Below are 57,671 nucleotides of genomic sequence, written 5' to 3' on the forward strand. Positions count from 1 at the left end.
TTAAAGAAGAGAAAGAGCCATTTTATAAAAAACACAGCACATTACTATACGCTTCTTTATTAATCGTTTTTGGTTATATCTCTCAGTTTGTTAATGGGGAAGAAAATATTATTACCTCCCTATTGTTTGCAGCAGCCATCGTTATTGGGGGATATTCACTCTTTAAAGTCGGGTTTCAAAACTTACTACATTTTGAATTTGACATGAAAACTCTTATGACAGTGGCTATTATTGGAGCAGCTATTATTGGAGAATGGGCAGAAGGTGCAATTGTTGTTATTCTCTTTGCAATTAGTGAAGCTTTAGAACGTTTCTCTATGGACCGAGCAAGACAATCAATTCGATCTTTAATGGATATTGCTCCGAAAGAGGCGCTTGTTAGAAGAAATGGGCAAGAAATGATGATTCATGTTGATGATATTGCTGTTGGCGATATTATGATTGTGAAACCCGGTCAAAAGCTTGCTATGGATGGTGTAGTAGTACATGGTTACTCGGCTGTTAATCAAGCAACTATTACAGGCGAGTCAGTCCCAGTTGAGAAAACAGTGGATGATGAAGTTTTTGCAGGTACATTAAACGAAGAGGGAATACTTGAAGTTAAAGTAACAAAGCTTGTTGAAGATACAACAATTTCCAAAATCATTCACCTTGTTGAAGAAGCTCAAGGGGAACGCGCGCCTTCTCAAGCGTTTGTAGATAAATTTGCAAAATATTATACGCCTATTATTATGATTATCGCAGGGCTGGTAGCTGTAGTACCACCATTATTATTTGGTGGCAGCTGGGGAACTTGGGTTTATCAAGGGCTAGCAGTATTGGTCGTTGGTTGTCCCTGTGCATTAGTTATTTCAACTCCTATTTCTATTGTTTCAGCAATTGGAAATGCAGCTAAAAAAGGTGTGCTTATCAAAGGCGGAATTTATCTAGAAGAAATGGGTGCTTTAAAAGCAATAGCTTTTGATAAAACGGGTACACTTACAAAAGGAGTTCCAGTTGTAACAGATTTTAAAATGTTGAACAATCAGGTAAATGCAGAAGATATGTTGTCTATCATTACTGCATTAGAATATCGTTCCGGGCATCCTCTAGCTTCAGCTATTATGAAAAAAGCAGATGAGGAGAACATTTCCTACACTCATGTAATCGTGGATGATTTCTCTTCTATCACAGGAAAAGGAATTAAGGGGACTATCAACGGTACGACTTACTACATTGGAAATCCGAAATTATTTGAGAATCTGTCAGTTGACTTTAATAATAAACAAGAGCAAATTGTTAAGAACCTACAAAATCAAGGTAAAACCGCAATGATGGTTGGAACTGAAAAAGAAATACTTGCTGTCATTGCAGTAGCCGATGAAGTACGTGAATCCAGCAAGGAAATCATTCAAAAGTTACATCAACTTGGAATCAAAAAAACCATCATGCTTACAGGTGACAACAAAGGTACAGCCAATGCAATTGGAGGTCATGTTGGGGTAACGGATATTCAAGCAGAACTATTGCCTCAAGATAAATTAGAATTTATTAAACAATTGAGATCTAAATATGGCAACGTAGCGATGGTTGGGGATGGTGTCAATGATGCCCCTGCGTTAGCTGCCTCTACAGTTGGAATTGCAATGGGTGGAGCAGGGACAGATACTGCCCTTGAAACAGCAGATGTAGCTTTAATGGGAGATGATTTAAGAAAACTTCCATTTTCTGTGAAACTAAGCCGAAAAGCACTTACTATAATTAAGCAAAACATCACCTTCGCATTAGCAATTAAATTCATTGCCTTATTATTGGTTATCCCCGGTTGGCTAACACTTTGGATTGCCATCCTTTCAGATATGGGAGCAACTCTTTTAGTAGCATTGAATGGTTTAAGACTAATGCGAGTGGAAGAAGATAAATATTAACTAAATTTGCAATCTCAGGGCTTTTCTTCTTATTGAAAAGCCCAATCCTGAAATATTGGAGATGAAAAAAATGATTACAACGGCACTTACTGCGGCTGCAGTTTATGTAGCAACAGGGATTGATTATCTTATTATTTTAATCCTTTTGTTTTCACAAATAAAAAAAGGACAAGCGAAACATATATGGATTGGACAATACATAGGTACGGCAATTATTATAGCTGCCAGTCTTTTAGTAGCTCTAGGTATTACATGGTTAATCCCTCAGCAATGGGTTTTAGGTCTTCTAGGGCTTATTCCACTTTATCTGGGGATTAAGATTTGGATCAAGGGAGAGGAGGATGAAGATGAAAGCAATATATTATCTTTATTTTCCTCAAATCGGTTTAATAAATTGTATATAACAGTCATATTTATTGTGCTGTCTTCCAGTGCAGATGACTTTTCTATTTATATACCTTATTTCACGGCATTAAACACGGTTGAAATACTTATTGCTAGTATTGTCTTCTTCATTATGGTTGGGGTTCTATGTTATGTCAGCTATCGCTTAGCTTCTTTGGATTTTGTATCAGAAAAAATTGAGAAATATGAACGTTGGATTGTCCCTATTGTATTTATAGGGCTAGGGATTTATATCATGTTTGAGAATGGTACATTCAACGCTTTATTTTCATTCCTAATTTAACAAATGGGGCAAATTTTAATCCTAGAAATCAAACATCTTAAAAATACCGAGAATGCTGCTGGCATTTTTAGTTAGCATGATAATGTTGTTCTGAATGAATTATTTCTGGATAAACAAAAATGTATTTACTTTGCATAGCGAACCGTCACCCTTATTTTGATTTAGCAGATCAAAGGGTGGCGGCTTCTTTATTATTATCTAAATGGTCAATTAGTTGTCGTCCAACTAAGGGGACATTTACCACTTAAAAGGGATTGTAAGTTACTATTAATTTTTATGATTATTTTTCAATGCTAATTTGGTGGCATAATATACAACGATACCGATAGCTAGAAGGTTAAGGATCCATCCTAGTAAACCGTAACCCATCATGCTCATCATCCCCATCATATGGGATCACCTCTCTAAACTAGATATTATTCATCATATCACGGAATCCGGTATTGTTTTGCATCATACCATTTTCACCGTGACAGTTGTTAAACATTTCTTCTTGCTGTTCTGGTGATAAATTAGGATGCATTTCTTCAATATAAGGTTTCATTTCTTCAAAGTTGAAAAATCCATTACCATTTGATTCAGCTGCAACAAAAGTTGCACTTCCTAATAGAACGGCTCCAGTTAATATACCTATTACTAATTTTTTCATTTATAACATCTCCTTTTCTTAACTAAATCATACCTCTTATAAATGTAGAATTTGTGGTGAACTTATGTGGAAGTTGTGAAGATTATCATTTTCATTTTAATTGATGATACTATATGAAAGAGGTGGTTTAACATGACTAAAATTCTTATTGTTGACGATGAAGATATGATTCTTGAAGTGTTAGAAGCATACTTTGAAAAAGAGGGATGGGAAACCATTCCTGCCTCTAATGGAATAGAAGCATTAAAAAAAATAAAAGAAAATAATCCAGATATTATTATTTTAGATCTTATGTTGCCAGATATTTCAGGTGAAGAGGTATGTAGATTAACGAGAAAAGAAAGTGATGTTCCTATCATTATGTTAACAGCAAAATCGACAGAAGACGATTTAATTAATGGAATCGTTATTGGGGCAGATGACTATGTTACAAAACCTTTTAGTCCAAGAGAAGTCGTAATAAGGGCAAAGGCTATTTTACGTAGGTTAAGAAGAGTAAATAGTGGAAACCATTTATCGTTCAATGAAGGAAAGCTAACAGTAGATCTTTTAAAAAAGGAGATGACATTGAATAACCAAATCATACCACTAACTCCTATCGAATATAAGCTATTAATAGCTATGGCAAGCTACCCCGGACGAGTTTACAGTCGTTTGGATTTACTGGAAAAAATTCAGGATGATGGATCTTATTTTGAAGGATATGAACGAAGTGTTGATACACATATAAAAAACCTTCGGAAAAAGATTGAAACAGATTCTCGCCACCCAGAATTTATTTTAACTGTTTTTGGGATGGGATATAAGTTTGGAGGAGCGTCTGATGCGTCGATTGACACTTCGTTCTAAAATCCTTTTTTACCTATTAGTTGTGTCACTTTTTGGTATTTTTCTTACTAGTTTCTCTATACTATGGGGATTTGAAGATCAATTTAACGAATATTTACAAATTAATAGAGAGGAAAGAAGTAAGCTTATAGAAGATGAAGCAATTAATTCTTATAAAGAAACAGGGAAACTTATTGATAACCAATTAATAAATTTAATGCATCAACAAGCTATGACAGACAATTTATTTTATAGAATTACTGATGAAGAAGGACAGGTAATAGCAGATACAACGATGATGCTCGGAATGATGAATAGGATGGGAATGCATTCTGATTCGGACATCGATATGAAAACGGAATACCGAAAAAATACTTATGATTTAACATTTGATGAAAGATATGTAGGCAATATGGAAGTTTATTATCCAGAGGAAATGATAGGGGAAGACATTGCTTTTTTAAATACAATTAAATCGAATATTTATCTTGCTATTATTGTTACAGTTGTTTTAGCGTTCGTGTTTAGCCTATTGTTTTCTAAACGCCTAACAACTGGGTATCGAAAGTTATCAAAAGCTATTCAAGAATTACAAGACCATAAATGGCGAACGCGTGTACCAGTTAAGGAATTGTCAGATGAAATGAAGCCACTTGGTGAATCGTTTAATCGACTTGCTGAATCGTTATCAAAGGAAGAGATACTTCGTAAACAGTTTACTGCTGATTTTGCTCATGAAATACGAACCCCACTTGCGACATTAAGAAGTCAAATGGAAGCTTTTCAAGATGGGATATTTGAACCAACGCCAAAAAGGTTGCAGCAAAGTCATGATGAATTGATGCGTTTAGTACGTCTAGTGGGCGAACTGGAAGAGTTACTTGCCGCTGAAAATCCACAAATAAAACTAAACAAAAGCAATATAGATGTAGGATATTTATTACGTTTATTAGATGGGCAATTTACCCCAGCCTTTCAGGAAAAAGGCGTTTCATTAAATATTCAAAAGCCAACTAAAGAATATTGGTTACATGCGGATCAGGATCGTGTTTTACAAGTGTTAACGAATATAATTAATAATGCCCTTCAGTATACCCCTGAAGGGAATAGCGTATATGTTAAGATAGTGGATTCTAATGGTTATGTTGGATTTTGTGTTCAAGATGAAGGGATTGGGATTAAAGAGGATGATCTACCCTATCTATTTGAACGATTTTACCGAGGGGACAAATCAAGAGACAGAAAAACAGGTGGAATAGGTATTGGATTGTCTATTGTCAAGGCATTAATGGATGCACACCGTGGAAAAATTCAAATCGGCAGTAAATGGAAGGAAGGAACGGAAATTACAGTTTTCTTCCCAAAGCATGAAACTTTATGAATAGATAAGAATCTGAATGGCTGGGTAACATCTTCACTCACGAGGAGGAAAAAGTATGAAGAAATATTTAGGTATTAGTTTGGCTGGATTAGTAATTATTTTCGGAGGGTATTACCTCTTTTTTATACAAGGTTCGGGTGTATCGGGATTTCCAATACATCCAATTAATGAATCAGATAATGGGTATTCCTTTAATAAAACGGATATAGCTGGAAATTCATCTCTACCCATCCCACCATTGTTAGAGGATAAAAATCCAGATCCAGATAAAGCTGAATTCCATATAACTGCCCAAAATGCAACAAAGGAATTTATTTCAGGAGTGGAAACAGAAACGATGGGGTATAATGGAAATTATTTAGGCCCTGTCATTAGAGTTCGAAATGGGGAAGACGTGTCCGTACAGGTAGAAAATAATTTAGAAGATGAAATTACGACAATTCATTGGCACGGCCTAGAAGTGGATGGAGACGCAGATGGAGGCCCACATTCAGGAATTCAACCGGGAGAGTCTTGGACACCGGAATTTACGATAGATCAGCCTGCAGCTACGCTGTGGTATCACCCTCACCCAGAAAAAAATACCGGGAGGCAAGTATATAAGGGATTAGCGGGATTATTTTTCATTGAAGATGAAGTTTCTGACTCTCTGGATATTCCAAAAGAATATGGGGTGAATGATGTTCCACTTATCATTCAGGACAAACAATTTAATGAAAATGGAAGTTTTCAATATGAACTAGGAATGCATGATGTGATGAACGGATTACAAGGAGGCACAATGCTAGTCAACGGGGCTGTAGATCCGTATTTGGAAGTTCCAAAAGGCATGATGAGGCTACGGTTATTAAATGGATCGAATGCAAGTGTGTATGAACTCCATTATAGTAATAACCAAACCTTTTATCAAATTGCAAGTGATGGTGGTTTTCTTGAAAATCCAATAGAAATGGACGAGCTTATTCTGGGTCCAGCCGAGAGGGCAGAAATCCTAGTTGATTTTTCAAATTTTAAGGATGGAGATACAATTCAATTATCGAATAAAGGGTCAGAGTTTATGAAGTTTGTTGTAAACGGTGAAAGTGAATCCAACTATACCATTCCAGAACAATTAACTACCATTGAAAAGATTGATCCTTATGAAGCAGTAAGAACTAGAGAATTTGTTTTTCAAGGAATGGGGCCTATGGTCAACATTAATGGAAAACAAATGGATATGAATCGAATCGACGAATTTGTGGATATACATGAAACAGAAATATGGGAAGTTTCCAATGAGAGTGGAATGGGAATGATGGGAGGGACTGTTCATCCCTTCCATGCGCATGGTGTCCAATTTCAAATAATTGATCGTGATGGAAATCCACCGCCACTTAATGAAACTGGATGGAAGGATACGTTTATTGTGTATCCGGGAGAAAAAGTTAGGGCTATTGCTACATTTAATCATTCTGGTGTATTTATGTATCATTGTCATATACTTGAACATGAAGATGCAGGAATGATGGGACAATTTAAAGTGGAATAAAAAGTGGAAGCTTAAATATTATATAAATAATCTATATGAGCATTTCGGAAATATACTCATTATAATCAAAAAATACGGTGACATAATTCACCGTATTTTTTGGTTAAGCGGAAATTCAAATAGATAATAGCTTAGATGAAGGAACGGAGGTTTCGATTATTTTTACGATAACTCTCTTGTACTGTTATCAGTAAATATAAAAATAAACCCTATATGGGTATATCATAATGCGGGTTAACAGTGAATACAATAAAAGTGGACAAACTAAGATTGGGGTTGAAATAATGTCAATTTCATTATTTTTTATACTTTTGTTGTGTGCCACCCAAGTTATAACAACCATTATCTATGTAGTGCATTACCGAAATTGGGTAACAAAAATGAATGGAATGATGATATCCATGTCATTAGGGATGTCGGCAGGAATTCTAATGGGAACTATTTTAGGGGTCATCTTTCATGGTGATTTATTTAAATCAACCATTTACGCTATAATAATTGGATTGGTTGTTGGTTTTTTAGCAGGATTACCTATAGGTCTTCCTGCTGTCATTGATGGCATACTCTCCGGACTAATGGGGGGGATGATGGGAGCCATGCTAGGAGATATGGTAGCAATGACTAGGCCGAATGCGATCATTAATATTATAGCTGTGTTGATAACAATGGTTTTGTTACTTGTTTTATATGCAGCTGAAGAATCAATTCGTAAACAAGCCAACCAACAAATTCTTTCCTTTTTTAAATATCCATTCTTAATGATTTTTACCATTGTAATATTATTTTTGGTATTGAATTACATTGATCCACTTGATTTTCACTTTCTAGATAAGAGTGGGCATTAATAACAGATTTTCATTAAACAGCATATATTAAAGGGAATTTATTTAATGAAAGGTGAGTTATATGTCAACTTTACCATCTGTAGACCTTGGCTTAATGGCCGAACATTTGTCTACACACGAAGGAATGATAAATAAGTTAAAAGTCTATCATATTAATACTACAAATCCAGATTTGAAAAGTATTATTGCCCTCCAGATAAATGTAATGATGTCGCATGTTAGGGTAATGTTATCTTTAATTAATCCTGATAATAATGAGTATGTTGAAGTTCCGGATTTAAATATGTATGATGTAAGCAATCAAAGAGCAGATGGTACGGGAGTTAATAAATACAACGATAAATGGATTGCATTAGAAGCACATGCTGGTGCCAAATTGATGTCAAATGAAAATTATACTTCTGCTTTATTAATGAAAGATAGAAATGTTAGAAATGCGCATGTGGAAATGGCTTTGCAACAGTTAGAAATTCAAAAAAGATATTCTGATTTTATCAATCGTATGGGTTGGTCATTTGTTCCCCATGCAGATGCTCAGGAACAGGTAAAAACCTATCAACATTTTCAACACTTGTTAAATAATTAAATTTAGAAAAAGGCATGATCATAACTTTAAACTAAACGGTGACTTTTACCGATTTTTCTATTAATTGTTTTCTGAGCATTTTATAAATATGGTATGATATAAGTAGAGTTTGTAAATATATTACTTACTTAAACGGGCAGAATACTTGAAGAAGAGAAACCTAATATTATACTTGACCGTGTACTAAGGTACACGGTTTATTATATTTATAGAGGTGAATAATTTGAGTTACCAAATTAGTGTATTTGCAGAGAAATGTGGTGTAAATAAAGAAACAATAAGATATTACGAAAAAAAATCATTACTAAGAGAACCTTCCCGAACCAATGCAGGTTATAGGATCTATTCGGATGATGATATTAAGCGGGTAAAATTTATCAAAAGACTGCAAGACTTGGGATTTTCATTGAGTGAAATTTATAAATTACTTGGTGTTGTCGATAATGATGAAATTCGTTGCAAAAATATATTTGAATTTGTATCAAAAAAGGAAATAGAAATTCAAGAACAAATTGCAGACTTAAAGCGTATTGGGTCAATGTTAAAGGACTTAAAGAGTCGATGTCCAGATCAAAAAGCATTATATCAATGTCCTATTATTGAATCATTAATTTTTGATTGAAAATACTGTTGAATCTAAAGATGGTAGTGGAGGGATAAATAATGAAAAAATATCAGGTTAAAATCAATGGAATGACTTGTACAGGATGTGAACAACAAATTGATACTGCATTAAATGGAATAGGTGCTAAAAATATCGAAACCATTTTTCAGCGTGGCGAATCGGTTTTTGAATTACCAGATGATATTAATGCTGAAAGTGTAAGACAGGCAATTAAGCAAGCTAATTATCAACCAGAAGAAATAGAAGAAATTTCATTGCTGGACTTGAAAAGCTTTGAGTTACACAACAAAGATGATTATGATTTACTAATTATCGGTTCAGGTGGGGCTGCCTTTTCTGCCGCCATTAAATCAATAGAATATGGTGCAAAAGTGGGAATAATTGAACGCGAAATAGTTGGAGGAACTTGTGTAAATATTGGCTGCGTTCCATCAAAAACACTTCTAAGAGCAGGGGAAATCAATCATTTCGCAAAAGAAAATCCGTTCACAGGTTTACAAACATCTGCAGGGGAAGTCGATTTATCCTCTTTGGTGAACCAAAAGGATGAATTAGTTAGCAAACTTCGTAATCAAAAATATATAGATTTAATTGATGAATATGGCATTAATTTAATAAAAGGTGAAGCTAAGTTTTTTGATGAAAATACAGTTGAGGTAAATGGGAGGAAACTTTCTGCAAAACGATTTTTAATTGCAACAGGTGCTTCGCCATCTATACCAACGATTTCAGGACTTGAAGAAGTGAATTATCTAACAAGTACAACACTACTCGAATTAAAAAAGATGCCTAAACGATTAACGGTTATTGGTTCAGGCTATATCGGATTGGAACTTGGGCAACTGTTTCATAATTTAGGTTCAGAAGTAACGCTTATACAGAGAAGTGAGCGTCTTTTAAAAGAATATGATCCAGAGATTTCAGAAGCCGTAGAAAAAGTATTGACAGAACAAGGTATAAACCTTGTAACAGGAGCAACTTATGAACGTATAGAACAAGTTGGTGAGGTGAAAAAGGTTTATGTAACGGTGAATGGCAAAGATAATGTCGTAGAATCCGATCAATTACTTATTGCAACTGGAAGAAAACCAAATACGGACACTTTAAATCTAAGTGCAGCAGGGGTTAAAGTCGGAAAAAGAAACGAAATCCTGATAAATGATTATGCTAGAACTAGTAACGAAAAGATTTATGCAGCAGGAGATGTAACATTAGGGCCGCAATTTGTGTATGTAGCAGCCTATGAAGGTGGAGTTGTTGCTGATAATGCGATTGGTGGGTTAAATAAAAGATTAGATTTATCAGTTGTTCCTACTGTCACGTTTATAAAACCTTCCATTGCAACAGTTGGTTTAACAGAAGAACAAGCAAAAGAACAGGGCTATGATGTAAAAACATCTCTATTATCTTTAGATGCCGTTCCAAGAGCATTAGTAAACCATGAAACGACAGGTGTATTTAAGATTGTTGCTGATGCTAAAACATTAAAAGTTCTCGGAGTTCATATTGTATCTGAAAATGCAGGTGATGTGATTTATGCAGCTTCTCTAGTAGTTAAGTTTGGTTTAACTGTGGAGGATTTAAAAGATAGTCTTGCACCATATTTAACAATGGCAGAAGGATTAAGACTAACTGCTCTTACATTTGATAAAGATGTGGCGAAATTATCTTGTTGTGCAGGATAAATGCGATAAATATACTTAAACTATGGTGCTTTAGTTGAAGAAGACAATTGAAAACGGAAGTTAAAATACGGAAGGGTGATTAATCTATTTAGTAGAATAATCGTCCTTTTCTTGTACGAAAACAGCATGTTATTAGCAAGTAAAATAACAAAGGATGTAGCGTGAATTTGATTATTAGACGGTTGCTAATTTACATACCAATTTCGATGTTAAATTCGTATTGATAACCTCCCTATCCTTGTTATAACAATAGAGAAGCCAAATAATTGCTATTAGCTTCTCTATTTTTATTTTTCTTTTCCTAAACTGACCTTGCTAGACCTAATTTTGCCGTTTTTATTTTTAAGATGCCATTGTTCGGCAAATCTCTGCACATTTAAAACAAGATTCCGCACATTCCTTGCAATGATTAGCATGGTTATGTTGTTCACACATTTTTCCACATGCTTCGCAAATGTCAGCACAAAGCTTACAAATCTGCTTAGCAAAAGGGCTATCCGATTGCATTGCTTTTGCTGCTAATGCGCAAATGTCAGCACATTCCCTATTATAGCGGATGCAATCCGCCATCATTTTTACATTCTCTTCTTTTAAACAAGCATCATAACACCCATTACAAGCTTCCATACATTCTAAACAAGCTTTAATACATTCTTCATAAGACACGGCCATCTGAAAATCCTCCTTTGATTCAAGATTAAGTACAAATTTTACTATCCCCCTTGATATAATTTTTTATCCAACAAGGGTGCTTCAATCATAGTGTGAATTTTATTTTCTGTATTATTTGATTATCAGGTATTAATCTATAACTTAGTTCGTTTACAGTCAGTAGTAATAAGGATAAAAGGGAGCCAAAGAAAGAATCCTAAATAGTAAAATTTAGCAAAAAAGAATCGAGTGCTTTATCTAAAAACACTCAATTCTAATGAAAATATTATAAAACCATATAATTTTTCCAAATAATCTTTATTCTATTTTTTAAATAGTATCACGAGGTAATAATACTAGATTAATTGCATTGTTGTTATACAAGTATTGTCACCTTCAAAAGTGGAAATCTCAGATTCAGCTGTTTTTCCATCATATTGAATCTTCACGTTATATGTTTTGTCACGTGGCAACCAAAAGTCAATGAATCCATTTTCGAATGATGTCATAGTTTCATCAACAACCACATTACCATCTTCATCTTGAATATAAACATCAAATTCTTTTTCCACTAATTCTCCTTGGCAACCTGTTAAGCTGTGATTAGTACAAGGGTGTGTTGTCTCAACAAATGGTGCGATGGAAACAAAAAATTCATCTTCGGGAAGATCGTAGGTAGTCTCTTTACCATCACTATCAGTTACAATCAGCTCTTCTGAAGTAATAGAAGCAGACACATCACCAGAATCCCCGACACTGTATTCTTGGACCATTTTCTTGATATCTTGTGGTTCTTTTTCATTTGATGCACTTTCGCTTTCACTACAAGCAGCAACTATTAAAATAAGTAATAATCCAATTACTGCCAATAATCCTTTTTTCATATATTGTTCGACTCCTCTTTCATCTAATTTGTTAAATCTTAATATATACTACCATGTAAAACAAACGATATTCTACATTGTAACAAAATCTACAAGACAAATTATAATGTTCAAATATGCATTATTCGTGCAGATGTAATAGATAAATTATGGAAAATATATTTTAAAATCCATAAAAACCAAACCATCCAGCTAAGAAGGAAGTTAATTTCGTCAACCAATCAAAGAATAGTGCTACTCCCATGAAAATCATAATGTATCCACCAATTTTAATTAATTTTAGGCTATGTTTTTTAATCCATTTAATTTTACCAATAAACAATGCTAATAATAGAAATGGGATCGAAAAACCTAAAACATAACTAATCATCATAATCATACCAACATCAGGATTTGTTGCAGCTAATGATAACACAATAGCTAGTATTGGACCGGTACAAGGAGTCCATCCCAAAGAGAATGCCATTCCTATGATGAAAGAACCAACATAACCGCCGGGACGATTTTTGAATGTGATTTTTTTATTCTTCATTAGAAATTTAAAATTAAAAATTCCAACAATCACTAGTCCAAAGAAAATAATTAAAATAGCACCAATTTGTCTAATGGCATCTTGGTAGGTTAATAGGAATTCCGATATATAAGAGGTGGTAAAACCAATCATAATAAAAATGCTTGAGAACCCTAGTAAAAATAGAACGGTATGTAAAAGAGCTTTTTTATTCATTTTTTTATTTTCTTCATTTATCTCACTTACGCTCATTCCGGTAATATAAGATAAAAATGCCGGATATAGTGGTAATACACACGGTGAAATAAAAGAAAGGAAACCAGCACCAAAAGCTAGAAATATATTTATTTCATTCAAAAATTTTATCCCCCTTTATTAGAAAATTGCGGTCTATTGTTTTGGTAATATTTCTTTAAAGTAACTCTCCAAACTTTCTAATGATAAGGCCCCATTTACAATCCTTTGAATTTCCCCATCCGGATTAATGAATATGGAACTTGGAATTGGTCCTATTTTGTATAAATCCCTGACTTCTCCTGTTTTATCATGGGGAATTGGAAAGGTTAGATCATATTTATCAATAAATCGATCTACAACCAATTCTGTATTATCCAAACTAACTGCAATGATTTCAATTCCTTTTTCTTTATATACGGGATAAAGCTCTTGCATGTAAGGCATTTCTTCTTCACACGGTTTACACCAAGTACCCCAAAAGTTCAGCATAATACCTTGCCCTTTAAAATCACTTAGTCGTATAGTTTCTAATTCATTATTTTTATTAATTTGCTTTAATTCAAAGTCAGGTGCTTCATCTCCGACTTGATAAATGGTTTTATCCGCTTGTATATTAGACACTAATGCAAATATAATAGCTCCAACCATTACAATTAATATAGAAGTTCTAAAAATTAATCTGTTTTTCCTTTTATTTTTCTTCTTCTTTTTCGTTTCCTCCAAACTCATAAGTATGTATCACTCCTTATAGGAAATATAGTATAACGGTGGTATTATCTAAAGACACTCTCTGTTAGATTACGTTACAAGTTTGCAGAAATTAAGCAGATTCTTTGTACTATTTATGAACAGAATTTACCTACAGAAAAATAAAAGGCTAAGCAATACCATACATGCTTAGCCAAACATAAACTATTTGTTTCTATTAATCGATTTTTAATAATTGAGCGTTTATTGCACAAATAATAGTACTGAGTGACATAACTGCGGCTCCGACGGCAGGGGTTATGACAAACCCAACATTGTACAATACACCTGCAGCTAAAGGAATAGCAACAATGTTATACCCAGCAGCCCATCCTAAATTTTGAACCATTTTCCTGCGACTTGCCTTAGACAATTTAATGATATTTAAAATGTCTACTGGATTACTGTTAACTAGTATGACATCAGCTGTTTCAATCGCAACGTCTGTACCTGCACCAATAGCAATTCCCAAATCAGCTTCCGCTAAGGCGGGGGCATCATTAATTCCATCTCCAATCATCGCCACTTTTTTTCCATTTTGTTTTAAATACTTCACATTATTTGATTTCTCATGGGGAAGTACTTCAGCGATGACTTTGGAAATACCTAATTTTTCTCCTACATAATTTGCTACACGTGTGTTGTCACCAGTCATCATAACCGTCTCTATGCCACGGTCATTTAATTCTTTAATAACTTTATAAGAAGATTCACGGATGATATCAGCTAGGGCTATCATTCCTTGTAAGACATTATCTTTAAGAACAAATACGACTGTTTTCCCTTGTAAAGCCAGTTGGTCATAAATTTTTTCATCAAAAGAAATTTTATTTGCTTTCATAGCACCGGGACTAATAACAGCAATTTCTGCATCACCGATTTTAGCTACTAACCCTTTCCCAGTTAAATTCTGATAATCCTTAACATCAAGGGGGGTTAAATTACGATCATTTCCTTCTTTCACAATTCCTTTAGCAATTGGATGGTCTGATTGTGTTTCAACAGAATAGGCTAATTTCAATAATTCTTCTTCACTAATTCCCTCACTTGGATGGATATCTGTAACACCAAAATTACCTTCCGTAAGTGTTCCTGTTTTGTCAAACACCACGCGGTCCAATTTAAATGCACTTTCAAATGCTACTCTATTTCGAATTAACAAGCCGTTTTTAGCTGCAATGGAAGTAGATCTAGTTGTTACTAGTGGTGTTGCCAAACCAAGTGCATGTGGACAAGCAATAATTAAAACGGTAACCATTCGTTCCAAAGCAAAATCTAAATCCCCGTTAGTCCACCAAACTGCAAAGGTTATAATCCCTACTACAAGAGCAACATAGAATAACCATTTAGCAGCAATATCCGCAAAGCCTTGGGCCTTTGATTTTGATTTTTCTGCATCGCTTACCAATTTAATAACTTGGGATAGGTAGGTGTCATTTCCTGTTTTACTTACCTTAACTTTTAATACACCATCACCATTGACGGAACCACCTATCGCTTCCATTCCGGGTCCTTTTTCAACAGGGACAGATTCTCCTGTAAGCATAGACTCATCGACGGTAGATTCTCCTTCGTAAATTTCACCATCAATTGGAATCTTTTCACCCGATTTAACTAAAATCAGGTCACCCGGTTGTAAATCTTCGACTGTTACCTCAACAATATTTCCGGATTTGTCCAGTTTATGGGCTTCTTTTGGCATTAACTTGATTAGCTCTTCCAGTGCCTTTGAAGCACCCATCAGGGATTTCATTTCTATCCAATGTCCTAACAACATAATTACAATAAGAGTAGCTAATTCAAAGAAGAAGTCGCTGCCTTCGATAAAGAATGCTGTCAGTGTGCTATATACATAAGCGGCGATGATAGCTAAAGAAATTAACATCATCATTGCAGGCGATTTCTCTTTTAACTCATCCCATGCACCAAGTAAAAATGGTTTTCCACCATAGAAAAAGACAATCGTGGAAAGCAAGAAAAGTAAAAGGGTATCACCTGTGAAATTTACTTCATATCCAATCAGCATTTGAATCATTGGAGACAAGTATAAAATAGGAATTGATAAAACTAGGGATATCCAAAAACGTTTCTTAAAATCTTCTACCATATGTTCGTGATGTCCGCCGTGTCCACCATGTCCACCATGATGCCCACTATGTCCATGACTGTGGTCGTGATTTTTGTGTTCTTCATGTCCATGTTTGTGATGACCATGCATATCTTCATGTTCATGATTGTGATGTTGATGACTGCGATGTTCTTGTTTCTCATGTTGTTTGTGATTATGATGGTCATGTTCTCTATGCCTATTGTGGTTGTGTTGATTCTCTTCATTTCCATTGTTATTCATTATTACTCCTCCTTTGGTATGGATATTTAGATGAATTTCCTATTATTTTCTGTATTATTCATCCTTCTATCCATACTATATCATACTATACCCCTGTACAGTATTGAATAAGGCTATGATTTTATGTAAAAGATTTGTGTCAAAACAAAAGGTCTTCTTTTATAATTGTATTAAAGACCTTTTTATTCCTATAATGAAGGCTTGTTTACCCATTTATATCCAACACCCCAAACAGTTTTTAAATAATCATCGATTGGAAATCCAGATTGACGAATTTTATCTCGCATGTTCCGTACGTGGGAATCAACCGTTCTTCCTTCTGTGTGTGAATCGTATCCCCAAATTAATTCAATTAATTGTTCCCTAGTAAACACTTGGTTTGGTTTTCTCATAAAATAACCTAGCATGGTAAATTCCTTTGGTGTTAACTTTATTGTATTAGTTTTATATGACAACTCAAACTCATCTTCATTCCATAAAAGATCATTTACTTCAATCTTCCTCGCAGGTTTCATTCTACGTAATACAGCTTCTATTCTTGCTAATAACTCAGCCCCGTCAAACGGTTTTGTTACATAATCATCTGCACCCAATTTTAAGCCTTTAATAATATCCTCTTTCTGTTCACGAGCGGTTACCATGATAATGGGGATATCCGAATCTTTTCTTATCTCTTGACATAATTCCCAACCATTCATCTCAGGCATCATAATATCGATAAGTACAATGTCAAAAGTCTCTTCTTTTAAAAACGATAATGCCTCTTTTGCACTAATAGCTTTTTTACATATGTAATTATATGGTCTCAAATATAATGCTAATAAATCTAGCATTCGTTTTTCATCATCTACTAACAGAGCTTTAACCATTTTATTCACCTCTTGCTAATTGAATAATAACCCTTGTACCTTTCCCAAGTTCACTTTCAATTTCAATCGTCCCTCCGTGGGATTCTATAATTTCCTTTGCAATAGCTAATCCTAATCCCGTTCCGCCACTTTCTCTGGAACGCGATTTTTCTACACGGTATAACCGTTCAAATAGATAAGGTAATTCCTCTTTTGGAATTCCTTCTCCTTCATCTAAAATAGTTATAGTAATTTCTCTTTCATTCTGGGTTACTTCTAATGATATAGACTTTCCTTCGGGTGTATGTTTTCTGGCATTATCCAGTATATTCAATAATACCTGTTGGATCCTATCGGGATCAATATTACCTATGATATTTACTGGGCATGAAGAAGAAAGTGTAATATTTTTTTCTTCTAATACTGGAGCAATTCGTTCTTCAATCGTTTGAATTAGTTGTCTAAAGATAATATTTTTTCGGTTAATTACAAATTTATTTTCATCCATTCTAGCTAGGTCAAATAAATTTTTAACCAAGACTGTTAAATGCTCTGTTTCTTCACGTATAATATCCAGATATTCCTTTCTTTCTTCGTCTGTTATGTCTTGCTTACTTATGATATCTGCATACCCTTTTATATAGGTTAATGGCGTTCTAAGTTCGTGAGAGATACTTGCCAAAAATTCATTTCTGTCACTTTTTAATCGTTCAAGATCACTTGATAACCTCATGATAGAACCAGCTAATTCTCCTAGTTCATCTTTTCGTTCCTTATGTAATTCCACTTGAGTTTTCCCCTTGCTTAGTTGTTCCGTTGCTTCTTTCATTTTCATTAATGGTAACGTAATAAAACGAGAAAGAATAAAAACGGTAAAGATTGTTAAAACAATGGTGATTAGTCCAACTATGACAAATTGATCACTCAAATGATTAACCATATTTTTTACAATATTGGTATTAGCAAACATAAAGACATGCCCTTGATGTTCTTCATCAATCGTAATGGGACTATCAACTGCTATATATTGTCTTTCCGACCAACGTTGTTCTACTACCTTTCCTAAATTGGGTATATCCTTATAATCCGTATGATCAATTACTTCAAACATTTCTTTTTCGACAGGATCGGAATTAATGATGATGTTACCATTGGCATCGGTAATAATAACAGCAAATTCCGATTCTGACTCCATGATAGCAACATGCTCCAACGTGGATGAATTAAAGTTATTTTCCAAGACAGCACTATGTGTATTGGCACGAGCTAATAAACTATTCATTACTTCATCAATACGTTCATTTGCTATATTTGTATATAGAATAAAATAAACAAAAACCTCGATAATTAACATGAATACAAAGAATAATAGTCCAATTTTTAAGGATAATTTATTAAACATAACCCGCCCTCTTTTACCAGTAAGTTAAAGTATCCAGAATACCAATAACAAGAATAATAACCCCTGCAAGTTTCTGAACGAGTGAACCTATTTTTCTGCTTTTCTTTAATATAATCCCACTTGCCCCAAAATACCAAATAAGAAAAATAATTAATAAAAGTGGGAGAGAGGTTCCAATTCCAAATACAGAAGGTAATACAAATCCATATGATGTTTCTAATACAACTGGCATTAAGGTTAGTATAAATAATACAAACATAGTAGGGCAAAATGCTAACGTAAAACTTGCACCCATTAAAAAGCTTCCTAGATAGCTGTCTCTAAGCCTAGTAGGGATTTTAAACATTTTCCCGGTTTTCCTCCAACTAAATAATCCGAGCATAAATATACCAACTAGTATAAGTAATGGTCCTATTAATTTCCTTAGAATCGGGAACATTTGTGTAAGAGTACTGTGTACTTCCTTTCCGAGTAACCAAATCACTAAACCAATAATTGAAAAAACGAATATTTTACCTAAAACAAATAGAAATACGTGTAACCAAGGGACTTTTTCGATTAATGATTTATTCCCATAAATAGTCATTGCACTAATATTACCTGTAAGTTGACAGGGAGCAACTGCGCCAATTAACCCAAGAAAAAATGCAAATAGTAGCGGTATGTGTTCATATCCATATGCAATTTGCTGAAGTGGTCCATTTAGCATGATGGCTATTTCATTAAAAAGATCGAACATATTTATTCACTCACTTTGCCCTTAATAGTTTTATCCATTAAATAACATATAAAAAATATGTCCATTTTTTGTGCAGATTTCAGCAAATATTAATCAAAGGTAATAATGAAGAAAGAGAATCTCAAAATATTAATAGAAAGTGCGTTTTAATGTGATTGTTAAATAATAGGGGAAATATAACAAAATATAAAGTTTATCCATTGACAATAATACTATACGGGGGTATCGTAAATATATAAAGATAAGGAAGTGATTCATTTGGAGGAAAAATTCTTACATGATCATCCGAGTAAACCAAGAACAAAAGATGAAATGCAAAAAATAATTAATCGTTTAAAACGAATTGAGGGTCAAGTTCGTGGAATACAGAAAATGGTGGAAGATGATCGTTATTGTGTAGATATTTTAGTACAAATAAGTGCCATTCAATCGGCATTAAAAAATGTAGGATTTTCTATCACGGAACGACATATTAAACATTGTGTTAGTGATGCTATCAAACAAGGTGAAGGTAAGGAAACCATTGAAGAATTATTGAATGTCATGAAGCAGTTTTCTAAGTAAGGAGGGAATTGTTATGAGTGAAACAAATCATACTACACTTGGTGTAACAGGGATGACCTGTGCAGCTTGTTCTAATCGTGTTGAAAAGGTTTTGAATAAAATGGATGGGGTCAAGGCCCAAGTTAATTTAACAACAGAAAAGGCAACGATAGATTATGATCCAGAAAAAACCTCTATTGAGGATATATCGGAAAAAATAGAGAATGTTGGTTACGGTGTTCTAACGGAGAAAACAGAACTAGATGTCTTTCGGATGACTTGTGCAGCTTGCTCTAACCGTATTGAAAAGGTATTAAATAAACAAGAAGGAGTGAAACTTGCAACTGTAAACTTAACGACAGAAAGTGCGGCTATTGAATATAATCCCGGAATCGTTGATGTAAAAGACCTAATTGATAAAATTAAAAATATTGGTTATGATGCAAAACCAAAGGCAAAAGCCGAAGACAAACAAACATATAAAGAAAAAGAATTAAAAAATATGAAGAAGAAATTAATTATTTCTGCTGTCCTATCTGCACCATTATTATTAACGATGCTTGTTCATTTATTAGGAATGAGTATACCAGATATATTCATGAATCCTTGGTTCCAATTTGCTTTAGCAACACCCGTTCAATTTATCATCGGATGGCAATTTTATGAAGGAGCATATAAGAACCTACGTAATGGTGGAGCAAACATGGATGTACTTGTTGCATTAGGTACAAGTGCGGCTTATTTCTTTAGCTTATACGAAGCATTCAAGACTATTGGCAATCCAGAATATATGCCACATCTATACTTTGAAACGAGTGCCGTTTTGATTACGTTAATTTTGTTTGGTAAATATTTAGAAACGAGAGCCAAAAGTCAAACAACAAATGCTTTATCAAAATTGCTTAATTTACAAGCAAAAGAAGCTCGTGTAATTAGAGATGGTAAAGAATTAATGATTCCTGTAGAAGAAGTTGTCGTTGGGGATCACTTAATTGTCAAGCCGGGAGAAAAGATACCTGTTGATGGTATGGTTGTAAAAGGAAGAACATCGGTTGATGAATCCATGCTTACAGGAGAATCAATTCCAATTGAAAAGGATTCAGGAGCAAAATTAATTGGATCTACTATTAATAAAAATGGCTCCATTGAAATGGAAGCAACAAAAGTAGGCAAAGATACGGCCCTTGCATCTATTGTCAAGGTCGTGGAGGAAGCCCAAGGTTCAAAGGCTCCAATTCAACGATTAGCAGATGTTATTTCAGGTTATTTCGTTCCGATAGTGGTCGGTATTGCTATCCTTACTTTTATTATATGGATTACTTTAGTACAACCGGGTCATTTAGAACCTGCTTTGGTTGCAGCAATTGCTGTACTTGTTATTGCCTGTCCATGTGCTTTAGGACTTGCAACACCAACATCAATTATGGTTGGAACAGGAAAAGCAGCAGAAAGTGGAATTTTATTTAAAGGTGGAGAACATCTGGAAGGGACACATAAATTAGAAGCAATTGTGCTTGATAAGACTGGTACAATCACAAAAGGAAAGCCGGAAGTAACAGATTTTTCAGGTGACGAAGAAACATTACAATTATTGGCTAGTGCAGAAAAAGGATCCGAACATCCACTTGCAGAAGCTATTGTGGCATACGCTACAGAGAATAGCATCGACTTCTTGGATGTAGATCATTTCTCAGCGATACCCGGTCATGGTATTGAAGCAACAATTTCTGGAAAAAACATTCTTGTTGGTAATAGAAAGTTAATGAATGATCATCAAATTGATACAACAGGTTATGAAGAAAAATTAATAAATTATGAAACAGATGGTAAGACAGCGATGTTGATTGCTATTGATGGTGAGTACCGGGGAACAGTTGCTGTTGCAGATACTATAAAAGAATCGGCTCCAGAGGCTATTAAGCAATTGAAAGATTTAGGAATAGAAGTGTTTATGTTAACAGGTGATAATGAAAGAACAGCTAAAGCAATAGCAAAACAAGTTGGAATTGATCAGGTAATCGCTGAAGTATTACCTGAAGAAAAAGCAGCTAAAGTAAAAGCAATCCAAGAACAAGGTAAGAAAGTTGCAATGGTTGGAGATGGTGTTAATGATGCACCTGCACTTGTTACAGCGGATATTGGAATTGCCATTGGAACTGGTACAGAAGTAGCTATTGAAGCTGCTGACGTTACGATTCTTGGTGGTGAGCTATTGCTTATACCGAAGGCAATTAAAATCAGTCATGCAACGATTCGAAATATCCGACAAAACCTTTTCTGGGCATTCGGATATAATACAGCTGGAATACCAGTTGCAGCAATTGGATTACTTGCACCGTGGATTGCTGGTGCAGCAATGGCATTAAGTTCTGTAAGTGTAGTTACTAACTCACTCCGTCTAAAACGAGTGAAGTTATAAAAACATCCTTTAAAGGAGGTGAAAACAGTATGGAAAATAAATCAATAGATGTACAAGGTATGACTTGTGGTCATTGCAAAATGTCAGTTGAAGGTGCATTGAAAAAATTAGATGGTGTATCCTCTGCTGAAGTTAATTTAGAAGCTGGCAAAGTAGATGTTACTTTTGATGAATCGAAAGTAAATGTTGATGCCATGAAAGAAGCTATTGAAGAACAAGGCTACGATGTGGGAGCTTAATAAAATATTGTAAAAAGCTGATTTTCAATTTGGAAAATCAGCTTTTTTCATGCAACATGAATAAAATGGTCTAGTACTTAACACACGATAATTGCCTATTAGGTTAAAGCTACTTGAATAACTAAATTTTCAAAGTGTAGGTTGTGTTCTAAATGAAAATATCGATATTCAGGTAAAATATAGCATATAAAGAGCATTTTGATAATGTTTGTTATCAAAATTAGGATAAATTGTGAATGGTTTATCTTAGAATCAAAATGATTCATAGTATCTAAAAATCTGCATATAATCTGCAAGTTTGATGGTTAGAATATACGCAAGCGCAATTCAATTAGGAGGGAATGTTTGAATGAAAAGTAGAAAATTTTTAATAGGGATATTAACTATATTCACAGTGCTTTTCTTATCTGCATGTACAGGTGCAAATGAAGAAGAAAATACAGAAACCGAATCAGGTACTGAAGAAAATATGGACATGAAATCCAATAATAATGAAATGGATATGGAAGAATCTGATACCAACGAAGATATGGAAGGCATGGATCATTCTGGTATGAACCATTCTAGCACTGGCGAAGTCCCAGAAGGCTTACAAAAATCGGATAACCCAACTTATGAGGTTGGCAGCCAAGCTATAATTGAATCTGATCATATGCCGGGAATGAAAGGTGCAGAGGCAACAATCGTTGGAGCATATGATACCACGGTATATACTGTTTCCTACACGCCTACAACCAGTGGGGAACCGGTAGAAAATCACAAATGGGTCATCCACGAGGAGATTGAAGGAGCCGGGGAAGAACCATTTGAACCGGGTACTGAGGTGACCTTAAATACGGATCATATGGAAGGAATGAACGGGGCTGATGCAGTTATTGATTCTGCCGAAGAAACAACGGTATATATGGTTGATTTTGTAACAACTGATACAGGAGATGAAGTAAAAAACCACAAGTGGGTAACGGAAAGTGAATTGTCATCAGTAGAATAATTATTAAATTAGGGACTTATCCAAATCGGGTAGGTTCTTTTTTAGTAGTTGAATTGGGAGAGGTACTTGCTATTATTTACATATATATAGGTAAGTTGTATAACTCTATCTGACACAATAAACATTCGTTGCTACTACTATGGAATAATCACCAAGATTAATGCACTTCTGAAATTTTAATGAAAAGGGAAGGAGAACTACAAAGTTGACCTAGAAGGAGAGAGTAGAGAATAAAAGAAAGAATACAAAAAGAATTTAAGTAACAGAGCTAGTTAGAAATACAACAAACTCCAAAATTATTCACCTTGTAGAAGAAACACAAGATGAACGCACACCATCTCAAGCGTTTGTAGATAAATTTGCAAAATATTATACACCTATTATTATTTGGTGGGAGCTGGGGAACTTGGGCTTATCAAGGGCAAGCTGTTCTTGTCGTTGGTTGTCCTTGTGCATTAGTTATTTCAATTGTTTCAGCAATTGGAAATGCAGCTAAAAAAGGTGTGCTTATCAAAGGCGGAATTTATCTAGGAGAAATGGGTGCCTTAAAAGCGATTGCTTTTGACAAAACTGGTGCATTAACAAAAGGGATTCCTGTTGTAACAGATTTTAATGTGTTGAACAGTTAATGGTACATTCAACGACTTATTTTCACTTCTTTAAAATATATCCGATAATTAAAGGGAGAATCTTTAAAGAAGATGTAAACCAATTTATTTAATATGGAGACACAGGATAGAATAGAAAGAACGCATCATAAGCTAAAATTTGATGTGTTCTTTTTTTCTCTTATGTGGTCTTACCTTTAGAGATAAACAATAAAATCTGAGTGATAATAGCAAGTATAGGTAATTCCAATAATGGACCTATAACTAATGTTAAAGCAATTAAAGGTTGATCCGGAAATGCTGTCATAGCAATTGCTAAAGCTATAGGTGAATTTCTAGCTAAAGTGGTCATATTCAAACTGACTTTATCAGATTGCGAGAATTTCAGAAGCTGCCCAATTTTCCGGCCAACGATAAAGTTTATTACAAAATATAGAAGAATAGGGATTGTTAACTTCCACAATAAATTTAGGTTATCAAGTAGTAATTGTCCTTGAGAAGCAAACATTGCAACGATTGCAAGGCTTAGAGAAATAATTGGTAGCGCACTTAATTTCGATAATAGATTTTTAGCGAACTGTTGTTTACTTTTCAATAATGCTTTTGTTAAGACTGATAAAGCTAATGGGATGAATAATACAATCAGTATACTTTCAACCAAAAAGGAAAGTTCAATAAATCCTGTAGTTCCACCGAAAATTAGAAGATAAACGGGTAGTAAGAAAACCTGTAATAGTAAATTTAAAGGCAAAATAGCAGTTGATAAAGCAACATTTCCCTTTGCTAAACCTGTAAAGATTATGTACCAATCAGTACAAGGAGTAACCATTAACATGATAAAACCAATATATAATGCAGGGTTATCACCTAAAAATAGTAAAGCTAATAGCCACGCTAAAAGAGGTGTCCAAAGAAAATTCATGATGACTGTAGTAGATGTGAACTTTAAGTTTTTAAAAGACTTTCTTATTTCTTCAAAAGGAATTTGTAAGAAGGTAATATAAAGCATTGATATTAATAACGGTACAATAAAACTCTCTGCACTCGTTCTTATTGGTTCTAATTGTCCTAGACTTATGCCTATGATTACTGCTAAGAAAATAATAAATGTATACATCTTTTCGAATAAACCCATTTCATAATCACCCCAACGACAAGATAACTGTTATTCACGCCATTTTACCACAGAGTAACGACTTTAAGTTTTTTAGTAACTGAGAAATATTATTGGTTTGTAACTTTAATACATAAAGTAAAATAGACATCAATAATTATACATGCATTATTGCTAAACGTGCTTTATGTATTATTGATACAGGTTGTTGAATAAAACATCATTTTAAATGTCACATTTTAATGAAATATTTTATTGTATATATAAGCAAATAGTTATATGCTAATGTTGTAATGAAATTATAAGGAGGAGATGATGTGCTGCAAACAACCATTGAAATGGAAAAGGCTGCAGTTATTTTAAAATTATTGGGTGATAAAACAAGATTAACGATTATGAAATTAATTGATAATCAAGCTTGTTGTGTCTGTGAATTTGTTGAAATATTTCAAGTCAGTCAGCCATCGATTAGTCAGCATTTACGTAAGTTGAAAGACTTAGGATTGGTTAAGGAAGAAAGAAAAGGGCAATGGATATTTTACTCCGTAGATAAGGAAAATGAATATTATTCATTTATTAAACCTATTCTTGATCAATTACCTAATCAAGATTACAAATTAAAAGAACTTGAAGAAAATGGTACACGAATTTCTTGTTGTTAAATTGGAGGTATTATTTTGTCTACAACGCTTATACTCGCAATATTAATTTTTATTGCAACCCTAGTACTAGTAATATGGCAGCCAAAGGGCTTAAACATTGGCTGGTCCGCAATGGGTGGAGCTGTAATTGCCTTATTAGTAGGGGTAGTAGGATTCAGTGATGTTCTTGAAGTAATTGACATCACATGGAATGCAACGCTATCCTTTGTCGCAATTATCCTTATTTCTTTAATACTAGATGAGATTGGATTATTCGAATGGGCAGCACTGCACATGGCACGGGTAGCAAAAGGTCATGGAATAAAAATGTTTGTTTACATTAGTATTTTAGGTGCAGTTGTTGCAGCATTATTTGCGAATGACGGAGCGGCACTTATCCTAACACCGATTGTTCTTGCAATGGTGCGAAATTTGAATTTTAAAGAAAAAATGATATTCCCTTTCATTATGGCAAGTGGATTTATTGCGGATACAACTTCATTACCATTTATTGTAAGTAACTTAGTAAATATCGTTTCTGCAGACTTCTTTGGCATTGGATTTGTTGAATATGCTTCGCGGATGATTATTCCGAACTTATTTTCACTAATTGCAACCATTTCGGTATTACTAATCTACTTTAGAAAAAGTATCCCTAAGAATTATGATTTATCGAAACTTAGGGAACCGAAAGAAGCAATAAACGATATAAAGATGTTTCGCCTTTCTTGGTATGTTCTCGGATTATTAGTAATTGGCTATTTTAGTAGCGAATTCATAAATTTACCAGTATCTATTATTGCTGGGGCCATAGCTATATTCTTTATCATAATGGCCAGACGTAGTGCCGCTGTTAATACGAAAAAAGTTATTAAAGGCGCTCCGTGGAATATCGTTATTTTTTCAATTGGAATGTATGTCGTCGTATATGGATTGGGAAATGCCGGGCTGACCTCTGCGCTCGCAAGTGTTCTTCAAACTGTGGCTGAACAAGGATTATTCGTTGCTACAGTTGGAATGGGTTTTATAGCTGCTTTCCTGTCATCGATTATGAATAATATGCCAACCGTAATGATTGATGCATTAGCCATTGCTGAAACGAATACTTCTGGTGTATTAAGAGAAGCGCTTGTTTATGCTAACGTAGTTGGTTCGGATTTAGGACCAAAAATTACGCCAATTGGTTCACTAGCAACCTTAGTGTGGCTCCATGTACTTTCCCAAAAAGGAATTAAAATTTCATGGGGAACCTATTTTAAAACCGGGATTGTTTTAACTATCCCAATCCTATTTATAACATTAGTAGGTCTTTATCTAACACTTCTACTATTTTAAAAAGGAGAATGAATTATGTCTAAAAAAACAATTTATTTCTTATGTACGGGAAACTCTTGCAGAAGTCAAATGGCGGAAGGTTGGGCAAAAAATTATCTTGGTGATGAGTGGGAAGTAAGAAGTGCAGGTATTGAAGCACACGGACTAAACCCAAATGCTGTTAAAGCAATGAAGGAAGCTGGAATTGATATTTCTGTTCAAAAATCGGAAACCATTGATCAAGAATTTTTAAATAACGCAACATTGGCGGTAACATTATGTGGAGATGCCAAAGACCGCTGTCCAGTGACACCACCTCACGTAAAACGTGAACATTGGGGCTTTGACGATCCAGCCAAAGCAGAAGGTACGGAAGAAGAAGTTTGGAAAGTGTTTCAGCGCGTTCGGGATGAAATAGGAGAACGGATTAAGCGATTTGCTGAAACAGGTGAATAATAGGGAATGATGAGGCATGTTGATACGCAAGCCTTATCTTTTCGGTTTCTATATAAGTATATAACTATACATCAATAAAGAAGTTGTTCATGATGAAAAAGGTAGAAATGTTTGACCCAGCAAAATGTTGTTCTACAGGTGTTTGTGGACCGAGTGTCGATCCAGATTTAACTAGAGTTGCATCAGCTGTTTATTCCCTTGAACAAAAGGGTGTTACTGGTAATGCGGCTCAGAATGTATTAATTAATATGAGTTTTAAAGAGGTATTTAACCTGTCTGGTGGGAATAAGAATTATCAGAGTTTTAAAAAGGGAAAACAATAATCATAAAACGACTGATAAGTGAAATAAAAGGTAGGGAGAACTTCCAACCTTTTTAAATTTATCTTAACCATTTACTAGTGGGGGCAATTTTATAATAAAAAACCACTTTTCATTGAAGGAGAATACTTTAGTAGGGAAATTTTAATAATATATATCTACTTGACCATGTACTGTAGTACATGGTTTATAATTTTATTGAGGTGAAAATAGTGATTTATCGCATTGGTGAGTTTGCAGATAAATGTGGAGTTAACAAAGAGACGATTAGATATTACGAACGAAAAAATTTACTAAAGGAACCTTCCCGAACAAAAACTGGTTATCGTTTATATTCAGATTATGACGTTAAGCGTGTAGGATTCATCAAGCGAATACAAGAGCTTGGTTTTTCTTTAGGTGAAATCTACAAGTTACTTGGAGTTGTAGATAAAGATGAAGTCCGTTGCCAAGATATGTTTGAATTTGTTTCTAGAAAACAAGAGGAAGTTCAAAAGCAAATAGAGGATTTAAAACGAATTGAAACTATGTTAGGTGACTTGAAACAACGATGTCCTGATGAAAAGCAATTACATGCGTGTCCAATAATAGAAACTTTAACATGAGAGATTAATGAAAGGAGCTTTATTATGAATAAATATAAGGTAAATATTGAAGGAATGACTTGTACAGGCTGTGAAAAACACGTAGAGTCAGCACTTGAAAGTATAGGTGCTAAAAATACTGAAGCAAATTTCCGTCGCGGTGAAGTAGTATTTGAATTGCCTAATGGTATAGAGGTTGAAAGTGCAAAAAGGGCAATTAACGAAGCAAATTATCAAACTGGAGAAATTGAAGAGTTACTACAACAAGAAAATGTGGTGTTAGGTACTAAAGGTAATTATGATCTTCTTATTATTGGTTCTGGTGGTGCAGCTTTTTCTGCTGCAATTAAAGCTATTGAATACGGTGCAAAAGTTGGAATGATTGAGCGTGGAACGATTGGAGGGACCTGTGTGAATATTGGCTGTGTTCCATCCAAGACCCTTCTTAGAGCAGGGGAAATCAATCATTTAGCTAAGATAAATCCGTTTATAGGTTTACAAACATCTGCTGGAGAAGTGGAATTGGCTCCTTTAATCAAGCAAAAGAACGAATTAGTGAGTGAACTTCGGAATCAAAAATATGTCGATTTAATAGACGAATATGGATTTGATTTAATTGAGGGAGAAGCAAGCTTTGTTGATGAAAATACAATTGAGGTAAATGGAACAAAACTTTCTGCAAAACGCTTTTTAATTGCAACAGGGGCCTCTCCTTCTATCCCATCGATTTCTGGACTTAATAAAGTTGATTATTTAACAAGTACAACGCTATTTGAATTAAAGAAAGTTCCAAAACGTTTAACGGTGATAGGTTCAGGATATATTGGGATTGAGCTTGGGCAACTCTTCCATCATTTAGGTTCAGAAGTAACACTTATACAAAGAAGTGAGCGATTATTAAAAGAGTATGACCCGGAAATTTCTGAAACAGTAGAAAAAATGTTAATCGAACAGGGTATACACCTTATCAAAGGAGCAACATATGAGTGTGTCGAACAAGATGGGGAGATAAAAAAGGTTTATCTAACTGTAAACAGTAAGAAAAAAGTCGTTGAATCAGAGCAGTTACTTATTGCAACAGGAAGAAAACCAAATACGGATTCTTTAAATTTACGTGCTGCAGGTGTTGATGTTGGAAAACAAAAGGAAATACTGATAAATGAATTTGCTCAAACAAGTAATGAAAAGATTTATGCAGCAGGAGATGTGACATTAGGACCGCAATTTGTGTATGTAGCAGCCTATGAAGGTGGAGTTGTTGCAGATAATGCAGATGGTGGATTAAATAAAAAAATAGATTTATCCGTTGTTCCAAGCGTTATATTTACAAATCCATCGATTGCAACAGTTGGTTTAACGGAAGAACAAGCAAAAGAAAAAGGCTATGAAGTAAAAACATCAGTATTACCGTTAGATGCAGTCCCAAGAGCGATAGTAAATAGGGAAACAACAGGTGTATTTAAACTTGTAGCTGATGCAAAAACGTTAAAAGTATTAGGGGTTCATATCGTAGCTGAAAATGCAGGAGATGTGATTTATGCAGCGACATTAGCCGTTAAATTTGGCTTAACCGTAGAGGATTTAAAAGAAAGCTTTGCTCCATATTTAACATCGGCAGAGGGAATAAAATTAGCTGCCCTTACATTTGATAAGGATGTATCAAAATTATCTTGTTGTGCAGGATAAAGCTCCTTATTTATAGGAGCTTTAATTAATACACTTAAACTATCTCACCCTTTACAGGAATAACAGCAATTTAATAGTAATTTGGCTGGTTGCGGTTCAGTAGAATGTGTAATTAATGGTAGAGTATTATTAGGACTTATATCATTTGTTAATGGGTTCGGAATTATAACGAAAATAAAAAACCAATGTCGGAAAATGGTGATGATAATATGTTATCGAAACAAGCAATCCTTGATGAATTATCAAAAAACCTAAATACTTGGAGAGATAAACACGGTGTTAAGCGAGTTGGTTTGTTTGGTTCTTACAGCCGCGATGAACAAAAAGAATCCAGTGATATTGATGTAATAGTAGAATTTAACGACTCGGATTTATCTTTTGATAATTACATGGACTTAAAAATAAGCCTAGAAGATCACTTTCAGAAGCCGATAGATTTAGTCATATTAAATGATATTAAACCTGCTTTAAAGTCAGAGTTTCTATTGACTACTACATTTGTAGAAGAGGGAAAATAATAAGATTATAATTTTAGCAGTCTATTTGCTAGAAAATAGACTGCTAATTGAGCTTCCTACTAAAAATTGTTCAAATCTACAGTAAAATGCCAGCAAGTTGTCAAACAAGTTCATTATTTATCTCTTTAAATAACTTCTGATCAAACTCGTAGACTATTTTTTTGATGGTTCGATCTTTAGGCTTTTCTCCAGTATTTACTTGAATTTCTTTGATAAGCAACCGAAGTAATTCTTTCTTATCAAAGTCGTCTAATAAGTTAAAAAATGAATTAAAATCATTAGCAATGCGGTTAATTACTGGTAATAAGTCATTGTTATTCTTTAATTCTATCTGATTTGTTAGTAGTATTTTAAATTCCTTATGTTCACTTTCTTGATTCTGAACTCTTTTCATTTCATCACTAAGTGTATCAATGTCGATTATTTTCTTCGTATAAAGTTGTATGAGATCCTGCTTCTCTCTTTTTAGTTCTCTTAAATTTTTTTCTAGTAATTTAAGTTCCTCTTCAATTGGTTCAAGTTCACTTTTTAGGTTATCCATAACAACTGTTTGTAATGGTACAGAGAGGTTTAAATCGTTAAGGTAATTCATAACCTGTGATAAAACCTCTTGCTCTGCATACTCCTTTTTTACAAGATTCGACTTACATGCTTTAGAGCCACTGTTTTTAAAACGGCTACACACGTAATATTTGTATTTTTTGTTTGCATTTCCTTGTACCATCGCTCCTCCGCAAGTAGGACATTTTAATAGACCTGATAACGGAAAAGAGCCGTTGTGTTTTTTTTCTTGGGTATAACTACGTAGTGATAAAAGCTTTTGGGTTTTTTCCCAAAGCTCTTCACTAATAATAGGATAATGATTCCCTTTTTTATATTTACCTTTCCATTTAACATAACCATTGTAGATTTTATTATTGAGAATAGTTCTAACAGCAGTAATAGACCAATAATTATCCTTTTTGGTTTTGATACCTTGCATATTTAAACTACTAGCTATTTTTCGATAACCCCACATTTTGTTAGAGTAACAATCAAAAATGTATTTCACTACTCTTGCTTCATCTTCGTTAATAACTAATTTCTTATTTACTAAATTATATCCAAATACCCTTCCACCGTTGAAGTCTCCATTTTCAAAGGTTTTTTCCATACCTAGTGATGTACGAAAAGCGATTAGATCTTTTTCGACTTCTGCAATAATACCTAATATCTGATAAATAAGCTTTGAGTTAGGATCGTTTGTGTCGATATTATCAGCAATGGAGATTAAATTCTTGTTAGCCTTTTTAAAACGACTAAAGATATATTGGGAATCTAAAGAGTTTCGTGATATACGATCTTGCTTAAATATTATGATTGAATCAATATTATTCTCCTCTTGGAAAACATTATAAAACATCTTTTTAAACTCAGGTCTATTCGAAAAGCTCTCCCCGGATGCGGGTTCTTCTACATATATTTTCACAAGATCAATATTATTTTCGTTACAATACTTTTCTATTGCCTCAATTTGTTGTTCAATAGATGTGTTATCTAATTGTTTATTTGTGCTAATACGAACATAGGCATAAGCTCTTATATATTTTACTGGCATGTTAACTTGCATCCCTGACATTTCAATCTTTGCTGTCATATTTCACCCTCCAATTCAATAGAAAACCCTTCACCTATAGAATCCGAATATTTAACCATTAGGTCAGTTAGGTAATTTAGAAAGTCATAGCCTTTTATTTTCGTTAATTCTTTATTTGTCGCAAGTCTAAGTCTGTAATCTTTATCGTAATCTATAATTTCATTTTTTATCATAATTTAATGAACTCCCCTTATCTATTTGTGGTTTTAAAACACAAATAACAGCCGGCTTGTCATTTGCTGAAACATGATAACCGCGAAAAAATGATATTTTAAGAGGAAATCAAAAATATTTTTATTTTAATTTGAAAGTGAGATAAAGTTTACATAAATTCACTTTGAAGGCTTTGGCTAGTGCCTTTTATGAATGCAAAAAAAATCTACAATACGCAAGTAATGCTTAAAAAATTACTTTAAACTCTTTATTTTAGCAATATGTTATCCCTTAATTTGTTTTTATCACCAAGTTAAATAAGGTTTAAAACACTTACTACTGTATTAAAAGACTAATGTCCAGCGTTAATTATTACTTTCCTTGTTTAAAATTTATTTACAAGTTTAAAATTTGCTGTTAATATGTATGTTAGTGATAACTTACATTATGAGATTTAAAAAAGTTTGGAAGAGGAACACTCTTTTTAAAATGTTAGTTATCAGTAACTTACACAGGAGGGTAGGAGGAAGTACATGATTATGAATATATTAAGAAGGCTTGCTAAATTACTAACAAATTTCCCAATGAAATCAATATTTATTACGCTAATCATTGTGGTCTTATTAGTTTTTGGTGTTAGAAATGTATTTATGGCCACAGGAAACGATACGCTAGTTGAAAGTAATACAGATGTATATCAAGATAATTTAATGTTAGAGGATGAATTTGGTGGGGAGTCCATTATTGTTTTATATGAATCTGAAAATTTACTGACTCCCCAAACTTTAGCACATATGAAAGGCTTAGAATCTGCTTTGCAATCGAGTGATTCGATTTACAGCATGATAAGCCCAATCACTCTGATTGAAGAGATCGCGAGTAAACAATCGGAAACATTTCAAGAAGGCATATCAGACATCGTTGACGGGTTAGATGAAATGGGAAGTCAACTTTCAGAAATTGGTGCAGAATTAGAGGAAAACACCGAGGGTAATCCAGAAATGAAATTCCCTGAATTGGGGAATCTCCAGCTACCTGATTTGGAAGAACCAGAATTACCCGAACTAGGGGCATCGCAGTTTCCCGAATTAGAGCTTCCTGAATTTGGCGAGATACAAGTCCCTGATATGGAAGGACAAATGACCGACTTAAATATAGCATTCTCCAACATGATTGAAGCTCAAGAAAATTTAGGAGAAGGTACAGAAAATCTTTTAGGTGGTTATATCGAGTTTAGTGAACAGTTAAATGATTTAGGACAGGGACTTAACGAATTGGCAGGACCAATGGAAGATTCCTCTCAAAAGGTGCAGCTACAAGATATTAGCGGGAGATTAATTGGCCTATCTGAGAAAATGTTACAGGTTTCTGAAGGTTCTGGTCAGCTTCCTACTATTCCTGACCAAACAATTGATGGTTTAAACAATATACAACAAAACCTAGACAAACAGCTACAGGAACAAAAAAGCCAGTTAGAGAAACAGGAAGAGATACAGACACAAAAACAACAGGAATTACAAAAACAAAAAGAACAAACGATGCAGGAACAACAAGAAGCCCAACAAGAAGAAATAAAACTGAAAATGCAGAAACAGAAGGAAGCCCAACAAGAAAAAATAAAAACACAAATGGAAGTTCAGAAATCTGAAAAGGAAAAAGAGATGCAAGAAATTCAAGAAGAAATGCAGGATAGTCAGAAAAAACAGGTAGATAAACTAGATACACTCGGAGAAGGCTTATCTACAATGGGTGAAAAATTACAAACGATAAGTAATAACATGGAGACCATATATGGATACTCAGACATTATGACTTCTGGATTACCTAAAAAACAAGCAACACTGGATAATATGATTTATGATGATGATGGCAACCTTCGCACTATGTTTGAAGAAGTTATTGTGGATGAAAGCCATATGCTTATGATGATCAAGCTTAATGGTGGTACAGAAGATACAGAAAAAAGTGAAGTGATTGAGACAATCAACAGCTATTTAGATACAGAACCAATTGATTCCGTAGATACGCTTGTTTCAGGCAAGCCTGTGCTTGATAATGCCATCAAATCATCCATGAAGGAAAGTATCCAAAAAATGATGGGACTGGCGCTACTGATAATGGTTTTTGTTTTGTTCATTGTTTTTAAAGTTCGTTGGCGTTTATTACCATTGCTTACTGTTTTTATTGCTGTTATCGGAACGGTAGGATTAATGGGCTGGTTACAAATACCAATTACGATGGTATCGATGGCTGTTTTCCCTATTTTAATTGGTCTTGGTATCGATTATACTATCCAGTTCCAAAACCGTTATGAAGAGGAATTGGCCTATGAACAGGAATTGGCGAAGGAGGATTCGAATGAATAACAATAAAAATAGAGCGAAGAACAGTTTAACTAAAACAATTACAAAGATGGTTCCAGCAGTCTTCACTGCATTGGTTGCAACAGCACTTGGTTTTGTCGCACTCTATACTTCCCCTGTACCAATGATACAGGACTTTGGCAAAATGTTAACCATTGGATTAATAATCAGTTTTATTCTTGGGATATTTTTATTAATCCCTATATTATTTGTTCGTGATCATTTCTTTAGTAACATGAAGAAGAAAAAACAAAAACAAGAAAAAGTAGAAAAAGCATCAAAAATGGATAAAGTTCTCGATTGGATTACGAAGAAAACAATCTCCTTTCGTTGGTTAATCATCACAATCGCAATTCTCACAGCAGTTCTTGGTATTTATTTGGATATAGATGCTGATGCAGAAACTGATGTGGAAACCTTCATGCCACAAGAGACGCAGGAACTAAAAGACATTCATCAACTGCGCGATATTATCGGAACAACAGATCAAGTATCTATTGTTTATGAGGGTAAAGATATTGTATCAGATCAAGTAATTACATGGGTAGATAATTTAACAGAAACCGTTGAAAAGGAATTTCCTGATGTTGTTGTAAATACAAAGTCAGTTACGAGTATTGTAAAACAAATGGATGATGGAGAGCTGCCTATATACGGAGAATTTAACGAAAAAATTGCTGACATCCCAGAAGATCAGATAAAACTCTTCTTAAATGAATCACAAACAAAGGGAGTTATTACGGTAGGAATTAAACATTTGGAAGCAGATGATTTAAAAGCATTCATTGATGATTTAGGCATTTATTTAGAAAAGAATGATTTAGATACGATTGAAACGACCATTACAGGTAAAGCTGTTTTAGATGTGGAAATGATTCAAGGGTTAACGACTGGGAGATATCAAATGACGTTACTTGGAATGGGACTTGTTTTCCTCAGTTTACTAATCTTTTATCGTCATCCAATCAAGGCCCTTATTCCTTTGTTACCAATTATATTCATTGTCGGATGGTCTGGTTTGGTGATGTACCTTTTAGATATAAGTTACACTCCCCTAACTGCAACACTAGGAGCATTAATTATTGGTATCGGCACAGAATTTACCGTGCTAGTGATGGAGAGATTTTATGAAGAGAGAAAGAAAGGGCTTCAAGGTTTAGATGCCATAAAAACGACGAATAAAAGTATAGGTAAAGCCATTTTTGCGTCGGCTTTAACAACCATTGGTGGATTTAGCGCATTACTCGCATCTGATTTTGTTATTTTAAACAATTTTGGAATGATGACACTCATAAATATTTCATTTGCGTTATTTTCAACAATTATTGTTATGCCACCAATCATGATTATTTTAGACAGATTTGTTAAGATAAAGCAAACCCAATAGTTTTTTCTTTACTAAAAATAAATGTAGGTGATGAGAGTTGCGGGATGTAACGGAACAAATACTTAAAGGTGCTATTTCTGTCTTTACCAAAAAAGGATTTCAAGCAACAACACAGGAAGTTGCAAATGAAGCAGGAGTTGCAGAAGTAACATTATATCGAAAATTTTCTACAAAAGAAAATCTTTTTATCACAGCAATTAAAAATGTATTGGAGAAAAAATTTCATTCGCATATTTTGGAAATAGCAAAAGAGAAAGAGACGGAACTATTTTTAATGAAGATTATAGAAGATAGATTGGATATTCTTTCAAAAAATGAGGGCTTAGTAAAAATGCTTTTGTCTGAAAGTTTAAGGGGAAATCTAATAAATGATATTAATTTGCCCGAAATAATTTTTTCAAGTTTAAAAAAAGGTTTAGGATATCATTTTGAACTTAAAAACCAAACAGTGGATATAGATTTTTGTGCCAGACAGCTTGGAGGGATATTTTTAAGCTATGTTATACTACCCAACGGTCATCGATTTAATAAGTTAACAAAACAAGAGAAAAGAGATATAGCAAGAAAACATGCAAAATCAGTGATTACAACTATAGAAGAGGGCTGACACTAGGATTTAAAACCGATAAAGAGATTCACGATGTATATATTCTTTAGAATTTAAATTGAATATAGGGTAAGACATATAAGGGGGGTTCCAGTAGCAAAATGTGGATACGTACAATCCTTTCAGTTTGTTAGCAGGAACAAATTTAATAAGAGAACCGTATAAGTATTATAGAGTTGGGATATCTTGTAAATCTTAACTCTGTTTTAATATCAATTGTGTAATAGTTGGTGGTGGTATATCAGGAAAAAAAGTTCCTTCAGTAAAAATGAGATAAGGTTCCTTATATCCAAGATAAGGGAGTGTAAAATAAACTGTGTAAGTAAAGAGAGCGTACAGCCCTTACTTCGCAGTCTATTTTACACTCCCTCTAGAATTACAAATTGTACTAACACCAGAAATATTCACAGCATTAATCAGTCATGTAGCATTAATAGTCATATTTATTATAATCAACATACTATTACATAACAATCAAGTCATACTTGATATACTAAATTAAAGTGCCAATCATCCTACCTACTAAACTCTAATATAAATATTTGTTCTTCCTAATCTTTAAGATATGGCAGCAACAGCGTATATAACCCTTTCTTCTGTTCAAACGATAACGACGAAATCATTTTATTTAATATAGCATCTAGTTCCTCTTCTGTATCTACATCATCTTCTTCAGTTAATTCAATGTTTTGTAGCTTGCTTTCCCCTTCAAGTGCATACAGAAAATCACCCATTGATATATTAAGTGCTGTACAAATTCTTTCTAATAAGGAGAAGGTGATCTCTTGGTTACCACTTTCTATCCGCGATAAAGAAGGTTGAGAAAGACCAATTTGCTTTGCAAAATTAACCATTGTTAATTTATTTTCTCTTCTTAATCTACGTATTAACTTTCCTGCCTGAGTATCATCCATTAATTTATTTCCCTTCTCATTCTTCTATTTACTTAATCGTATTATTTTCTGGTTTTACAATCAATAGATACTATGTTATATTCGTAATATAAATATATTCATATTACGAATAGAGGGGTGTTTAAATGATTGATGGTTTCCCAAGATTGGTTAATCAACTAATCGAAAATCGTTTGGAAAATATTATTACTAGTGAGGAATACGAAATGTTTATGGAGGGCATTTATCAGGATTTAGAGCAGAAGCTATCGTCAAGCATTAACGATCTAGATGAAGAGGCTAAGAATAATCTTATTGAAGATCTTAAATCAAATATATTTCAACAGGTATTCCAGCAGAGTAAGTTAACATATCGCGTGGCATTTAAAGATGCATTTTCATTTTTTGTAGATACATTATTAATACCTAAAAAATAAAGGAGATGTTTTTATTGTCATCTAAGAATCTTTATAGAGGGAAATTGGTTGTGGATCTTGTAACAGCTGTGGAAACAAATGATGTAGAGAAGGTTATGACGGATCAGGCACATGAAGGATTTGCAACAGAATTATTTGATGAAATAATGGCTCTTTTGGGTGCAAAAGGCTATATCACCCAGTCGATTGGGGCCACATTGGAAAATAAGGGCGTAGCGTATGACGTTGAATTAGAAGTAATTGAAAAGAATAGATTGGAATGCATAAGAAGGGCAGAATCAGTTTATAACAAGGCAAATCGAATAACGATTAAATTTGACTAAGGGGCTTTTTGAGAAAATAATGGTTAAAAAAGCAGGAATGATTGAAATACCAAAAGCTTTATTTGAAGATGAGGAAGTAAGCACCAATCGTGGTGAATATATAATCCATTACATAATTGATGATGGCAAAGAAGTTCCAAGAAGATTGGTTCATCAATATGGGTATTATATAATTCCCCGAAGTATTATGGTGGAAGCAAAAAAGGGAACAATGCCCCTTGCAGATTTGACATTTCTTTTTGCGTGTTACTATGTTGCCTCTACTAATAGAAATAAAAGTATCCGAATGGATAAGGTTTTTGAATGTATAACGAGGAATTGGGATGAATTTCGAACGCATAACACTGCCCAGCGTTTCAGCTTTACATTATCTAATATGGACAGATACAAAAAATGGATCAAAGAACATGAACATAATAGCAAATACTCTGTAAAGTATTAATTATATAGGAGTTTCCAACTGGAAGCTTCTTTTTGTGAGATATGATTCATGTACGTATATGAATTTTCACATATTATCGGTACGGAATTTATGTAAAAAGTCCTGTTGTAAAAGATTCCGTTGGGAGGATTTGGATTGTATGAAGTATTTACTGACTATTATCCTCAAGTTACCTTTTTAAAGGAATATAATCCATTTCGAATATATCTGTGTATTCTAGAAGACGATTTTCCTGTCCAATTATTTGTCCAATCTTTTCTGTGTTTAAATAATTAAGATATTCCTTTGCTTCTTTGAAATCCTCAAATACTATACCTATAGCAACATGATCTCTAGCATCAAAGCCAATTACAACGTGTCTTTTCATTACTTCTGTCCCCATTCCTTTCTACATACCGAAAATATAGAATGCCCCGTTCATAATTGTTCCCTAAACTATTGTCCTTGTCTCCTGCGTTCATTTTGCTCTTACTTTATTTACTACTGCTATTATAACTATTAACTTATAAGATTTATAGACTATTTCCTTATCAGGTCAGTTAGTGGTCATAAACGGTTAAATTAAAGACATTAGAAATTATTATTCTTTGGATAGCGGTTTGAATGTATCGTTATCTTGGAGGTGTTTATATTGGGTGTCAGTGTAGGTGATGCTTGCAGGCTGTATAAGAAATGTAAAATATGCAGAGAAACTAAATATGTAAAGGAATTTCAAGCTAAGGGTGGAAGAAAGGCTAATCCAACAAAGAGAAAATCATTTTGTCGGGATTGTAAAGATCGTAGGCATGAGGTAATTTTAGGTCCAAAACAAGAATATAGTTTCGATACATCTATTCTAGATGCGTCTAAGGAAATCACCATACGTGGGCGTAGTGCAAGTAATTATAGATATGAAAACATAATAAACTATAACAGAGCAAAGAAACTAGTGGAAGAAGGAGCGGCTGGTATAGTACATAGTACATTAATTCATAATTTCTTCAATTGGAAATCATTAAGGCAATTTGTATTAGAACGAGATAGATATACTTGTCATTACTGCGGTTTATACGGTGATACAATTGATCACAAAGTTCCTAAATCAAAAGATGGAGCTAGTACACCTTTTAACTGTGTTTGTGCTTGTCTTGAGTGTAATCTATATAAGGGTGATATTGGATATAGCGAATATATAAATAAAGGGAAATTAGTTGAACAAGGTTAAACGGTTTAAAACAGTTTCTTAAACGTTAAATAATTAACTTTCAGCTTGTTAGCAAATAAGAAAAGTCGATAATGAAATGAGATATAACATAATTGCTTTAAGATTAAAGTAGGAAAGGATAGAGTTATCTTATGACAGAAAATAAGAGAAAGTTTGAATGGGTGGATAAGTGGGCAAAGATGACAGGTGAACGCGCAAGGATTGATGCAAAAGTCCATAAGACTGCTATTGTATATAGAACGGAACAGGGATGGGTTAAAGAACATTACGATGGTACAATTGAAAGAATTAATACCGAAGAAAATAGAGGTGGAAAAATCCGAGAGATAGAACGAATAAATAGAATTATGTCACTCATACAAAGGATTTGGGAAGAGCAACCGGACCTACGATTTAACCAATTAATCTCTAACTTGCAATATATGTATTCTTCGCAAAACGAAGGATATGGTCAAAGAATGATGATAGAAAAGGAGTCATCTGTAGATGAAACTGAATCCTCTTATTTGGACTTTTTCTACTTAGAAGATAAAGAGTGGGAAGCATTCTTGCAAAAGATAGTTGATGATCAAAAAAAGGATAATTAGTGATCATTATCCTAATACATTCTCATTAGAAGATAAAATACGGATCAGAGGGATGTACCGTGTTGTGTGATGTTCTTAAAAAAACGTGATTTAATATTAAAAATTGCAGATAAGCATGGAATTGGTAATGTACGGGTATTTGGTACGGTAGCAAATTTTGAGGATGGACCAAAAAGCGACCTTGACTTACTTGTTGATATTGAAAAATTAGGGCATCCAACTGGCCAATATAAATAACAATAAAATTTGGGAGCATTTAAATATTAGAAAGTGTAAGTGGTTTTAAGTCCATCGATTCTAGACATTATGATATATTTTATCATTCAATGCATCATTTTATAGTTTAACGGCTTCAGCTAATACATCTTGCTTTATACTCCAATGAAGGAAATTTTCTGTGACGACATCAATTTTTACGCCCAGCATATCTTCAACTTCATGTTTGAATTGAATGAAATCAAATAAACTTCTTCTAGGTGGAAAGGAATGATACTAAGTGAAAAGGGTATTAATAAACAAGGTTCGTTGTAAAAAGTGCGACGATATTATCGAATCAAAACACAGTTATGACTTTAAAAGATGTAGTTGTGGAGCTATATTTGTAGATGGAGGGAAGAATTACCAGCGATATGGCTGGGGGATGAACCAGACTGAAAATACAAGACTTGAGGATTATATAGATTTTAGTTATTCAGTTTATGAAGATGATTGAAGATAGGATTCTAGATGAAAGAGTCATATAAAAGTTAAGCTCTTGGACTGCTCTTATGTAAAAAGTAGCTTCAGTACGGGATTTATGTAAAGGGTTATCAAGTGATCCTGTTATACGTAATAAAAGAATGAAGAGAGTGGTCGGCCAACGGCTTTAAGATTTGCTACATAAGGGACTCTCCTAAATCTACTAAATATATGCCTTTATATAATCTAGTAAAATAGAAATTAATAAGATGTTACCCCTGTTTAAAGAAACAGGAGCAACCTTTCTATTCCTATAACTGGTTACTAATTGTGGCTAATATTCTAGTTGAACTTTAAAGATTCTATTTTGCATAAGACTGTATTGGTCGATGTTTTACGGATGACCTTCCTCTGGAAAGTCTTTTTGTTTCTCTCTGCCCTTTTTTCAGAACTATTATGTGAATTCCATACACCAAGATTGATGTAGTGTTATAAAATGCCCATCAATGATTTTTTCTCATACTGTCTTAAAAAATCATAAAAACGATAGTTATCTAACTCACGTAATTCAGTAATAAAATAGCCGCCACGTCTTTTATTAAACATTGTTTCCTCCTCATCGCTATAGACAACATCCACTAACTCAAATTGATTATTCCAAATGACATACACAAAGTTACCGATGTCGTACCACTTGCTTCGTTCATGTTTGATTAGTGTTTGGTTTCCAAGGAAAATGGAAGGATGAACTTCTGTTTCAGTCTCAAATATCTCAGCAATGTGGGCTAATAAATGAGTGTCAGTAAAATAATGCCCCCAGAAAGAGTATAACCCTTCCCCTTTCCAGCGGATATCCAAATCTATATCTTCCAAATCAATTGGATCGTATTTTAAATCTATCATCAAGAACTCGATGACTTGACTTTTCAAATCTTCTATTGATGAGGCAAAGAATTCACCTTCTATATTATCCTCGTTAACATTGAGCATTTCTTCATAGAGTTCCTTTTGCATATTTTGACTTAGTTCCATTACAAAGCTTCCTTTCCATTTGTTTTTGATGCAGTGATTTTAATGTAAAATGAATGACATATTTGCATTAGGTTGACAATTTTAGCTATCTTTCCTCCTTAGATATTTGAAATATTATACTTTCTTCTATTTCTTATTCGAAGGGGGAATAAGAAAACAGCCTAGTTTTATGGAAATAATTAATTGTTAAAGCCAAAAGGAGAAGTCACAGTAGTTATTTTTTTCCTTTCCCAAGTTACTAATAGTGTTTACCGTTTAATTTCTGAATAGAAAAGAAGTGTTCTCCCCTTTTAAAATGGATAGCCTAAGCATCTAGCAGCACTGTTATGACTTTTATTCCCTCGACGCCTTGTCAAATAAGATATGGTAACAATTAAAGGTAACTAATAATAGATACTAGGAAGAAGAAAAGAACATATAAGTTAGAGAAAATACTGGAACAGCGAATGTCAGTCATGGTATCCATTATTGGTTACCAATCGTATGATAATCGCAATTTATAGTGTGGAAAGTTAATGTATAAGTTTATTACTTAGGATAATGGTTACTAATATTCGTAACGAATAGGAAAATGGTGAAGAAAATAAAGAAGATTAGGATGAGACAAGTATTGATATTTCAGAGGTTAAACGTGGTTTCTATTAATGGTAACGTATATTGTAATCTATTCAGAATAATTGTAGTTTATTATGTATGCAGTCATTCGAAATGAATGACTGGTGGGGTTTAAAACCTTGTTAGTACGTTATCAATTGCCTTCTCATTGTCTCTTAACGGATGAATAATGAGCATCAATCCGGATTCATCTAATCTTTTCTTTATTGCGGGATCTGCGACAAATCTCTTAATAATATTATCCCCTCTTTTTATACCGTTCGTAAGTTTAGAGCGGTTAGAGAAACTACTATCTGCGATAACAAGGTCCATGATATGAAGTTCCTCTTTATTTCTCTCAGCTAAAATTGCATATTTAAAGACTTTTTCTATCAATGTTTCGATGGGTTCAGTCCCCATATCCAACTCAATATTAATATAGGCATTTTTAGCTTTTTTCGATTGTAACTCAATGATCCAATCGGGTTTTACAAAGGTCATCGTTTTACCAAATGTACTAGAGTTTCCATTCATGTGTTTTGCTATATAAGAATGATAAGCGCCTTTATTATGGCGATGCAAATTTTTCTCTTTCCGTATCCATTCAGTGTATTGAAAGACCGATGGTGAATGGGAAAATAAAGTTATATCATAAAAGCCAGTATATTTAATTTCATTTGAGGCCTCACCCTTAATGACTTTGGCATGAAGACTGTTCAATATGTTAATGGCTGCCTGCTGAGTAGCTAAAAAGTGCATCAAATTCTTCTTTTGGTTAAACTTGTAGATTTTTGATTTATTATAGGATTGGTCTAATAAATTATATTTAATAAGCAAATCAATACCCTTACTACCTATACATAAATATTTAAATCGTTCTCCATCAAATCCCTCACTATAATTATAACCACGGATCAAGTAGTAATCTTCGAATTTACGAATTCGGTTTTTAAAACTGTATTCCTTTATTCTAATTTCAAATATTTTTGTAGCAACTTGATATAGTTGCTGCATTGTTAACATCCTTTGTTGTTCTAGAAAAGCTAAAAGTTGTAAGTCAGTTTTAGATAATTCTAATCGTTGTTTGGCATTTTTCTTTAATATTATCCTATCAGGCATAATCTCTCTCCTTTCAAATTTTGGGGTGAATATTTTTTCTATTGTAGAACTCTTTTTATTCCTCCTATCTACCTACTATTGTTTGGCCTCAATATGTCAGCTTAGACCGTGCTAATTCTACAAGTAATACACTTCCTACAAGTAATGAGATTGGAATGCTATATTGAAAAGATTAACCTACATTACTTGGGTAGTTGATTGTTTTGAGGAAGTGATCTTTTAAATAGTGTACTTTCAAATTTGGATATTTCTAGTTCTATGAAAGAAAACATATAAAATCAAAAATTGTGGTTACTAATAAAAGAAATGTAAAAAAATACTTGCAAAATAAAATCATAGTTGTATAATGATAGTCAAATAAATAATTTGAACGACTTTCTCAACAATAAGGGAAAAACCCAAGAGGAAGTAGTGAAATATGCACATATATTTGTGTATAGATTTTGCTACGTCTGTCTTGGGTTTTTCTCTTTTTTATTTGAAAAATTCAAATGGCAGACGTAGACAAGGAGATGATATTCGGAAAACAAAATTCAAACTAGGTTAGAAAATATATTTAGTAAGAGGTGAGAGTATTAAATTGCGAAAAATAAAAAAGGCTGTCATTAGAGAAGATTTGGTGGCATTAACAAGCAGCATGGAAGAAGCTGTAATCTTAGGTCAATTAATTTACTGGATAGATCGTATGAAAGATGCTGAACAATATAAGGCTGAGGAAAGAGAACATCTATATAATGACTCAGCATATAAAGGGTCTTTTAAACACGGTTGGATTTACAAGAAAGCTGATGAGTTGGCGGATGAAGTGATGCTTGGTGTATCGGCGAATACGATTCGAAAGTATCTAGGTAAAATAGTAGAAAAAGATTTTGTTAAAAGAAGAAACAACCCTCGGTATAAGTGGGATAAGACATTACAATATCGTGTGAACTTGGTGAAAGTCATCTTAGATTTAAGCAATTTGGGATATCCGATAAATGAGTACAAACAGTTATTACGAATTAAAGAAAATGATACTTCGAGCAAACAAACGATTCCTCCGAATGTAGAAAAAGATGATTCGAAGCCCAATGATTGCACAGCAATACCAGAGATTACTACAGAGATTACTCCAAAAATTAATTCAGAGACTTCTTCGCCAAATGAATGGATTGAAGATGAAATTGACATTTATGATACAAATCAATTTGAATTAATTAGTAACACCTACTTGGGTCTTAGCAAAAACAAGCAGTTATCGCTTAATGATCAAAAAGCGATTAGGGATGTTGTAGACGAAAACTGGGAGACTCATCGAGTTATTGGTTGGATAAAGGATTGTTTCAATAACTTTAAACCGAAACACAAGTTAGATAATATCCGGACATTCCAATATGTAGCAAATTACATTTTTGATCAAGCTTATAAATACCAACAGGAGGTTATTGAGGATGAACAAACTACAGGATATATTGCCCAAGACGAGTATTTCCAACGATTCAGTTCAGCCATTAAACAAAATGCCGGGGAGATTAACTAAGGCGACAGATGATTGTATGTACAGAGAATGTGATGGATCTGGACTGATTCATGTTATTAAGGAAAATGGATATGAATATATGATGATGTGTAAATGCAGAGAATACAAAGAACTGTTGCGTAAAATTAAGACTGCTAGAATACCAGATGAATATTTAAATAAAAGAATCCAAGATTTCGATACAAAAATCTATCAGATAAACGATAATGGTAGAGTAGCGCAATATGCTAAGAAAATTGCAACACGCTATGTAGAACAATATCCAGAGTTGGAGGACATGAGCAAAGGATTATACTTTTATAGTAATGTAAAAGGATCTGGTAAAACGCTTCTGTCAATTGCAATCACCAACGAACTCATCATCAAGTATCAGATCAAGCCAATGTATATTTCGGTAGTAAATATGCTAAATGAGATGAAGCATTCATTTTCTATTAAAGATCCTAACAGAAACTTTTATAATTTAATGGAATCATTTAAGCAAGCTCCAGTATTGTTAATGGATGATTTAGGTGTTGAGAAAACAACAGATTGGTCGGAGGAGGTTTTGACGCAAATCTTAGATGAGCGAATGAGTTACAAAAGACCGACTATTATCACATCTAATATGCCGATACAGTCACTCCAAAAGAAGTATCCTGCTGGGAGGATAAAGAGCCGTATTGAAAAGATGACATTCCAAGTTGTTATGCCCGAAGAGAGTGTAAGAGAAATAATATCTAAACAGGAAAATGATGAATTGGCAAAGATGTTTTTAAAATGAAGTGGATAAATGTGTTCGATCCTTAAAATATAGAAAAAGATTGTTAGAATATAGTTGTAACAGTAAAAAAGTAGAATTGAATATAGATCTAAAAAGGGAAAACCCCATTTTTATAGAGTGACAGCGTTGTGTTTATGCTGCAGTCTTTTAAAGGTGGTTTTCTCTTTTTATTTATCTTGAAGAACACGCATTTAACAAAAGGAGGGGAAAATTAAAACATGAAAATCATTGTTAAAGATTCCGATAAACTACGAGCAATGTTAATTGAAAAAGGATTTTCTCAACGAGAGTTTTCGAGACATACCGGATTAAGTGAAAATTACTTTAACCAAATTGTTAATCATAAGAAAAACCCTAGCCCAGCGGTTGCAAAGAAAATATCAAATCAATTAGGTTTAGAATTTCATGATGTTTTTCAAATTGAAAGATAAAAAGGATAGAATTCAATTTTATCAATAACAAGTATGATGCTTATGTATTAGTGAGCAAGAAGATAATTTCGGATCTAGAGAATATGGTTAAATTATCGTCTAAAAATATTAAAAAACTTTTTGGTATCCTCTTCAAATATCAAAAAACGAGGATACAATGTTTTACACAAGTCGATGAAGTATATTTTAATAACAAATAAATTTTTGAGGAGAGAAACAAAATATGAAATATTTTGCTTATGTTCGAACTAGTAATGGAAAAAATAAAGAGGATTCTTTACAAAAACAGACAGGAATAATCGAGGATTTTATTGTTCAAAACAATTGGTACTTAGATTCTGTTTATGCGGATATTGGTTTAGGAAGCAATATTAATAAAAATTTTATTAAAATGATTGAAGATGCACAACAAGAAAAAATCGATGCGATTATAGTGAGCGATCCATCACGAATTTCAAGAAATTCCGATTATCTATCTTTTATAATCGAAAAACTACGAGAAGAATATAAAATCCGTATTATTACAGTTGATTATGGAGTTAATACTTTTTTGCATAATAACCTACGTGAATTGTAATTGAAATTAAAAATCAGTTTGAGTAGTTCTATTCTAATAGTAGACAGAGAAGGCAATCCGACATTAGATGTTTGCCTTCTCTTTTTTCACATTTGAAAAAGGAATAAATAAAAATTTAAAAAGGAATTACAAATACCCTTTACAAGTATTGATGATTTATGATATAACTATTTTAGACAGAAAAATGAAGTTAAAACTTTATAAAACATTGGGAGGGTTTCTATTATGAATAGAACAGTTGCAGAAAGAAGTAGAGTAGCGACAAATAATCAAAGTATGTTTCAACGTGATTTACTTTTGGAGGAACAAAAAAGGAATTTAAAATACCTTTCAGAAGTATTTGGGGAAATTGGGTTTGTTGTTGAAACTGTAGAAATAGATTCAAGAGCAATATTTGCACCAATTGTTAAATTTGTTAACCATGAAAAGAAAGTAGTAAAGTTCAATACGCTTTTAAGCATAATGGGATTGAATAACTTTAGGATCACTCCTAGAGGGAAATTAGTAAAATTTGAGACAGTCCTGAAAAAGAATGTCAACAGAGAAGGTAATACGAGAAAACAACACATTAGTAGAATAGCAAAGGTAACACAATCAGACGTTAAGTTACTAGCAGACCTATTAAGTAGTAAACGTCAACAGATTACTACGTATTTAAATGTTACTAGGGAATTAGAAATTTAAGAGATGGAGTGAGTAAATATGAAAAAGGTTGCCATTATTGGTGGTGATAATAAAAAAGGATACGAGGACAAGTTAAAGACATTAAATTTTGAGTTAAAATATCATGATGGAAGAATAAAAAGGAAGAGGACCAAAAATTACTTCAGCAACTTATTAAAAGATGTTGAATGTGTTATAGTTATACTATCAGCTGTATCTCATGGTACAATGTATGCAGTTAAAGATGTTGCAGATAAATTTGGAATTAAAGTGGTTTATCACCGTAGTAAAGGAATTTCTAGTGTTATAAATGCTGTCCACGAGAACGTGGCTTTTTATTAAAAGATAATTAAAAGGAATTTGAAATACCTTATTAGAATAAATTTAATACATTAATGAGGAGTTGTTGCTTTGATGGATAACATTGAGTTAAGAGCAAATAAAACAAGTAGGGCAATTGGCGAACGACTTAGAGGAGAGGTAGAGTCTTATCAATACCATGAAGTAGGAAGTAGAATTTTTACAGCAAAATTCTTGTTAGTAAATAAAAGTCATTCAATAACTATACCAGATGATATGTCGTGGGAAAGAATCAGTTCTTCTCACTATAATATAGGAAATCTGATTGATGAGTTATTTCATAAGATTGCGCATAACAATGAGTTTAATCTAGATCTGCTAAGTAGTTTTTCTCTTTCAAAGATAGGAGACCATGTACTGTATGATTGCCTAATGATTATGGACCAAAGTTCTTTAACAATAGAAGAGTTTCAAGATGCAAAATTAACTGGTCAATATTTCTTACATCTCATACAACGACTAATGGAAAGTGATGGAAAAGAGTTAGGAACATCTATAACACCAGAAGGATTAAATAGACTTATGATACGAATATTAAAACCTTCTAATGGCAGTTTGTACGATGGAGCAGCAGGAATTGGGGGATCGTTAATTGAAGCTTATCGTTTCAATAATGACATTTCAATGTATGGGCAAGAGATAAATGAATCAAATGTTGCTCTAGCTTACATGAATGCAATTGTAAATGGAATAGATTTATCAAAATTTCAAATAGCAAAAGGTGATACATTGTTCTCTCCCGCATTTATAGAAAATGATAGTAACTTAATGCAGTTTGATTATATTGCGATGAATCAGCCCTTTGGTTTGAAATTAAACAATATACAAATGATGGATTATGATCCTTATGGTCGTTTTAGCGGTAGAATGGGAAAAATCAGTAGAATGCATGGTGATCTAGCGTTTTTACAACATACAGTTGCATCTATGAATGAAACAGGAAAAGCTGCTGTAATAGTTCCTGTAGGAGTATTATCAAGAATCTCTCATGCTGAAAGGGCATTTAGAGAATATATTGTCAACAATGATATTATCGAGGCTATTGTATTATTACCAAATAAACTCTTCTCGTATACAACGATTCAAACTGTGCTACTAGTATTAAATAATAAGAAGCACTCAAGTAGAAATCAGCAAGTTTTGTTTATAAATGCTGAAGAACAGTCTACAAGCAAGGGACGGTCACAACATTATTTAACACAAAACAATATTGAAACAATTGTTGCTATGTACGAACAATCTTCAACAGATACAGAAGATGTGAAAATTGCTAACCTGTCGGAGATTATAGAGAATGAATTTAATTTAAATCCAAATCACTATTTTACAAGCCAAACCGTGGAAACCCAATTTGGTGATGTCATTATAAATAAAGCTGTATATGATGAAAAGGTTAAAAATAAGAGGACTTTAAAAGAAATAGCCCAATTATCGCGCGGAGTTAACTTACCAGCTAAGAATACAATTAAAGAAGGCCAAAAAGGATATAAGGTTATCCAACTAAAGGATGTAGAAGATGGTAAAATAGACTTAGAAGGTATTGAAGTAATCCCAGTTAAAAATGCTGAACGTTATCTGGTTGAGATTGGTGACATTATTATTGCTAGTCGTGGAACGGCTTATAAAGTGGCAATCGTTCCCGACCATAATGAATCTTTAGTACTATCTAATATGTTTATAAGAATTAGAATTAAGGATAAGGCATATAAGCCGGAGTACATTAAAGTTTTCCTTGATAGTCCAGTTGGTGTGGCTCTCATTGAGGGAATGAAAAAAGGTGGAACTGTAAAAGCATTAACAACGCGGGACATTGAGGATATTGAGTTTCCTGACATTGATTTAAATGATCAAGAGAAAATAGTACAGACAGTAAAAGATGCTGAACTGAAATATATGGGATTGCTCCAACAAGCAAATGAAGTATTAAAACATGGAAAATTAAGTGCTTATACTAAGATGGGAATTGATATGGTAATCGAGAATTTAGATTAATGAAGCCAAGTCAGCTCATTTACAAAATTTTATGGGCTGACTCACAACGATTTACCATCTTAAAGTGTAGTTTAAAAATGATGTATAAGTAAATGTGTTCTGGAACTTATGCGAAAATTTACTATATTAATGAAAATAAATAATTATAAATTCTACTAAAAGATAAGGAGATTATTATGACTACAAAAAAAGTTAAAGAGGAAAAATCGATAGAGGCGCAGTTATGGGATACAGCAGTTAAGTTACGTGGCACAGTTGATGCTGCATATTATAAAAACGTGGTTCTAGGTTTAATCTTTTTAAAATTTATTAGTGATAAGTTTGAGAAACAACGACAAGAATTGATAGACAAAGGGCAAGAAGCATTCATTGACATTCCTGCTTTTTACACACAAGACAATGTTTTTTATCTTCCTAAAGAATCTCGTTGGAGTTATATTATTGCAAATGCAAAACAAAACGATATAGCTATTAAAATTGATAAAGCTTTGAGTGATATTGAAAGTTCCAATGAATCTTTAAAGGGTGCGCTACCGGACAATAATTTTTATTCCAACTTAGGTATAGAAAGATCCAAATTATCATCGTTACTTGATGCAATAAATAGAATTGATACTCAAAAAAATTCAGAAATTGATTTAATTGGTCGAGTTTATGAATATTTCTTACAAAAGTTTTCAATTGATGGAGGGAAAAAGGGCGAATTTTATACGCCTAAAAGTATAGTCAATTTAATTGCAAATATGATTGAACCATATTCAGGAATTGTCTATGATCCTTGCTGTGGGTCTGGAGGGATGTTTGTTCAATCAATGAAGTTTATTGAAAGCCATAATGGAAATAAAAAGAACGTATCCATTTATGGACAAGAACAAAATAGGGAAACTTTTAAATTGGCTAAAATGAACCTTGCTTTACGTGGTATTGGTGCGAACTTAGGGGATGAGCCTGCAGATACGTTCGCAAAAGATCTTCATAAGGATCTAAAAGCAGACTATATAATGGCAAATCCACCATTTAACTTAAAGTCATGGCGGGGAGAAAAAGAACTTTTAAAAGATGAACGTTGGCAAGGTTATGATGTTCCTCCAGTAAGTAATGCTAATTATGCTTGGATATTAAATATTGTATCTAAATTATCAAGTAACGGTATTGCTGGTTTCTTACTAGCTAATGGTGCGCTAAATGCAGGTGGAGTGGAATATAAAATTCGGAAAAATTTAATAGAAAATAATTTAGTTGAAGCTATTATAGTCTTACCAAGAGATATGTTTTATAGCACAGATATTAGTGTTACTCTGTGGATAATAAATAAAGATAAAGGTTCTCAAAAGTCAAAGATTAATGGTGAGGAAAAAGAAATTCGTGACCATAGAGATGAGGTCTTGTTTATGGATCTAAGAACATGGGGGGTTGAATACGAGAAAAAGTTTATAGAATTAACTAATGAAGAAATCAATAGGGCCACGGAAATTTATCATAATTGGAAAAAGGGGACTGACTATCAGGATATACCTGAGTTATGTTATTCAGCGAGAATGGAAGAGATTAAATCTAACGACTATTCATTGGCACCAAGCAAATATATAAAATTTGTTGATCGTGATACAGGATTAGACTATAAAAATGAAATGTCAAGAATACAGGGAGAGGTTGCTAACTTAATAAAGAAAGAGAAGGAATCACAGCAAGCAATAATAGAGGCATTTGAGGGATTAGGTTATGAAGTTAGATTATAGAGAAATTGGTGAATTTATACAACTAGTTGATAATAAAAACAAACTCAATAAATTTACTGTTGATGATTTGAGAGGTGTAAACATTAATAAAGAATTTATGCCTTCAGTTGCAAATACAACAAATTTAGATTTATCAAAGTATAAGATTGTAAAATACAATCAGTTTGCTTGTAATTTAATGCATGTTATGAGAGATGAAAGACTACCAATCGCATTGAATAAAGAAAAAAAACCTATAATTGTCTCCCCGGCATATAGCGTTTTTGAGATTAAGGATACGGATGTAGTCCTACCAGAGTACTTATTGATTAATTTTCTAAGGCCAGAGAATGATAGGTTGGCATGGTTTAAATGTGATAGTAGTGTTCGTGGCGGGTTGGAATGGGAACGTTTATGTGAAATCAAAATTCCTATAATACCAATTAGTGAGCAGAAGAGAATTGTTAAATTATACACTTCTATAAAGTTGAATAAAGAATATGTTCATTCTAGTCTAAATGACTTAAAAATCATTACGGATTCCTATATTGATGGGATCAAGAAGACTAAACCATATGTGAAAATTGGCAGCTATGTTGAACAAAGTGATTTAAGAAATAGGGATCTACCAGAACCATTGGAAGTTAATGCAGTAAAGGGAATTTCAAACAATAAAGTTCTTATCGAAACTAAGGCTAATATGAGTAATGTAAACTTAGGTGGATATAAGGTTGTTGAGAAGGATTCATTTGCATTTGTTACAGTAACTTCAAGAAATGGCAATAAAATATCTATTGCCTTAAATAATGGATCTGAAAAGTTAGTATCGAGTACGTACGTCGTCTTTAAAGTGATAAATAAACAAAAGTTATTACCAGAATTTCTATATCTTTGGTTTAATAGAGCGGAGTTTGATAGATATTCACGTTATCACTCTTTAGGTAGTGCTAGAGAGGTATTTAACTGGGAGGATATGTGTGATGTAGAAATCCCACTCCCTTCCATTGAAGAACAACAAGCTATAATTAAGATTCACCATATTTTGGAAGGTAGAATGAAGCTCGTTGAAGAACTTGAAAGGCAAATTAAAGATTTAGCACCCATATTAATGCGTGGGGTAGTAGAAGAGATGAAGCAGTTAAATTATTAGGAGGGGATGAATTGGTAAGTTTTGATGAAGCACGATTAGAAGATTCTATTATAAAATTATTAGAGAAACAAGGATATGAATATTCACTAGGATCAACCATTACTAGGAATTATAAAACAGTCCTTTTAGAGCAAGACTTAAAGGATTTCTTGGCTGAAAAGTATCAATCAGTTGATATTACTGAATTAGAAATTAATCGTATTGTGTCATCTTTAACTACCCTGTCGCCCTATCCTTTATATGATGGAAACCGTGAGATTATGACGAAGATTTCTGATGGATTTATTTTAAATAGAGAAAATCAAGAAGATAAAGGTTTTGTGGTTTCATTAATTGATTTCGAAAATCCTGAAAACAATAAGTGGCGTGTTGTTAATCAATTTACGATTAAAGGTCCTGAAGAAACAAGGCGTCCTGACCTTTTAATTTTTATTAATGGCCTACCGCTTATTGTTTGGGAATTTAAGTCTGCAATAAAAGAAGATACAACTATTACAGATGCTTACAATCAAGTTGCAATTCGCTATAGAAGAGGGATCCCAGAACTGTTAAAATACAATGCATTCACAGTTATTAGTGATGGTGTAAACAATAAATATGGATCAATTTTTGCTCCTTTAGAATATTTTTATGCTTGGAGAAGAATTGACGAGAACTCTAAAGAGGTAGATGGTTTAGATTCATTATTCACAATGGTTGAGGGCTTATTTGATAAGGAGCGATTGCTTGCAGTTTTAAAAGATTTTATCTATTTCCCAGACGACTCCCAAAAGGAAGATAAAATAGTGGTTCGTTACCCACAATTTTTTGCAGCAAATAAATTATTTAATAATATTAAAAGTCATATGAAACCTAATGGAGATGGAAAAGGTGGTACTTATTTCGGGGCAACTGGATCTGGTAAAAGTTATACAATGTTATTTTTAACTAGGTTATTGATGCAAGATAGCTATATGAGTAATCCAACTGTATTAATAATAACCGATAGATCAGATTTAGATGACCAGATGGGTGAAATGTTTGCTGAATCAAAGAGATTTATTGGTGATGATACTATTTTAAGTGTAAAATCTAGGCAACATTTACGGGAAGAGTTGACAGGGCGTCAAAGTGGAGGAGTCTATTTAACAACAATTCAAAAGTTCTCTGAAGATACAAACTTACTCTCGGAGCGTACTAATATTATTTGTATATCGGATGAAGCTCATCGAACGCAAACAAATTTGGATAAAAAAACTAAAATTACTGATTCTGGGGTAAAACAAAGCTATGGTTTTGCAAGGTATTTACACAATGGGTTTCCAAATGCAACGTTTGTTGGGTTTACAGGAACTCCTGTCGACGCGACTATTGATGTATTTGGACCAGTAATTGATTCGTATACGATGAAAGAGTCTGTTCGTGATGGTATTACAGTTGATCTAATATATGAGGGGCGTGCTGCAAAGGTAAACCTAGATGAAAGTAGATTACAAAAGATTGAGGATTATTATATATTAGCTGAGAAACAAGGGGCAAATGAGTATCAAATTGAAGAAAGCAAAAAAACTGTTGCCACTCTTCAAGTTATTCTTTCTGATCCAGATAGGCTTAGAGCAGTTGCAGATGATTTTGTCAGACATTATGAAAAACGAGTGGAAGAAGGTGCAACCGTTGAAGGTAAGGCAATGTTTGTTTCTTCTAGTAGAGACACTGCATACTCATTTTATAAAATATTAAAAGAAATCCGCCCTGAGTGGTTTATTATTAAAAAACTTGATGACTCTAATTCAGAAACGAAAGCAATTGAAATGGTAAAACTTGTCATGACAAGGAATAAAGATGATGAAAAAGAATTGTATAATATGCTTGGAGATTCAAAATATAGAAGTGATTTAGCTCAAGAATATAAGAAAGTAAATTCAAACTTTAAAATTGCTATTGTTGTGGATATGTGGTTAACGGGGTTCGATGTACCATCATTGGATACTATTTATATTGATAAACCAATCCAAAAGCACACTTTAATTCAAACTATATCCCGAGTAAATCGAGTTTATAAAGGTAAAGAGAGAGGATTAATTGTTGACTACATTGGAATAAAGAAGAGCTTGAATGAAGCAATGCGACAGTATACAAACTATCAAACTGAGGAATTACCTGATATATCACAGGCAATTAAAATTGTTAGAGATGAATTAGAAGTACTAGATAAGATCTTTTATAAATTTAATAAATATAAATATTTTTTTGGGGATTCTCTTGAACAATTGCAGGCATTGAAAGATGCAGTCGAATTTATACAAGTCACTGATCAGTTAGAAAATAGATTCATGTATTCAGTCAAAAGATTAAAAAGTGCGTTTAATTTGTGTAGTACATCAGATAAATTTAACAAGGAAGATCGGGATAATATTTCCTTTTATACTGCAGTTCGTTCTGTTTTATTCAAACTTACAAAAGGGAAAGCGCCTGATTTACAACAAATGAATGCTAAAGTAAGGGAATTACTTGAAGCTGCTATTATTTCAGATGGAGTAGAACAAATATATGAAATAGGAAAAGATACAAAAACCAAGAATAGCGAAATTGATATTTTTAGTGATGAATATCTAGCTAGAATTAACGCAATTGAAAAGCCAAATACTAAGATTAAGATTCTTCAACAGTTATTAAGGCAATCTATAGAGAACTTTAAGAAGGTAAACAGGATTAAAGGAGTAGAGTTTGAAGAACGATTAAGAAGACTAGTAGCATCATATAACGACAGGCGTAAGGAAGAAGCCTTTGCTTCAGAAGTACTAGACGAAGTGGCTGAGCAACTTTCAGAGCTAATGCAACAATTGAAAGAGGAAAAGAATTCATTTGAAAAACTAGGAATTGACTATGAAGAAAAGGCATTTTATGATGTCTTAAAGTATGTCCGCAACACATTTGAATTTGAGTACCCTGAAGAAAAGTTGATTCAACTTTCAAGAGAGGTTAAAAAAATAGTAGAAGATAAATCTCAATATACTGATTGGAATACCCGATTAGATATTAAAGCTCAATTACAAGTAGATTTAATCCTTTTATTGGCTAAAAATGGATATCCTCCTGTTTCATTGGATACTGCCTATAAAGAAGTGTTGGAACAGGCTGAAAATTTGAAGATGAATTTGTAACTAAAGTAAACTCGAAGGTGAAATATAATTGAAGCAAAGGAATAGGATAACAGCGCGAAACAAGAGGTTTATGTAAATATAAGAACATCGAATGTCAGTCATTTCTAGGAAAAGTTAGGAGAGGAAACTTTTGCGGATGACTGACATTTTTATTGTTAATATTTGGAAAGGGTGGAGTTTTATTATGACAGTTTGGTTATTTCGTGCAGGAAAACAAGGGGAATTCGAAAATAAGTTTCTAGATGATGAGAGGGTATATCTTACTTGGGATGACCTTAATATAGATTTAAAAGAAATCGATTCAAAGGAAACTCTATATAAACGATTAATCGAGCATTATGATTTAGATAAAGAAAAAACAGCGATTAACTGGGCTTCTCAAATTTGGCCAATTGCACACGCAATGAAGCAAGGGGATTTAGTAATCTTACCTTCAAAGTTTAACCGAACAATACACATTGGTGAGGTCGCGGGTGATTATGTTTACGAAGAATCACTTGGAAGTCCTTATTACCATTATCGTAATGTAAAGTGGATTGCAAAAGATATACCAAGGGATCGTTTTGATCAGGATATATTATATTCACTAGGTGCTTTTATGACGGTTTGTAAAATACATAGAAATAATGCAGAAGAACGCATAAGAGAAATGCGTAATAATAATTGGTATGTCCCAAAAAATAAGAATGTGAAGGAACTGGTAGAGGAAAATGAAGAGACGGTTTCTATTGATTTAGAAGAATATATTTATGACCAAATTTCTGAGAGGATTATTCAACGATTTAAGGGACATAAAATGGAGAATTTGGTTGAGGAAATCTTGAAAGCAAAAGGATTTACTACGTATAGAAGTCCAGAAGGTGCGGATCACGGTGTAGATATACTAGCAGCTTCCAATACACTTGGCTTTGGAAATCCAAAAATTTGCGTTCAAGTAAAAACATCGGACACGCCTCTTGATAGACCGACATTAGACCAATTGATAGGAACAATGAGTAATTACAGTGCAGACTTTGGTCTGTTAGTCTCATGGAGTGGTTTCAAATCATCTGTTACGAAAGAAATCCCTAAGCAATTTTTTAAGGTTCGTCTATGGGATTCCAAAACCATTATTCAACAAATCTTCGAGAATTACGAAAAGCTTAGCGATGAAATTAAAAAAGAAATTCCTATTAAGAGAGTTTGGATGTTAGATAGTGAATTGGAATAGAAACAAGTGTATTGACCAAATAAAACCCTTTTAACTGGGTAAATTGTAAATTTTTATGGAAGGGGGGATAAGCAATGTAAGTTCCTTGAATCTAATACTTCATTTAAGTTTTATTACAGAAAGAAATATAAGATTATCTGGAAAGGGAGATAACTTATAATAAAAT

Annotated in this window: 58 protein-coding genes and 1 pseudogene (1 of these 59 only partly in view); 42 read left to right on the forward strand and 17 right to left on the reverse strand. The window is 33.4% G+C overall.

Annotated features, from left to right (window positions below):
• Both BN1242_RS02910 and BN1242_RS02915 read left to right on the forward strand, forming a co-directional pair.
• Positions 1-1,907 carry the 3' portion of a heavy metal translocating P-type ATPase gene (locus BN1242_RS02910; protein ID WP_062351075.1) on the forward strand. 490 nt of this gene lie to the left of the window's left edge, so 1,907 of the gene's 2,397 nt are visible here — the last part of the coding sequence; its start codon lies off the left edge, out of view; it ends in the stop codon at positions 1,905-1,907.
• A gap of 70 nt (positions 1,908-1,977) precedes the next feature.
• On the forward strand, positions 1,978-2,595 hold the full coding sequence (locus tag BN1242_RS02915) for a CadD family cadmium resistance transporter (protein ID WP_040036845.1): 618 nt from the start codon (positions 1,978-1,980) through the stop codon (positions 2,593-2,595).
• A 267-nt stretch (positions 2,596-2,862) separates the two neighbouring features.
• Here the strand turns inward: BN1242_RS02915 and BN1242_RS13805 are convergent, their stop codons facing one another.
• Both BN1242_RS13805 and BN1242_RS02920 read right to left on the reverse strand, forming a co-directional pair.
• Positions 2,863-2,985 carry a hypothetical protein gene (locus tag BN1242_RS13805; protein ID WP_275259439.1) on the reverse strand — a complete coding sequence of 41 codons (123 nt, stop codon included), beginning with the start codon at positions 2,983-2,985 and terminating at the stop codon, positions 2,863-2,865.
• Between the two features lie 19 nt (positions 2,986-3,004).
• Positions 3,005-3,244, reverse strand: coding sequence for a hypothetical protein (locus BN1242_RS02920; RefSeq protein WP_062351078.1), 240 nt, complete (start codon positions 3,242-3,244; stop codon positions 3,005-3,007).
• Between the two features lie 132 nt (positions 3,245-3,376).
• Here BN1242_RS02920 and BN1242_RS02925 point away from each other — a divergent pair, with 132 nt between their 5' ends.
• The 7 genes from BN1242_RS02925 to merA (BN1242_RS02955) all read left to right on the forward strand — a co-directional run bounded on the left by BN1242_RS02925 (position 3,377) and on the right by merA (BN1242_RS02955) (position 10,722).
• Positions 3,377-4,093, forward strand: a complete 717-nt coding sequence (locus BN1242_RS02925; RefSeq protein ID WP_062351081.1) for a response regulator transcription factor — start codon at positions 3,377-3,379, stop codon at positions 4,091-4,093.
• Positions 4,068-5,453 carry a sensor histidine kinase gene (locus tag BN1242_RS02930; protein ID WP_062351085.1) on the forward strand — a complete coding sequence of 462 codons (1,386 nt, stop codon included), beginning with the start codon at positions 4,068-4,070 and terminating at the stop codon, positions 5,451-5,453. The genes BN1242_RS02925 and BN1242_RS02930 overlap by 26 nt, the downstream gene beginning before the upstream one ends.
• Positions 5,454-5,508: 55 nt before the next feature.
• The gene (locus BN1242_RS02935; protein ID WP_062351088.1) at positions 5,509-6,981 is read left to right on the forward strand and encodes a multicopper oxidase family protein; all 1,473 of its coding nucleotides are present in this window, start codon (positions 5,509-5,511) and stop codon (positions 6,979-6,981) included.
• Between the two features lie 227 nt (positions 6,982-7,208).
• Positions 7,209-7,826: a hypothetical protein gene (locus tag BN1242_RS02940; RefSeq protein ID WP_062351090.1), complete on the forward strand. Its 618-nt coding sequence runs from the start codon at positions 7,209-7,211 to the stop codon at positions 7,824-7,826.
• A gap of 61 nt (positions 7,827-7,887) precedes the next feature.
• Positions 7,888-8,412 (forward strand): spore coat protein, encoded by a 525-nt coding sequence (locus BN1242_RS02945; RefSeq protein WP_062351093.1) that lies wholly within the window; start codon positions 7,888-7,890, stop codon positions 8,410-8,412.
• A gap of 223 nt (positions 8,413-8,635) precedes the next feature.
• The gene (merR, locus tag BN1242_RS02950) at positions 8,636-9,034 is read left to right on the forward strand and encodes an Hg(II)-responsive transcriptional regulator (RefSeq protein ID WP_062351096.1); all 399 of its coding nucleotides are present in this window, start codon (positions 8,636-8,638) and stop codon (positions 9,032-9,034) included.
• A 41-nt stretch (positions 9,035-9,075) separates the two neighbouring features.
• Positions 9,076-10,722: a mercury(II) reductase gene (merA, locus tag BN1242_RS02955; protein ID WP_062351100.1), complete on the forward strand. Its 1,647-nt coding sequence runs from the start codon at positions 9,076-9,078 to the stop codon at positions 10,720-10,722.
• A gap of 342 nt (positions 10,723-11,064) precedes the next feature.
• Here the strand turns inward: merA (BN1242_RS02955) and BN1242_RS02960 are convergent, their stop codons facing one another.
• The 8 genes from BN1242_RS02960 to BN1242_RS02995 form a co-directional block, all read right to left on the reverse strand.
• On the reverse strand, positions 11,065-11,394 hold the full coding sequence (locus BN1242_RS02960) for a four-helix bundle copper-binding protein (RefSeq protein ID WP_062351103.1): 330 nt from the start codon (positions 11,392-11,394) through the stop codon (positions 11,065-11,067).
• 335 nt (positions 11,395-11,729) lie between these two features.
• Positions 11,730-12,257 carry a CueP family metal-binding protein gene (locus BN1242_RS02965; RefSeq protein ID WP_062351106.1) on the reverse strand — a complete coding sequence of 176 codons (528 nt, stop codon included), beginning with the start codon at positions 12,255-12,257 and terminating at the stop codon, positions 11,730-11,732.
• A 163-nt stretch (positions 12,258-12,420) separates the two neighbouring features.
• Positions 12,421-13,125, reverse strand: a complete 705-nt coding sequence (locus BN1242_RS02970) for a cytochrome c biogenesis CcdA family protein (protein WP_060681782.1) — start codon at positions 13,123-13,125, stop codon at positions 12,421-12,423.
• A gap of 33 nt (positions 13,126-13,158) precedes the next feature.
• Entirely contained in the window at positions 13,159-13,734 is a 576-nt protein-coding gene (gene resA, locus BN1242_RS02975) for a thiol-disulfide oxidoreductase ResA (protein ID WP_040047918.1), read from the reverse strand.
• 196 nt (positions 13,735-13,930) lie between these two features.
• On the reverse strand, positions 13,931-16,102 hold the full coding sequence (locus tag BN1242_RS02980) for a copper-translocating P-type ATPase (protein ID WP_062351109.1): 2,172 nt from the start codon (positions 16,100-16,102) through the stop codon (positions 13,931-13,933).
• A gap of 188 nt (positions 16,103-16,290) precedes the next feature.
• Entirely contained in the window at positions 16,291-16,971 is a 681-nt protein-coding gene (locus tag BN1242_RS02985; RefSeq protein WP_062351111.1) for a response regulator transcription factor, read from the reverse strand.
• 1 nt (position 16,972) lies between these two features.
• Entirely contained in the window at positions 16,973-18,352 is a 1,380-nt protein-coding gene (locus tag BN1242_RS02990; RefSeq protein WP_062351113.1) for a sensor histidine kinase, read from the reverse strand.
• 13 nt (positions 18,353-18,365) lie between these two features.
• The gene (locus BN1242_RS02995) at positions 18,366-19,091 is read right to left on the reverse strand and encodes a cytochrome c biogenesis CcdA family protein (protein WP_062351115.1); all 726 of its coding nucleotides are present in this window, start codon (positions 19,089-19,091) and stop codon (positions 18,366-18,368) included.
• A 312-nt stretch (positions 19,092-19,403) separates the two neighbouring features.
• Between BN1242_RS02995 and BN1242_RS03000 the strand changes: the two genes are divergently transcribed.
• The 5 genes and pseudogenes from BN1242_RS03000 to BN1242_RS03020 all read left to right on the forward strand — a co-directional run.
• On the forward strand, positions 19,404-19,655 hold the full coding sequence (locus tag BN1242_RS03000; RefSeq protein WP_046128617.1) for a metal-sensing transcriptional repressor: 252 nt from the start codon (positions 19,404-19,406) through the stop codon (positions 19,653-19,655).
• A gap of 13 nt (positions 19,656-19,668) precedes the next feature.
• Complete coding sequence (locus tag BN1242_RS03005) at positions 19,669-22,053, forward strand: heavy metal translocating P-type ATPase (RefSeq protein ID WP_062351117.1); 2,385 nt, start codon at positions 19,669-19,671, stop codon at positions 22,051-22,053.
• 29 nt (positions 22,054-22,082) lie between these two features.
• Entirely contained in the window at positions 22,083-22,292 is a 210-nt protein-coding gene (gene copZ / locus BN1242_RS03010) for a copper chaperone CopZ (protein WP_062351118.1), read from the forward strand.
• A 349-nt stretch (positions 22,293-22,641) separates the two neighbouring features.
• On the forward strand, positions 22,642-23,283 hold the full coding sequence (locus BN1242_RS03015; RefSeq protein ID WP_062351120.1) for a YdhK family protein: 642 nt from the start codon (positions 22,642-22,644) through the stop codon (positions 23,281-23,283).
• Between the two features lie 271 nt (positions 23,284-23,554).
• A pseudogene (locus tag BN1242_RS03020) lies at positions 23,555-23,906 on the forward strand (cation-transporting P-type ATPase); the annotation flags it as partial.
• 166 nt (positions 23,907-24,072) lie between these two features.
• On the opposite strand, the gene BN1242_RS03025 reads toward BN1242_RS03020, so the two are convergent.
• The gene (locus tag BN1242_RS03025) at positions 24,073-25,026 is read right to left on the reverse strand and encodes an arsenic resistance protein (RefSeq protein ID WP_040037801.1); all 954 of its coding nucleotides are present in this window, start codon (positions 25,024-25,026) and stop codon (positions 24,073-24,075) included.
• A 296-nt stretch (positions 25,027-25,322) separates the two neighbouring features.
• Between BN1242_RS03025 and BN1242_RS03030 the strand changes: the two genes are divergently transcribed.
• From BN1242_RS03030 to BN1242_RS03060, 7 genes are all read left to right on the forward strand, one after another.
• Complete coding sequence (locus BN1242_RS03030; protein ID WP_087941717.1) at positions 25,323-25,667, forward strand: ArsR/SmtB family transcription factor; 345 nt, start codon at positions 25,323-25,325, stop codon at positions 25,665-25,667.
• 15 nt (positions 25,668-25,682) lie between these two features.
• A complete protein-coding gene (locus tag BN1242_RS03035) occupies positions 25,683-26,981 on the forward strand; it encodes an arsenic transporter (RefSeq protein ID WP_040037802.1) in 1,299 nt (432 codons plus the stop codon).
• A 15-nt stretch (positions 26,982-26,996) separates the two neighbouring features.
• A complete protein-coding gene (gene arsC / locus BN1242_RS03040) occupies positions 26,997-27,416 on the forward strand; it encodes an arsenate reductase (thioredoxin) (RefSeq protein WP_062351124.1) in 420 nt (139 codons plus the stop codon).
• Positions 27,417-27,505: 89 nt separating this feature from the next.
• Positions 27,506-27,739 carry an arsenic metallochaperone ArsD family protein gene (locus BN1242_RS13970; RefSeq protein WP_438819050.1) on the forward strand — a complete coding sequence of 78 codons (234 nt, stop codon included), beginning with the start codon at positions 27,506-27,508 and terminating at the stop codon, positions 27,737-27,739.
• A gap of 209 nt (positions 27,740-27,948) precedes the next feature.
• Complete coding sequence (gene merR, locus BN1242_RS03050; RefSeq protein ID WP_040037804.1) at positions 27,949-28,341, forward strand: Hg(II)-responsive transcriptional regulator; 393 nt, start codon at positions 27,949-27,951, stop codon at positions 28,339-28,341.
• Between the two features lie 24 nt (positions 28,342-28,365).
• Positions 28,366-30,006 carry a mercury(II) reductase gene (merA, locus tag BN1242_RS03055; protein ID WP_040037805.1) on the forward strand — a complete coding sequence of 547 codons (1,641 nt, stop codon included), beginning with the start codon at positions 28,366-28,368 and terminating at the stop codon, positions 30,004-30,006.
• Positions 30,007-30,215: 209 nt separating this feature from the next.
• Complete coding sequence (locus tag BN1242_RS03060; RefSeq protein WP_062351127.1) at positions 30,216-30,524, forward strand: nucleotidyltransferase family protein; 309 nt, start codon at positions 30,216-30,218, stop codon at positions 30,522-30,524.
• Between the two features lie 100 nt (positions 30,525-30,624).
• On the opposite strand, the gene BN1242_RS03065 is transcribed toward BN1242_RS03060, so the two are convergent.
• Both BN1242_RS03065 and BN1242_RS13605 read right to left on the reverse strand, forming a co-directional pair.
• A complete protein-coding gene (locus tag BN1242_RS03065; RefSeq protein WP_062351130.1) occupies positions 30,625-32,160 on the reverse strand; it encodes a recombinase family protein in 1,536 nt (511 codons plus the stop codon).
• Positions 32,157-32,333, reverse strand: a complete 177-nt coding sequence (locus BN1242_RS13605; protein WP_158661040.1) for a hypothetical protein — start codon at positions 32,331-32,333, stop codon at positions 32,157-32,159. The genes BN1242_RS03065 and BN1242_RS13605 overlap by 4 nt, the downstream gene beginning before the upstream one ends.
• 513 nt (positions 32,334-32,846) lie before the next feature.
• Between BN1242_RS13605 and BN1242_RS03070 the strand changes: the two genes are divergently transcribed.
• Genes BN1242_RS03070 through BN1242_RS03080 form a run of 3 tightly spaced genes read left to right on the forward strand, consistent with a single transcriptional unit; the run spans position 32,847 to position 36,670 of the window.
• On the forward strand, positions 32,847-34,679 hold the full coding sequence (locus tag BN1242_RS03070) for an MMPL family transporter (protein WP_062351133.1): 1,833 nt from the start codon (positions 32,847-32,849) through the stop codon (positions 34,677-34,679).
• On the forward strand, positions 34,672-36,063 hold the full coding sequence (locus tag BN1242_RS03075) for an efflux RND transporter permease subunit (RefSeq protein WP_062351136.1): 1,392 nt from the start codon (positions 34,672-34,674) through the stop codon (positions 36,061-36,063). The genes BN1242_RS03070 and BN1242_RS03075 overlap by 8 nt, the downstream gene beginning before the upstream one ends.
• A 37-nt stretch (positions 36,064-36,100) precedes the next feature.
• Positions 36,101-36,670, forward strand: a complete 570-nt coding sequence (locus tag BN1242_RS03080; protein WP_062351140.1) for a TetR/AcrR family transcriptional regulator — start codon at positions 36,101-36,103, stop codon at positions 36,668-36,670.
• A gap of 551 nt (positions 36,671-37,221) precedes the next feature.
• Here the strand turns inward: BN1242_RS03080 and BN1242_RS03085 are convergent.
• Complete coding sequence (locus tag BN1242_RS03085) at positions 37,222-37,584, reverse strand: helix-turn-helix domain-containing protein (protein ID WP_062351143.1); 363 nt, start codon at positions 37,582-37,584, stop codon at positions 37,222-37,224.
• Positions 37,585-37,709: 125 nt separating this feature from the next.
• Here BN1242_RS03085 and BN1242_RS03090 point away from each other — a divergent pair, with 125 nt between their 5' ends.
• The 3 genes from BN1242_RS03090 to BN1242_RS03100 are packed head-to-tail and all read left to right on the forward strand — an operon-like array spanning position 37,710 to position 38,765.
• On the forward strand, positions 37,710-38,000 hold the full coding sequence (locus tag BN1242_RS03090) for a hypothetical protein (protein ID WP_062351146.1): 291 nt from the start codon (positions 37,710-37,712) through the stop codon (positions 37,998-38,000).
• Between the two features lie 5 nt (positions 38,001-38,005).
• Entirely contained in the window at positions 38,006-38,323 is a 318-nt protein-coding gene (locus BN1242_RS03095) for a hypothetical protein (RefSeq protein WP_062351149.1), read from the forward strand.
• A gap of 19 nt (positions 38,324-38,342) precedes the next feature.
• The gene (locus BN1242_RS03100; protein ID WP_062351153.1) at positions 38,343-38,765 is read left to right on the forward strand and encodes a hypothetical protein; all 423 of its coding nucleotides are present in this window, start codon (positions 38,343-38,345) and stop codon (positions 38,763-38,765) included.
• 169 nt (positions 38,766-38,934) lie between these two features.
• Here the strand turns inward: BN1242_RS03100 and BN1242_RS03105 are convergent, their stop codons facing one another.
• Positions 38,935-39,132, reverse strand: coding sequence for a hypothetical protein (locus BN1242_RS03105; RefSeq protein WP_062351156.1), 198 nt, complete (start codon positions 39,130-39,132; stop codon positions 38,935-38,937).
• Between the two features lie 264 nt (positions 39,133-39,396).
• Between BN1242_RS03105 and BN1242_RS13330 the strand changes: the two genes are divergently transcribed.
• From BN1242_RS13330 to BN1242_RS13880, 4 genes are all read left to right on the forward strand, one after another.
• Positions 39,397-39,969 (forward strand): HNH endonuclease, encoded by a 573-nt coding sequence (locus BN1242_RS13330; RefSeq protein WP_062351159.1) that lies wholly within the window; start codon positions 39,397-39,399, stop codon positions 39,967-39,969.
• A gap of 131 nt (positions 39,970-40,100) precedes the next feature.
• Positions 40,101-40,556, forward strand: a complete 456-nt coding sequence (locus BN1242_RS13335) for a hypothetical protein (protein ID WP_062351162.1) — start codon at positions 40,101-40,103, stop codon at positions 40,554-40,556.
• Between the two features lie 66 nt (positions 40,557-40,622).
• Positions 40,623-40,793 (forward strand): hypothetical protein, encoded by a 171-nt coding sequence (locus BN1242_RS13610; RefSeq protein ID WP_158661041.1) that lies wholly within the window; start codon positions 40,623-40,625, stop codon positions 40,791-40,793.
• 259 nt (positions 40,794-41,052) lie between these two features.
• Positions 41,053-41,268, forward strand: a complete 216-nt coding sequence (locus BN1242_RS13880; RefSeq protein WP_062351165.1) for a DUF7695 domain-containing protein — start codon at positions 41,053-41,055, stop codon at positions 41,266-41,268.
• Positions 41,269-41,723: 455 nt separating this feature from the next.
• On the opposite strand, the gene BN1242_RS03125 is transcribed toward BN1242_RS13880, so the two are convergent.
• A complete protein-coding gene (locus BN1242_RS03125) occupies positions 41,724-42,266 on the reverse strand; it encodes a hypothetical protein (RefSeq protein WP_062351168.1) in 543 nt (180 codons plus the stop codon).
• Between the two features lie 726 nt (positions 42,267-42,992).
• The gene (locus tag BN1242_RS03130; RefSeq protein ID WP_062351171.1) at positions 42,993-43,979 is read right to left on the reverse strand and encodes a replication-relaxation family protein; all 987 of its coding nucleotides are present in this window, start codon (positions 43,977-43,979) and stop codon (positions 42,993-42,995) included.
• A gap of 580 nt (positions 43,980-44,559) precedes the next feature.
• On the opposite strand from BN1242_RS03130, the gene BN1242_RS03135 reads away from it, so the two are divergent.
• The 11 genes from BN1242_RS03135 to BN1242_RS03185 all read left to right on the forward strand — a co-directional run bounded on the left by BN1242_RS03135 (position 44,560) and on the right by BN1242_RS03185 (position 57,505).
• Positions 44,560-45,498: a hypothetical protein gene (locus BN1242_RS03135; RefSeq protein ID WP_062351174.1), complete on the forward strand. Its 939-nt coding sequence runs from the start codon at positions 44,560-44,562 to the stop codon at positions 45,496-45,498.
• Entirely contained in the window at positions 45,410-46,261 is an 852-nt protein-coding gene (locus tag BN1242_RS03140) for an ATP-binding protein (protein WP_062351177.1), read from the forward strand. Before BN1242_RS03135 ends, BN1242_RS03140 begins: the two co-directional genes overlap by 89 nt.
• A gap of 218 nt (positions 46,262-46,479) precedes the next feature.
• Entirely contained in the window at positions 46,480-46,692 is a 213-nt protein-coding gene (locus BN1242_RS03145) for a helix-turn-helix domain-containing protein (protein ID WP_062351179.1), read from the forward strand.
• A 223-nt stretch (positions 46,693-46,915) separates the two neighbouring features.
• Positions 46,916-47,269, forward strand: a complete 354-nt coding sequence (locus BN1242_RS03150; protein ID WP_062351182.1) for a recombinase family protein — start codon at positions 46,916-46,918, stop codon at positions 47,267-47,269.
• Between the two features lie 225 nt (positions 47,270-47,494).
• Positions 47,495-47,953 (forward strand): hypothetical protein, encoded by a 459-nt coding sequence (locus tag BN1242_RS03155; RefSeq protein ID WP_062351185.1) that lies wholly within the window; start codon positions 47,495-47,497, stop codon positions 47,951-47,953.
• Between the two features lie 18 nt (positions 47,954-47,971).
• Positions 47,972-48,274, forward strand: coding sequence for a DUF2325 domain-containing protein (locus BN1242_RS03160; RefSeq protein WP_062351188.1), 303 nt, complete (start codon positions 47,972-47,974; stop codon positions 48,272-48,274).
• Between the two features lie 72 nt (positions 48,275-48,346).
• On the forward strand, positions 48,347-50,284 hold the full coding sequence (locus tag BN1242_RS03165) for an N-6 DNA methylase (protein WP_062351191.1): 1,938 nt from the start codon (positions 48,347-48,349) through the stop codon (positions 50,282-50,284).
• Positions 50,285-50,460: 176 nt separating this feature from the next.
• Positions 50,461-52,023: a type I restriction-modification system subunit M gene (locus BN1242_RS03170; RefSeq protein WP_062351194.1), complete on the forward strand. Its 1,563-nt coding sequence runs from the start codon at positions 50,461-50,463 to the stop codon at positions 52,021-52,023.
• Positions 52,007-53,152: a restriction endonuclease subunit S gene (locus BN1242_RS03175; RefSeq protein ID WP_062351197.1), complete on the forward strand. Its 1,146-nt coding sequence runs from the start codon at positions 52,007-52,009 to the stop codon at positions 53,150-53,152. Before BN1242_RS03170 ends, BN1242_RS03175 begins: the two co-directional genes overlap by 17 nt.
• Before the next feature lie 11 nt (positions 53,153-53,163).
• Positions 53,164-56,295 (forward strand): type I restriction endonuclease subunit R, encoded by a 3,132-nt coding sequence (locus tag BN1242_RS03180; RefSeq protein WP_062351198.1) that lies wholly within the window; start codon positions 53,164-53,166, stop codon positions 56,293-56,295.
• Positions 56,296-56,431: 136 nt separating this feature from the next.
• Positions 56,432-57,505: a restriction endonuclease gene (locus tag BN1242_RS03185; protein WP_238985075.1), complete on the forward strand. Its 1,074-nt coding sequence runs from the start codon at positions 56,432-56,434 to the stop codon at positions 57,503-57,505.
• The last annotated feature ends 166 nt before the right edge of the window (positions 57,506-57,671 follow it).

Origin of the sequence: Bacillus kwashiorkori (genome assembly GCF_001375515.1) — a bacterium.
Lineage (GTDB): Bacteria > Bacillota > Bacilli > Bacillales > Caldibacillaceae > Bacillus_BK > Bacillus_BK kwashiorkori.

What these genes read in the sequence shown, in the direction of transcription:
- BN1242_RS02915 (WP_040036845.1), top strand. Translation starts at nt 1,978, where the DNA reads ATGATTACAACGGCACTTACTGCGGCTGCAGTTTATGTAGCAACAGGG.
- BN1242_RS13805 (WP_275259439.1), bottom strand. Translation starts at nt 2,985, where the DNA reads ATGATGGGGATGATGAGCATGATGGGTTACGGTTTACTAGGATGGATC.
- BN1242_RS02920 (WP_062351078.1), bottom strand. Translation starts at nt 3,244, where the DNA reads ATGAAAAAATTAGTAATAGGTATATTAACTGGAGCCGTTCTATTAGGA.
- BN1242_RS02925 (WP_062351081.1), top strand. Translation starts at nt 3,377, where the DNA reads ATGACTAAAATTCTTATTGTTGACGATGAAGATATGATTCTTGAAGTG.
- BN1242_RS02930 (WP_062351085.1), top strand. Translation starts at nt 4,068, where the DNA reads ATGCGTCGATTGACACTTCGTTCTAAAATCCTTTTTTACCTATTAGTT.
- BN1242_RS02935 (WP_062351088.1), top strand. Translation starts at nt 5,509, where the DNA reads ATGAAGAAATATTTAGGTATTAGTTTGGCTGGATTAGTAATTATTTTC.
- BN1242_RS02940 (WP_062351090.1), top strand. Translation starts at nt 7,209, where the DNA reads ATGCGGGTTAACAGTGAATACAATAAAAGTGGACAAACTAAGATTGGG.
- BN1242_RS02945 (WP_062351093.1), top strand. Translation starts at nt 7,888, where the DNA reads ATGTCAACTTTACCATCTGTAGACCTTGGCTTAATGGCCGAACATTTG.
- merA (WP_062351100.1), top strand. Translation starts at nt 9,076, where the DNA reads ATGAAAAAATATCAGGTTAAAATCAATGGAATGACTTGTACAGGATGT.
- BN1242_RS02960 (WP_062351103.1), bottom strand. Translation starts at nt 11,394, where the DNA reads ATGGCCGTGTCTTATGAAGAATGTATTAAAGCTTGTTTAGAATGTATG.
- BN1242_RS02965 (WP_062351106.1), bottom strand. Translation starts at nt 12,257, where the DNA reads ATGAAAAAAGGATTATTGGCAGTAATTGGATTATTACTTATTTTAATA.
- resA (WP_040047918.1), bottom strand. Translation starts at nt 13,734, where the DNA reads ATGAGTTTGGAGGAAACGAAAAAGAAGAAGAAAAATAAAAGGAAAAAC.
- BN1242_RS02980 (WP_062351109.1), bottom strand. Translation starts at nt 16,102, where the DNA reads ATGAATAACAATGGAAATGAAGAGAATCAACACAACCACAATAGGCAT.
- BN1242_RS02985 (WP_062351111.1), bottom strand. Translation starts at nt 16,971, where the DNA reads ATGGTTAAAGCTCTGTTAGTAGATGATGAAAAACGAATGCTAGATTTA.
- BN1242_RS02990 (WP_062351113.1), bottom strand. Translation starts at nt 18,352, where the DNA reads ATGTTTAATAAATTATCCTTAAAAATTGGACTATTATTCTTTGTATTC.
- BN1242_RS02995 (WP_062351115.1), bottom strand. Translation starts at nt 19,091, where the DNA reads ATGTTCGATCTTTTTAATGAAATAGCCATCATGCTAAATGGACCACTT.
- BN1242_RS03000 (WP_046128617.1), top strand. Translation starts at nt 19,404, where the DNA reads ATGCAAAAAATAATTAATCGTTTAAAACGAATTGAGGGTCAAGTTCGT.
- BN1242_RS03005 (WP_062351117.1), top strand. Translation starts at nt 19,669, where the DNA reads ATGAGTGAAACAAATCATACTACACTTGGTGTAACAGGGATGACCTGT.
- copZ (WP_062351118.1), top strand. Translation starts at nt 22,083, where the DNA reads ATGGAAAATAAATCAATAGATGTACAAGGTATGACTTGTGGTCATTGC.
- BN1242_RS03015 (WP_062351120.1), top strand. Translation starts at nt 22,642, where the DNA reads ATGAAAAGTAGAAAATTTTTAATAGGGATATTAACTATATTCACAGTG.
- BN1242_RS03025 (WP_040037801.1), bottom strand. Translation starts at nt 25,026, where the DNA reads ATGGGTTTATTCGAAAAGATGTATACATTTATTATTTTCTTAGCAGTA.
- arsC (WP_062351124.1), top strand. Translation starts at nt 26,997, where the DNA reads ATGTCTAAAAAAACAATTTATTTCTTATGTACGGGAAACTCTTGCAGA.
- BN1242_RS13970 (WP_438819050.1), top strand. Translation starts at nt 27,506, where the DNA reads ATGATGAAAAAGGTAGAAATGTTTGACCCAGCAAAATGTTGTTCTACA.
- merA (WP_040037805.1), top strand. Translation starts at nt 28,366, where the DNA reads ATGAATAAATATAAGGTAAATATTGAAGGAATGACTTGTACAGGCTGT.
- BN1242_RS03060 (WP_062351127.1), top strand. Translation starts at nt 30,216, where the DNA reads ATGTTATCGAAACAAGCAATCCTTGATGAATTATCAAAAAACCTAAAT.
- BN1242_RS03065 (WP_062351130.1), bottom strand. Translation starts at nt 32,160, where the DNA reads ATGACAGCAAAGATTGAAATGTCAGGGATGCAAGTTAACATGCCAGTA.
- BN1242_RS13605 (WP_158661040.1), bottom strand. Translation starts at nt 32,333, where the DNA reads ATGATAAAAAATGAAATTATAGATTACGATAAAGATTACAGACTTAGA.
- BN1242_RS03070 (WP_062351133.1), top strand. Translation starts at nt 32,847, where the DNA reads ATGATTATGAATATATTAAGAAGGCTTGCTAAATTACTAACAAATTTC.
- BN1242_RS03075 (WP_062351136.1), top strand. Translation starts at nt 34,672, where the DNA reads ATGAATAACAATAAAAATAGAGCGAAGAACAGTTTAACTAAAACAATT.
- BN1242_RS03085 (WP_062351143.1), bottom strand. Translation starts at nt 37,584, where the DNA reads ATGGATGATACTCAGGCAGGAAAGTTAATACGTAGATTAAGAAGAGAA.
- BN1242_RS03090 (WP_062351146.1), top strand. Translation starts at nt 37,710, where the DNA reads ATGATTGATGGTTTCCCAAGATTGGTTAATCAACTAATCGAAAATCGT.
- BN1242_RS03095 (WP_062351149.1), top strand. Translation starts at nt 38,006, where the DNA reads ATGTTTTTATTGTCATCTAAGAATCTTTATAGAGGGAAATTGGTTGTG.
- BN1242_RS03100 (WP_062351153.1), top strand. Translation starts at nt 38,343, where the DNA reads ATGGTTAAAAAAGCAGGAATGATTGAAATACCAAAAGCTTTATTTGAA.
- BN1242_RS03105 (WP_062351156.1), bottom strand. Translation starts at nt 39,132, where the DNA reads ATGAAAAGACACGTTGTAATTGGCTTTGATGCTAGAGATCATGTTGCT.
- BN1242_RS13335 (WP_062351162.1), top strand. Translation starts at nt 40,101, where the DNA reads ATGACAGAAAATAAGAGAAAGTTTGAATGGGTGGATAAGTGGGCAAAG.
- BN1242_RS03125 (WP_062351168.1), bottom strand. Translation starts at nt 42,266, where the DNA reads ATGGAACTAAGTCAAAATATGCAAAAGGAACTCTATGAAGAAATGCTC.
- BN1242_RS03130 (WP_062351171.1), bottom strand. Translation starts at nt 43,979, where the DNA reads ATGCCTGATAGGATAATATTAAAGAAAAATGCCAAACAACGATTAGAA.
- BN1242_RS03140 (WP_062351177.1), top strand. Translation starts at nt 45,410, where the DNA reads ATGAACAAACTACAGGATATATTGCCCAAGACGAGTATTTCCAACGAT.
- BN1242_RS03145 (WP_062351179.1), top strand. Translation starts at nt 46,480, where the DNA reads ATGAAAATCATTGTTAAAGATTCCGATAAACTACGAGCAATGTTAATT.
- BN1242_RS03150 (WP_062351182.1), top strand. Translation starts at nt 46,916, where the DNA reads ATGAAATATTTTGCTTATGTTCGAACTAGTAATGGAAAAAATAAAGAG.
- BN1242_RS03155 (WP_062351185.1), top strand. Translation starts at nt 47,495, where the DNA reads ATGAATAGAACAGTTGCAGAAAGAAGTAGAGTAGCGACAAATAATCAA.
- BN1242_RS03160 (WP_062351188.1), top strand. Translation starts at nt 47,972, where the DNA reads ATGAAAAAGGTTGCCATTATTGGTGGTGATAATAAAAAAGGATACGAG.
- BN1242_RS03165 (WP_062351191.1), top strand. Translation starts at nt 48,347, where the DNA reads ATGGATAACATTGAGTTAAGAGCAAATAAAACAAGTAGGGCAATTGGC.
- BN1242_RS03170 (WP_062351194.1), top strand. Translation starts at nt 50,461, where the DNA reads ATGACTACAAAAAAAGTTAAAGAGGAAAAATCGATAGAGGCGCAGTTA.
- BN1242_RS03175 (WP_062351197.1), top strand. Translation starts at nt 52,007, where the DNA reads ATGAAGTTAGATTATAGAGAAATTGGTGAATTTATACAACTAGTTGAT.
- BN1242_RS03185 (WP_238985075.1), top strand. Translation starts at nt 56,432, where the DNA reads ATGACTGACATTTTTATTGTTAATATTTGGAAAGGGTGGAGTTTTATT.